62 protein-coding genes (1 of these 62 running past the window's edge) are annotated in these 57,671 nt (G+C 27.5%); 22 read left to right on the top strand and 40 right to left on the bottom strand.

The genetic code is table 11. The features are described 5' to 3' along the window. The 3 genes in view from CRU93_RS04465 to CRU93_RS04455 are tightly spaced (each overlapping or abutting the next) and all read right to left on the bottom strand, a layout consistent with a single transcriptional unit that may run on beyond the window. On the bottom strand, positions 1–634 hold the start of the coding sequence (locus CRU93_RS04465) for a lipopolysaccharide assembly protein LapB (RefSeq protein WP_129102988.1). Its footprint begins 641 nt before the window's first position; the window shows 634 of its 1,275 coding nt (coding positions 1–634); it begins with the start codon at positions 632–634; its stop codon lies off the left edge, out of view. Further along, positions 610–984 carry a YkgJ family cysteine cluster protein gene (locus tag CRU93_RS04460; protein WP_258238829.1) on the bottom strand — a complete coding sequence of 125 codons (375 nt, stop codon included), beginning with the start codon at positions 982–984 and terminating at the stop codon, positions 610–612. The genes CRU93_RS04465 and CRU93_RS04460 overlap by 25 nt, the downstream gene beginning before the upstream one ends. Continuing rightward, positions 984–1,694 (bottom strand): tRNA1(Val) (adenine(37)-N6)-methyltransferase, encoded by a 711-nt coding sequence (locus CRU93_RS04455; protein WP_129102986.1) that lies wholly within the window; start codon positions 1,692–1,694, stop codon positions 984–986. The genes CRU93_RS04460 and CRU93_RS04455 overlap by 1 nt, the downstream gene beginning before the upstream one ends. A 280-nt stretch (positions 1,695–1,974) precedes the next feature. On the opposite strand from CRU93_RS04455, the gene CRU93_RS04450 reads away from it, so the two are divergent. Genes CRU93_RS04450 through CRU93_RS04435 form a run of 4 tightly spaced genes read left to right on the top strand, consistent with a single transcriptional unit; the run spans position 1,975 to position 4,842 of the window. Next, positions 1,975–2,292: a 4Fe-4S binding protein gene (locus CRU93_RS04450; RefSeq protein ID WP_129102985.1), complete on the top strand. Its 318-nt coding sequence runs from the start codon at positions 1,975–1,977 to the stop codon at positions 2,290–2,292. A 9-nt stretch (positions 2,293–2,301) separates the two neighbouring features. After that, positions 2,302–3,432, top strand: coding sequence for a 2-oxoglutarate synthase subunit alpha (locus CRU93_RS04445; RefSeq protein WP_129102984.1), 1,131 nt, complete (start codon positions 2,302–2,304; stop codon positions 3,430–3,432). Position 3,433: 1 nt separating this feature from the next. Then, the gene (locus CRU93_RS04440; RefSeq protein WP_129102983.1) at positions 3,434–4,267 is read left to right on the top strand and encodes a 2-oxoglutarate ferredoxin oxidoreductase subunit beta; all 834 of its coding nucleotides are present in this window, start codon (positions 3,434–3,436) and stop codon (positions 4,265–4,267) included. 8 nt (positions 4,268–4,275) lie between these two features. Further along, entirely contained in the window at positions 4,276–4,842 is a 567-nt protein-coding gene (locus CRU93_RS04435; RefSeq protein ID WP_129102982.1) for a 2-oxoacid:acceptor oxidoreductase family protein, read from the top strand. A 70-nt stretch (positions 4,843–4,912) separates the two neighbouring features. Here CRU93_RS04435 and CRU93_RS04430 read toward each other — a convergent pair whose 3' ends face one another. After that, positions 4,913–5,683, bottom strand: coding sequence for an MBL fold metallo-hydrolase (locus CRU93_RS04430; protein WP_129102981.1), 771 nt, complete (start codon positions 5,681–5,683; stop codon positions 4,913–4,915). Between the two features lie 96 nt (positions 5,684–5,779). Between CRU93_RS04430 and CRU93_RS04425 the strand changes: the two genes are divergently transcribed. Both CRU93_RS04425 and CRU93_RS04420 read left to right on the top strand, forming a co-directional pair. Continuing rightward, entirely contained in the window at positions 5,780–6,715 is a 936-nt protein-coding gene (locus CRU93_RS04425; protein ID WP_129102980.1) for a GlxA family transcriptional regulator, read from the top strand. Between the two features lie 383 nt (positions 6,716–7,098). Next, positions 7,099–9,363, top strand: coding sequence for a glutamine--tRNA ligase/YqeY domain fusion protein (locus tag CRU93_RS04420; RefSeq protein ID WP_129102979.1), 2,265 nt, complete (start codon positions 7,099–7,101; stop codon positions 9,361–9,363). Positions 9,364–9,376: 13 nt separating this feature from the next. On the opposite strand, the gene CRU93_RS04415 is transcribed toward CRU93_RS04420, so the two are convergent. The 4 genes from CRU93_RS04415 to rpe are packed head-to-tail and all read right to left on the bottom strand — an operon-like array spanning position 9,377 to position 11,953. After that, complete coding sequence (locus CRU93_RS04415) at positions 9,377–9,916, bottom strand: HD domain-containing protein (RefSeq protein ID WP_129102978.1); 540 nt, start codon at positions 9,914–9,916, stop codon at positions 9,377–9,379. 1 nt (position 9,917) lies between these two features. Then, positions 9,918–10,718 (bottom strand): 3'-5' exonuclease, encoded by an 801-nt coding sequence (locus tag CRU93_RS04410; protein WP_129102977.1) that lies wholly within the window; start codon positions 10,716–10,718, stop codon positions 9,918–9,920. Further along, positions 10,708–11,301, bottom strand: a complete 594-nt coding sequence (locus CRU93_RS04405) for a phosphoribosylanthranilate isomerase (protein WP_129102976.1) — start codon at positions 11,299–11,301, stop codon at positions 10,708–10,710. The genes CRU93_RS04410 and CRU93_RS04405 overlap by 11 nt, the downstream gene beginning before the upstream one ends. Positions 11,302–11,311: 10 nt before the next feature. Continuing rightward, positions 11,312–11,953 carry a ribulose-phosphate 3-epimerase gene (gene rpe, locus CRU93_RS04400; protein WP_129102975.1) on the bottom strand — a complete coding sequence of 214 codons (642 nt, stop codon included), beginning with the start codon at positions 11,951–11,953 and terminating at the stop codon, positions 11,312–11,314. Between the two features lie 134 nt (positions 11,954–12,087). On the opposite strand from rpe, the gene CRU93_RS04395 reads away from it, so the two are divergent. Continuing rightward, entirely contained in the window at positions 12,088–13,104 is a 1,017-nt protein-coding gene (locus CRU93_RS04395; protein ID WP_129102974.1) for a phospholipase A, read from the top strand. Positions 13,105–13,287: 183 nt separating this feature from the next. Here the strand turns inward: CRU93_RS04395 and CRU93_RS04390 are convergent, their stop codons facing one another. Next, complete coding sequence (locus tag CRU93_RS04390; protein ID WP_129102973.1) at positions 13,288–14,784, bottom strand: HAMP domain-containing sensor histidine kinase; 1,497 nt, start codon at positions 14,782–14,784, stop codon at positions 13,288–13,290. Then, the gene (locus CRU93_RS04385; protein WP_129102972.1) at positions 14,781–15,605 is read right to left on the bottom strand and encodes a PhnD/SsuA/transferrin family substrate-binding protein; all 825 of its coding nucleotides are present in this window, start codon (positions 15,603–15,605) and stop codon (positions 14,781–14,783) included. The genes CRU93_RS04390 and CRU93_RS04385 overlap by 4 nt, the downstream gene beginning before the upstream one ends. 240 nt (positions 15,606–15,845) lie before the next feature. Here CRU93_RS04385 and CRU93_RS04380 point away from each other — a divergent pair, with 240 nt between their 5' ends. Next, positions 15,846–17,159, top strand: coding sequence for a tetratricopeptide repeat protein (locus tag CRU93_RS04380; protein WP_129102971.1), 1,314 nt, complete (start codon positions 15,846–15,848; stop codon positions 17,157–17,159). 30 nt (positions 17,160–17,189) lie between these two features. On the opposite strand, the gene CRU93_RS04375 is transcribed toward CRU93_RS04380, so the two are convergent. The 12 genes from CRU93_RS04375 to CRU93_RS04320 form a co-directional block, all read right to left on the bottom strand. Then, entirely contained in the window at positions 17,190–19,346 is a 2,157-nt protein-coding gene (locus CRU93_RS04375) for a malate synthase G (RefSeq protein WP_129102970.1), read from the bottom strand. Between the two features lie 14 nt (positions 19,347–19,360). After that, positions 19,361–20,785 carry an NCS1 family nucleobase:cation symporter-1 gene (locus CRU93_RS04370; RefSeq protein ID WP_129102969.1) on the bottom strand — a complete coding sequence of 475 codons (1,425 nt, stop codon included), beginning with the start codon at positions 20,783–20,785 and terminating at the stop codon, positions 19,361–19,363. 218 nt (positions 20,786–21,003) lie between these two features. After that, entirely contained in the window at positions 21,004–21,522 is a 519-nt protein-coding gene (locus tag CRU93_RS04365; protein WP_129102968.1) for an ureidoglycolate lyase, read from the bottom strand. A gap of 1 nt (position 21,523) precedes the next feature. Next, positions 21,524–22,522 carry an allantoicase gene (alc, locus tag CRU93_RS04360; RefSeq protein ID WP_129102967.1) on the bottom strand — a complete coding sequence of 333 codons (999 nt, stop codon included), beginning with the start codon at positions 22,520–22,522 and terminating at the stop codon, positions 21,524–21,526. Continuing rightward, positions 22,522–23,451, bottom strand: a complete 930-nt coding sequence (puuE, locus tag CRU93_RS04355) for an allantoinase PuuE (protein ID WP_129102966.1) — start codon at positions 23,449–23,451, stop codon at positions 22,522–22,524. Before puuE ends, alc begins: the two co-directional genes overlap by 1 nt. 124 nt (positions 23,452–23,575) lie before the next feature. Next, positions 23,576–24,262: a GntR family transcriptional regulator gene (locus CRU93_RS04350; RefSeq protein ID WP_129102965.1), complete on the bottom strand. Its 687-nt coding sequence runs from the start codon at positions 24,260–24,262 to the stop codon at positions 23,576–23,578. A gap of 153 nt (positions 24,263–24,415) precedes the next feature. Then, the gene (locus CRU93_RS04345) at positions 24,416–25,114 is read right to left on the bottom strand and encodes an aspartate/glutamate racemase family protein (RefSeq protein ID WP_129102964.1); all 699 of its coding nucleotides are present in this window, start codon (positions 25,112–25,114) and stop codon (positions 24,416–24,418) included. Then, on the bottom strand, positions 25,114–25,833 hold the full coding sequence (locus tag CRU93_RS04340) for an ABC transporter ATP-binding protein (RefSeq protein WP_129102963.1): 720 nt from the start codon (positions 25,831–25,833) through the stop codon (positions 25,114–25,116). Before CRU93_RS04340 ends, CRU93_RS04345 begins: the two co-directional genes overlap by 1 nt. Position 25,834: 1 nt before the next feature. Continuing rightward, positions 25,835–26,617, bottom strand: coding sequence for an ABC transporter ATP-binding protein (locus CRU93_RS04335; protein ID WP_129102962.1), 783 nt, complete (start codon positions 26,615–26,617; stop codon positions 25,835–25,837). After that, positions 26,614–27,579, bottom strand: a complete 966-nt coding sequence (locus CRU93_RS04330) for a branched-chain amino acid ABC transporter permease (protein ID WP_129102961.1) — start codon at positions 27,577–27,579, stop codon at positions 26,614–26,616. Before CRU93_RS04330 ends, CRU93_RS04335 begins: the two co-directional genes overlap by 4 nt. A gap of 3 nt (positions 27,580–27,582) precedes the next feature. Beyond that, the gene (locus CRU93_RS04325) at positions 27,583–28,455 is read right to left on the bottom strand and encodes a branched-chain amino acid ABC transporter permease (protein WP_129102960.1); all 873 of its coding nucleotides are present in this window, start codon (positions 28,453–28,455) and stop codon (positions 27,583–27,585) included. A gap of 54 nt (positions 28,456–28,509) precedes the next feature. Continuing rightward, entirely contained in the window at positions 28,510–29,679 is a 1,170-nt protein-coding gene (locus tag CRU93_RS04320; protein WP_129102959.1) for an ABC transporter substrate-binding protein, read from the bottom strand. Between the two features lie 205 nt (positions 29,680–29,884). Between CRU93_RS04320 and CRU93_RS04315 the strand changes: the two genes are divergently transcribed. Continuing rightward, positions 29,885–31,339 (top strand): nicotinate phosphoribosyltransferase, encoded by a 1,455-nt coding sequence (locus CRU93_RS04315; RefSeq protein WP_129102958.1) that lies wholly within the window; start codon positions 29,885–29,887, stop codon positions 31,337–31,339. Here CRU93_RS04315 and CRU93_RS04310 read toward each other — a convergent pair. From CRU93_RS04310 to CRU93_RS04300, 3 genes are all read right to left on the bottom strand, one after another. After that, positions 31,336–32,277, bottom strand: a complete 942-nt coding sequence (locus tag CRU93_RS04310) for a hypothetical protein (protein ID WP_129102957.1) — start codon at positions 32,275–32,277, stop codon at positions 31,336–31,338. The genes CRU93_RS04315 and CRU93_RS04310 overlap by 4 nt on opposite strands. 43 nt (positions 32,278–32,320) lie before the next feature. Further along, positions 32,321–32,812: a DUF2062 domain-containing protein gene (locus CRU93_RS04305; protein ID WP_164967615.1), complete on the bottom strand. Its 492-nt coding sequence runs from the start codon at positions 32,810–32,812 to the stop codon at positions 32,321–32,323. A gap of 163 nt (positions 32,813–32,975) precedes the next feature. Then, complete coding sequence (locus CRU93_RS04300) at positions 32,976–33,974, bottom strand: LLM class flavin-dependent oxidoreductase (protein WP_258238826.1); 999 nt, start codon at positions 33,972–33,974, stop codon at positions 32,976–32,978. 174 nt (positions 33,975–34,148) lie between these two features. Between CRU93_RS04300 and CRU93_RS04295 the strand changes: the two genes are divergently transcribed. Beyond that, positions 34,149–35,297 carry an iron-containing alcohol dehydrogenase gene (locus CRU93_RS04295; protein WP_129102954.1) on the top strand — a complete coding sequence of 383 codons (1,149 nt, stop codon included), beginning with the start codon at positions 34,149–34,151 and terminating at the stop codon, positions 35,295–35,297. Positions 35,298–35,335: 38 nt separating this feature from the next. Here the strand turns inward: CRU93_RS04295 and CRU93_RS04290 are convergent, their stop codons facing one another. Beyond that, on the bottom strand, positions 35,336–35,908 hold the full coding sequence (locus tag CRU93_RS04290) for an NUDIX hydrolase (protein WP_129102953.1): 573 nt from the start codon (positions 35,906–35,908) through the stop codon (positions 35,336–35,338). Positions 35,909–36,005: 97 nt separating this feature from the next. Between CRU93_RS04290 and CRU93_RS04285 the strand changes: the two genes are divergently transcribed. Continuing rightward, the gene (locus CRU93_RS04285; protein ID WP_129102952.1) at positions 36,006–36,599 is read left to right on the top strand and encodes a hypothetical protein; all 594 of its coding nucleotides are present in this window, start codon (positions 36,006–36,008) and stop codon (positions 36,597–36,599) included. 75 nt (positions 36,600–36,674) lie between these two features. Here the strand turns inward: CRU93_RS04285 and CRU93_RS14315 are convergent, their stop codons facing one another. Both CRU93_RS14315 and CRU93_RS04280 read right to left on the bottom strand, forming a co-directional pair. Next, positions 36,675–36,965: a tyrosine-type recombinase/integrase gene (locus CRU93_RS14315; protein WP_258238825.1), complete on the bottom strand. Its 291-nt coding sequence runs from the start codon at positions 36,963–36,965 to the stop codon at positions 36,675–36,677. Between the two features lie 25 nt (positions 36,966–36,990). After that, positions 36,991–37,665, bottom strand: a complete 675-nt coding sequence (locus tag CRU93_RS04280; RefSeq protein WP_258238824.1) for a phage integrase N-terminal SAM-like domain-containing protein — start codon at positions 37,663–37,665, stop codon at positions 36,991–36,993. 272 nt (positions 37,666–37,937) lie between these two features. Between CRU93_RS04280 and CRU93_RS04275 the strand changes: the two genes are divergently transcribed. The 6 genes from CRU93_RS04275 (at position 37,938) to CRU93_RS04250 (ending at position 40,408) form a co-directional block, all read left to right on the top strand. Beyond that, complete coding sequence (locus CRU93_RS04275) at positions 37,938–38,189, top strand: hypothetical protein (protein ID WP_129102951.1); 252 nt, start codon at positions 37,938–37,940, stop codon at positions 38,187–38,189. A 19-nt stretch (positions 38,190–38,208) separates the two neighbouring features. After that, positions 38,209–38,391, top strand: coding sequence for a hypothetical protein (locus CRU93_RS04270; RefSeq protein WP_129102950.1), 183 nt, complete (start codon positions 38,209–38,211; stop codon positions 38,389–38,391). 85 nt (positions 38,392–38,476) lie between these two features. After that, on the top strand, positions 38,477–38,860 hold the full coding sequence (locus CRU93_RS04265; protein WP_129102949.1) for a hypothetical protein: 384 nt from the start codon (positions 38,477–38,479) through the stop codon (positions 38,858–38,860). Between the two features lie 142 nt (positions 38,861–39,002). Next, positions 39,003–39,404 carry a hypothetical protein gene (locus CRU93_RS04260; protein ID WP_129102948.1) on the top strand — a complete coding sequence of 134 codons (402 nt, stop codon included), beginning with the start codon at positions 39,003–39,005 and terminating at the stop codon, positions 39,402–39,404. Positions 39,405–39,495: 91 nt separating this feature from the next. After that, complete coding sequence (locus tag CRU93_RS04255) at positions 39,496–39,873, top strand: hypothetical protein (RefSeq protein WP_164967614.1); 378 nt, start codon at positions 39,496–39,498, stop codon at positions 39,871–39,873. Between the two features lie 76 nt (positions 39,874–39,949). After that, positions 39,950–40,408 (top strand): hypothetical protein, encoded by a 459-nt coding sequence (locus CRU93_RS04250; protein WP_129102946.1) that lies wholly within the window; start codon positions 39,950–39,952, stop codon positions 40,406–40,408. Positions 40,409–40,754: 346 nt separating this feature from the next. On the opposite strand, the gene CRU93_RS04245 is transcribed toward CRU93_RS04250, so the two are convergent. Further along, positions 40,755–41,942 carry a HAMP domain-containing sensor histidine kinase gene (locus CRU93_RS04245; protein WP_129102945.1) on the bottom strand — a complete coding sequence of 396 codons (1,188 nt, stop codon included), beginning with the start codon at positions 41,940–41,942 and terminating at the stop codon, positions 40,755–40,757. After that, positions 41,935–42,594 carry a response regulator transcription factor gene (locus CRU93_RS04240; protein ID WP_129102944.1) on the bottom strand — a complete coding sequence of 220 codons (660 nt, stop codon included), beginning with the start codon at positions 42,592–42,594 and terminating at the stop codon, positions 41,935–41,937. The genes CRU93_RS04245 and CRU93_RS04240 overlap by 8 nt, the downstream gene beginning before the upstream one ends. Before the next feature lie 212 nt (positions 42,595–42,806). Here CRU93_RS04240 and CRU93_RS04235 point away from each other — a divergent pair, with 212 nt between their 5' ends. Beyond that, positions 42,807–43,403 (top strand): 4Fe-4S dicluster domain-containing protein, encoded by a 597-nt coding sequence (locus CRU93_RS04235; RefSeq protein WP_129102943.1) that lies wholly within the window; start codon positions 42,807–42,809, stop codon positions 43,401–43,403. 1 nt (position 43,404) lies between these two features. Continuing rightward, positions 43,405–45,939: a molybdopterin-dependent oxidoreductase gene (locus CRU93_RS04230; RefSeq protein ID WP_164967613.1), complete on the top strand. Its 2,535-nt coding sequence runs from the start codon at positions 43,405–43,407 to the stop codon at positions 45,937–45,939. Between the two features lie 41 nt (positions 45,940–45,980). Here CRU93_RS04230 and CRU93_RS04225 read toward each other — a convergent pair whose 3' ends face one another. The 3 genes from CRU93_RS04225 to CRU93_RS04215 form a co-directional block, all read right to left on the bottom strand. Next, positions 45,981–46,793, bottom strand: coding sequence for a hypothetical protein (locus tag CRU93_RS04225; protein ID WP_258238823.1), 813 nt, complete (start codon positions 46,791–46,793; stop codon positions 45,981–45,983). An 83-nt stretch (positions 46,794–46,876) separates the two neighbouring features. Further along, positions 46,877–47,380: a YajQ family cyclic di-GMP-binding protein gene (locus CRU93_RS04220; RefSeq protein ID WP_129102941.1), complete on the bottom strand. Its 504-nt coding sequence runs from the start codon at positions 47,378–47,380 to the stop codon at positions 46,877–46,879. A gap of 11 nt (positions 47,381–47,391) precedes the next feature. Next, positions 47,392–48,630 (bottom strand): uracil-xanthine permease family protein, encoded by a 1,239-nt coding sequence (locus CRU93_RS04215; protein ID WP_129102940.1) that lies wholly within the window; start codon positions 48,628–48,630, stop codon positions 47,392–47,394. 120 nt (positions 48,631–48,750) lie between these two features. Here CRU93_RS04215 and upp point away from each other — a divergent pair, with 120 nt between their 5' ends. Further along, positions 48,751–49,374 (top strand): uracil phosphoribosyltransferase, encoded by a 624-nt coding sequence (gene upp / locus CRU93_RS04210; RefSeq protein ID WP_129102939.1) that lies wholly within the window; start codon positions 48,751–48,753, stop codon positions 49,372–49,374. A gap of 10 nt (positions 49,375–49,384) precedes the next feature. Here upp and CRU93_RS04205 read toward each other — a convergent pair whose 3' ends face one another. The 5 genes from CRU93_RS04205 to CRU93_RS04185 all read right to left on the bottom strand — a co-directional run bounded on the left by CRU93_RS04205 (position 49,385) and on the right by CRU93_RS04185 (position 52,826). Continuing rightward, positions 49,385–50,182 (bottom strand): ion transporter, encoded by a 798-nt coding sequence (locus tag CRU93_RS04205; RefSeq protein ID WP_129102938.1) that lies wholly within the window; start codon positions 50,180–50,182, stop codon positions 49,385–49,387. 11 nt (positions 50,183–50,193) lie between these two features. Then, complete coding sequence (locus CRU93_RS04200) at positions 50,194–50,580, bottom strand: DUF423 domain-containing protein (RefSeq protein WP_129102937.1); 387 nt, start codon at positions 50,578–50,580, stop codon at positions 50,194–50,196. Between the two features lie 70 nt (positions 50,581–50,650). Further along, on the bottom strand, positions 50,651–50,917 hold the full coding sequence (locus CRU93_RS04195; protein ID WP_129102936.1) for a hypothetical protein: 267 nt from the start codon (positions 50,915–50,917) through the stop codon (positions 50,651–50,653). 159 nt (positions 50,918–51,076) lie between these two features. Next, positions 51,077–51,523, bottom strand: coding sequence for a phosphoribosyltransferase (locus CRU93_RS04190; RefSeq protein ID WP_129102935.1), 447 nt, complete (start codon positions 51,521–51,523; stop codon positions 51,077–51,079). Positions 51,524–51,527: 4 nt separating this feature from the next. Then, positions 51,528–52,826 carry an NCS2 family permease gene (locus CRU93_RS04185; RefSeq protein ID WP_129102934.1) on the bottom strand — a complete coding sequence of 433 codons (1,299 nt, stop codon included), beginning with the start codon at positions 52,824–52,826 and terminating at the stop codon, positions 51,528–51,530. 142 nt (positions 52,827–52,968) lie between these two features. Between CRU93_RS04185 and CRU93_RS04180 the strand changes: the two genes are divergently transcribed. Next, the gene (locus CRU93_RS04180; protein WP_129102933.1) at positions 52,969–53,826 is read left to right on the top strand and encodes a DUF89 domain-containing protein; all 858 of its coding nucleotides are present in this window, start codon (positions 52,969–52,971) and stop codon (positions 53,824–53,826) included. A 100-nt stretch (positions 53,827–53,926) separates the two neighbouring features. Here CRU93_RS04180 and CRU93_RS04175 read toward each other — a convergent pair whose 3' ends face one another. Continuing rightward, a complete protein-coding gene (locus tag CRU93_RS04175) occupies positions 53,927–55,021 on the bottom strand; it encodes a PLP-dependent aminotransferase family protein (RefSeq protein WP_129102932.1) in 1,095 nt (364 codons plus the stop codon). 108 nt (positions 55,022–55,129) lie between these two features. On the opposite strand from CRU93_RS04175, the gene CRU93_RS04170 reads away from it, so the two are divergent. Further along, positions 55,130–55,981: a GyrI-like domain-containing protein gene (locus CRU93_RS04170; RefSeq protein WP_129102931.1), complete on the top strand. Its 852-nt coding sequence runs from the start codon at positions 55,130–55,132 to the stop codon at positions 55,979–55,981. Here CRU93_RS04170 and CRU93_RS04165 read toward each other — a convergent pair. Next, the coding region (locus CRU93_RS04165; RefSeq protein WP_129102930.1) for an HD domain-containing phosphohydrolase at positions 55,978–57,671 on the bottom strand (1,694 nt) is incomplete at its 5' end. The genes CRU93_RS04170 and CRU93_RS04165 overlap by 4 nt on opposite strands.

Genomic DNA, 57,671 nt, shown 5'->3' with positions numbered 1-57,671 from the left:
AGAATAATTTAGAACAAACACCACCTTCACAACCGTAAAGTCTAATATGAGTTTCTAAATAAGAGATTGCTTTTTCTTTTTTATTCAAATATGAATAAAGAACATCTACTAAATTTGTAAGTGTTTGTCCACTTATATTTGAAACATATGCACTTTCAAAATATTTTTCAGATTTTGAATACTCTTCTCTTTCAAAATATATATTTGCTAATAACTCATAGTTTTCAGAATTATTAAATCTTTTTAATAATATTTGTCCTTGTTCTAAAGCATCATCTAATTTATCTAATTTCAATAAAGAAATAGTATAAAATCTTAGAATATCTTGATATGATTTACTATCTTCATCTAAATATTTTTTACTATATATTCTTACATCTTCATATTTTTTTAACTGCATACTCATAGCTAAAAATCTTTTTAGATAACTATATCTGCCACTATTTTCGAAAAGTTTCAAATACATTTTTCTTGCATTATTTAAATCCCTATTTTGTTCATACTCTAATGCATATAAAATATAAGAATCTTCTTGTTCAAAAGCTTTTTTGTTAATTGGAATATTTGAAGTTCCAACACAAGAAGCGAATAACAGTGGTAAAATTAATATTATAAGTGTTTTATAGCTGGGCACTCTTCATATACCTCTTTTTCATTATTTTTAAAATATTCCCAAAAAGGGAAAGTTCTACATTGTGTAGGTCTAGCTTCATATATGCTACATTGTCTTTTTTCAATATCAAAAAAAGTACATGCATAATTATTAGGCTCTAATTGTACCTCTTTCAAACTGTATTTATATCCTACTTTTTTTAGGTACTTTACTCTTAATTCATCTAAAGAGATATCTAAATGTTGTGCAAGTTTATTTATCTCTTCTTTATTTATCCAAATATAACCACTCTCACCAATACAACAATTACCTTTACAAGATGCACAGGCATTTGCATCAAAACAGTAGTTATATCCTTTTTCTTTTAATATCATATTTCTACTTTTATACTATGTGTTGAAGATTTTTCATAAATTTCTTTTACTTCATTTGTAAACTCTTTGCCATTAAAAACAGCTAAAGCAGGTAATATTTTTGTTAAAGATTTTGAACTTTTTCTTGCATATACAAGTATTAATGTTGCTTCTTTTGAACTACTTGGATGTACAAATTGTAAACTTTCAATATTAAATTTATATTTATTTAATAAAAGTATAATCTCATTAATCTGCTTTACATCATAGCAGAAAAAAAATTTACCTTTTGGTTTTAAAATTTTATTTGCTTTACAAATAAACTCTTCTAAAGGCATAGAATCATTATATCTTGCAATTTTCAAATTTTCATTTTCACTTTTTATTACACTAGAGTGATAAAAAGGTGGATTTGATATACAAATATCAAATGTTTTATCAAACTGCATTTTTAAAAATGAACCTTTATACATAGTGCTTTTAATTTTATTACATTTACTATTTATTTCACTTAATAATTGAAACTTCTCTTGTATTTCAGATTGATTTAAATTAATAGAAGATAAATCTCTACAAACCAATAATCCTAAAATTCCACTTCCACTTCCAATATCTAAAAGTTCACCTTTTACATTTTTAAAAATAGCTAAATTTTTTAATATAAAATCATATAAAAAATGTGTATCGCTGTTGTAACAATATCCATCTTTTGGCTGATATAAAACCAATTTATTACCTTTTAAATTTTTATTATTATATCTAATAAAACAAATATTTGATTTAAACAAAAACTTAAACCCAAAAAAAGCATTTAAATTCCTTATAATATTCGTATTTATGGAGTTTAAAAATGGCTTTTAAAGTATATTTTAAGTCTGTATAGCATAAAGTTTAATTATTTTTTATAATTAATATTAATTATTAGAGATTTAATAATAAAGTGACATAATTTTTTTGTGTTATTTCAATAAATTATAAACAATTATTACTAAGAAAAGAGGAAATATTATGGGAATTATACAAGCACCCGAAAATACTCCCGTTTGGGTAGATGAAAATAGATGTAAAGCATGTGATATGTGTGTTTCTGTTTGTCCTGCTGGTGTATTATCAATGAAGTATGATTCTTCTTCAACACTTGGTGCAATGGCAAGTGTTGTATATGAAGATTCATGCATTGGATGTAATGACTGTGAGCTATCTTGCCCTGATTTTGCAATTTTTGTAGCTGACAAAAAAGAGTTTAAATTTGCAAAATTAACAACTGAAGCAAAAGAGCGAAGTATCGCCATTATAAATAACAATTATAGATTACCAAAAGCTTAAGGGAAATAGATGACAAGAGAAATAATATCAACAGGAAATGAATTAGCAGCACTAGCTGCAATTGATGCAAATTGTGAATTTTTTGCAGGATACCCTATTACTCCATCTAGTGAAATTATGCACACTCTTTCTGATTTATTACCAACAAATGGTGGTGTTTCAATGCAAATGGAAGATGAAATATCAGGAGTTTGTGCAGCACTTGGTGCAGCAATGAGTGGAAAAAGAGCATTAACAGCAACAAGTGGACCAGGAATTTCTTTAAAAGCAGAAAATATTGGACTTGGATATATTGCAGAGGTTCCAATTGTAATAATAAATGTAATGAGAGGTGGACCATCAACTGGACTTCCAACAAGAGTTCAGCAAGGTGATGTATTACAAGCAAAATCACCAACTCATGGTGATTTTAATTCAATTACATTAACAGCTTCTACATTAGAGGAGTGTTATACACAAACAATTAGAGCATTTAATCTAGCAGATAGATTTATGCAACCTGTATTTTTACTTTTAGATGAAACTGTTGGACATATGAGTGGAAAAGCAACGATTCCAGATGCAGAAGAAGTAAAAAAATCAATAGTTCCAAGAAGAGTTTACCAAGGTGATCCAAAAGAGTACAAACCTTATGGTGTACCTCAAGATGAACCTGCAATATTAAATCCAATGTTTAAAGGCTATAGATTCCACTTTACAGGACTTCATCATGGACCAACTGGACATCCAACAGAAGATGCAAAATTAAGTCAAGACTTAATAGATAGACTTTTTAATAAAGTAAACGCTCATTTAGATGAAGTTGAACAATATGAGGAGTACATGCTTGAGGATGCCGAATATATGATTATTGCATATGGTTCAGTTGCACTTTCGGCAAAAGAATCTATTAAAAGGTTAAGAAAAGAAGGAATTAAAGTTGGATTATTTAGACCAATTACACTTTGGCCTAGTCCTTCAACAAAAATTAAAGAGTATTGCCAAAAAATAGATAAAATTTTAGTAACAGAGTTAAATAAAGGTCAATATATTCAAGAGATTCAAAGAGTGAGTTTAAGAGATGATTTCACTACACTATTTAAAGCAAATGGAAGACCTATTACTCCGTTAGAAATTATTGAAAAAATAAAAGGAATGTAATATGGCTTTTAATTATGATCAATACCTAAGAGTAGATAAAATGCCAACACTTTGGTGTTGGGGTTGTGGAGATGGTGTTATATTAAAAGCACTAATTAGAGCAATTGATAAACTTGGTTGGAATATGGATGATGTATGTGTAGTATCAGGGATTGGTTGCTCAGGAAGATTTTCTTCTTATATAGATTGCAATACAGTTCATACAACTCATGGAAGAACAATCGCCTATGCAACAGGTATAAAAATGGCAAATCCAGATAAACATGTAATTTGTGTAACAGGAGATGGTGATGGTCTTGCAATTGGTGGAAATCATACAATTCATGGATGTAGAAGAAATATAGACATAAATCACATTGTTGTTAATAACTTCATCTATGGTCTTACAAACTCACAAACAAGTCCAACAACACCTCAAGGAATGTGGACAGTTACGGCAAAAAGAGGAAATATTGATCCTACTTTTGATGCTTGTAATTTAGCAATAGGTGCAGGTGCAAGTTTTGTAGCAAGAGAAAGTATGCTAGAACCAAAAAAATTAGAAAGACTTTTTGTAAAAGGTTTACAGCATAAAGGTTACTCATTTTTTGATGTATTTTCAAACTGCCATATAAATCTAGGTAGAAAAAATAAAATGGGTACTGCAATGCAAAATCTTGAGTGGATAGACTCTATTACTTTAGCAAAAACTAAATTTGAGAAATTAGAAGATGAAGATAAAATAGGAAAATTTCCTACAGGAATATTAAAACAAGATGAAAATGCAATAGAGTATTGTGAGTCGTATGAAAAAGTAAAACAAGCTCATAAAAACAATAGTAAAGTTGAGCTTTAGGAGATAAAATGGCTAAAACATTAATGAGATTTACAGGTGTAGGTGGACAAGGTGTTTTACTTGCAGGTTCAATTTTTGCAGCAGCAAAAATAAAAGCAGGTGGTTATGGACTAAAAACAGCAACTTATACTTCTCAAGTAAGAGGTGGACCTACAGTTGTGGATATTACACTTGAAGATGAACCTATTTTATTTCCTTATGCAAATGATGGTGAAATTGACTTTATGCTTTCAGTTGCACAAATTTCATATGACCAATTTAAACAAGGTGTAAAAGACGGTGGAATTATTGTAATTGAACCAAATTTAGTAAAACCAACTAAAGAAGATAGAGAAAAATTTAAAATATATGAAATTCCTATTATTACAATTGCAAAAGAAGAAGTAGGAAATGTAATTACACAATCAGTACTTGCTTTATCAATTGCAAATCATATGACAGGTGATATTGTTGATAATGAAATTTTAAGAGAAACAATGCTTTCAAAAGTACCCGAAAAAGTACATGATATAAATAACAAAGCATTTGATTTAGGAATTAAATACGCAAAAGAAGTATTAAATGAATCTAAATAAAGTATTACAACATCTTTTTAGTAAATAAAAAAGATGTTGTAGTTAATATAATTATTTCAAAATCTATTTATTAGATTTTGAAACTTTCACCATCTTCTGGAACTAAAACATATTTTTCTATATTATTTTGTTTTATATATTTTCTTAACTCTATTCTTGATAAAGCTGCATGATTAACAGCTTCTAAATGTGTTGCAATAATAGTTGCATTAGGTGCTAATTTATGTGCTTTTAAAGTATCCTTTTTACCCATAATAATTGAACCTAATTTTGGAATTTGAGCATCCCCTGCATTTAAAATAATAATTTCTGGTTTATATGTATTAATTGCATCTTCAACATCACTATTCCAAACTGTATCACCTGCTAAATATAATGTCTTTTCATCTTTATGTTGTAAAACAAATCCTGAAACAACTCCTAATCTTTGAGATAAAACTTCCATTATTTCATCAGAACCATGTTGACCTTTTGTAATTGAAATATTAATTCCTTCAAAAATTGTATTTCCATCTAAAATTCTTATGTTTGTAAAGCCTTTTTCTTTTATAAACACCTTATCTTGTTCATTTTGCACAAATAAAAGCATATTTTTGGGAATCAATTTAAAAGCAGCATCATCTATATGATCAGGATGTGTATGCGTTATAATAATTGCATCCACATCTAAAATTGAATCTATATCACATGGTAAATCTACTGTTGGCCAATTTATATGTTCATTTAATGTTCCTTTAAAACCAGCATATGCATTTTTATGTGCTAATACAGGATCTATTAAAAAACTTTTTTTTGCATATTGTAGTTTTACTGTTGCATTTCTTATTTGTGTAAATTTCATCTTTTATCCTTTAATTTTTTATATTGTAATTATCATATAATATGATACAATCTCAAATAGGTATTTTTGACACAAAACAAGTTATTCAGGACAAAAATGAAAATTGCAATATTAATTTTAAAAAATGTATTAAAATCTGCTGCATTTGGAATAGAAGATATTTTTATGATAAATAATAATTATTGCAAAGCAAAAGATGAACAAGAGATAAAAACTACATTTGTCAGTTTAGAAAAATCAAATATTTTTGATACTAAAATACTAAACTTTGAAGATGTTTATGATGTAGTTATAATACCTCCAAAATTAAGAGATAACTGTTATATTGTTGATAAAAAGATAATAAAATGGTTAGTTTTTCAGCACTCAAAAAATGCAATCTTAGCTTCAGCTTGTATTGGTAGCTTTATATTAGCTCAGACAAAACTTCTAGATAATAAAAAAGCCACAACCCATTGGGCATATGAAGATAAGTTTAAAAAAGAATTTCCAAATATAAAATTAGATGTTGATAAAATTCTTATTGAACAGAAAAATATAATAACAGCAGGTGGCATTAATGCTTATATAGATTTATGTCTTTATATAGTTGAAAAATTTCATAGTAATAGAACAGCTACACAATTAGCAAACTTGATGATAATTGATAGAGGAAGAGTATCTCAAAAATCATATAAATCCTTTTCTACTATCTTTTTATATGATGATAAAGAAATAAAAAATATTATTGAATGGATGAAAAATAATCTTAATGAACAAATTTCTGTTTCTTTACTTGCACAAAAAGTAAATTTAACAGATAAAACATTTACTAGAAGATTTAAAAAAGCCATAAATAGTTCACCCATACAATATCTTAAAAATCTAAGAGTCGAAAAAGCAAAAGAACTTTTAATCTCTACTGAAAAAAAACTTTCAGAAATAACTCTTGAAATAGGATATTTTGACGAAAATAGTTTTAGAAAGCTTTTCAAAAAACAGACTTCATTAAATCCAAAAGAGTATAGAAAAAAATTTAAACAGACTTTATAAAGCTAATTTTGCTCTATAAAGTTTCTCCAACTTTTAAAAGAAGTTATCTCTTTACTATTTTTTATAAAGTCATTTTCACATAAAAATCCATATCCAGGATGTATTGCATCAACTTTATACTCTTATGCAATTGAAATAATTTTTTCGATATTTAAATAAGACTCACTTAATACATTTGAGTTTAATGCTATACTAATATTTGCATTCATTACAAAAGATGCATCTTTTTCAAAATTAGATAAACAAGAACAAGAGCTTTTAAGTAAATTATTATTAAAAGTGCTTTATTAAAATCATCAATAAAGCACTAAAGTTGCCTCAATATAAGCTCTAATTAGATAAAATATCTTCCTTATAATAAGATATATCAAAAGGTTTAATAGATGAGTGAAAACAAAGATTTTTTACGAACAATAGTTGAAAAGGACTTAGAATCAAACAAATATAAACAAATTATTACTAGATTTCCTCCTGAACCTAATGGATTTCCACATATTGGACATGCAAAATCAATTTGTATAAATTTTGGAATTGCTAGAGATTATGATGGTTTTTGTAATCTTAGAATGGATGATACAAATCCAACTACAGAAGATACAAAATATGTGGAAGCATTAAAAGATGCTGTACAATGGCTAGGTTTCAAATGGAAAGGAGAAGTAAAACATACTTCTGATTATTTTCCTAAAATATATGAATATGCTGTAAAACTAATTAAAATGGGAAAAGCATATGTAGATAGTATTTCTGAAGAACAGATGAAAGAGTACAGAGGAACAGTAACAGAGCCTGGAAAAAGAAGTAAATATGCAAATAGAACAATTGAAGAGAATCTTGAACTTTTTGAAAAAATGAAAAATGGTGAGTTTAAAGATGCAGAACATGTTTTAAGAGCAAAAATTGATATGAGTGCTGCAAATATGAAACTAAGAGATCCTTTATTATATAGAATTAGACATGCAACTCATTTTAGAACAAAAGATCAATGGTGTATATATCCTATGTACGATTTTGCTCACTGTTTATCTGATTATATAGAAGGTGTGACACACTCAATATGTACACTTGAATTTGAAAATAATAGAGATATCTATGATTGGGTATTGGATGCTTTAGAACTTCAACCTCCAAGACCATACCAACATGAATTTGCTAGACTTGGTGTAAACTATACAGTTATGAGTAAAAGAAAACTTTTAGAGCTTGTAAATGAGAACTATGTAAATGGTTGGGATGATCCAAGACTACCAACAATTGCAGGATATAAAAGAAGAGGATATACTCCTGAATCTATATTAAATTTTTGTGATCAAATAGGTATTGCAAAAGCAAACTCTATGGTTGATGTCTCTCAACTTGAATTTTGTATTAGAGATGATTTAAATAAAAAAGTTCCAAGAGTTATGTGTGTACTTGATCCTATTAAAGTTACTATTGAAAATTATGAAGGAAGTGAAGAAATTGAAGCTTCATACTATCCCCATGATGTTCCTAAAGAAGGTTCTAGAAAATTACCTTTCTCAAGTGAAATTTATATTCAAAGAGATGACTTTATGGAAAATCCTATAAAAGGATATAACCGTTTAACACCAGAACAACCAGTAAGACTTAGATATGCTTATATTATTACTTGTAAAGAAGTAATAAAAGATGAAAATGGAAATATAACTGAAATAAAAGCAGAATATGCACCAAATTCAAAAAGTGGTCATGATACAAGTGGAATAAAAGTAAAAAGTGCAATTCATTGGGTTGAAGCTAAACAAGCAAAAAAAGTCGAAGTAAGACTTTATGATAGACTATATAAAAATGAAGCTCCTGAAGGTCTTGAAGATTTAAATCCAAATTCACTTACTATTATAAAAGATGCATTAATAGAACCAGCTGTAATAAATGAAAAAGCTGATGTAAGATTTCAGTTTGAAAGAGAAGGTTATTTTTATGCAGATCCAGTTGATTATAGTGATGATAAACCAGTATTTAACAAAATTGTTGGACTTAAAGACTCTTGGGCTAAAAAAAGTAAAAAAGATGAAAGTAAAGTAAAAACTCAAACAACTCAAAAAGCAGAGAAAAAAGAGGTTATTCATGGTGAAGCAGAACCTTTAACAGCTACTCAACAAAAACTTTTTGATAGATATACAAATGAATTAAAACTTAATAATGAAGTTTCAAATATTTTAACAAGAGATGAACAACTTTCATCTTTTTATGAGCAAGCATTAAAAGAGTTAAATAGCCCTATTTCTTTGGCAAATATAGTGGCAAATGATGTAGCTAAAGAGTTAAAAGAAAAAGAAATAAATGAATTAAAATTCAATGCCTCACATATTGCTCAACTTGCAAAAATGATAGATGATGAGACTATTTCTAGCAAAATAGCAAAACAAGTATTTGAACAGATGGTAAAATCTGGAGATGAACCTTCTAAAATTGTTGAAGATAAAGGATTAGTTCAAATTAGTGATCCTAATACTATTTTACCAATTATCGATGAAATAATTGAAAAGAATCCAGAAAATGTAGAGAAATTTAAAGCTGGAAACCAAAAATTATTTGGATTTTTTATAGGTCAAGTTTTAAAAGCTACAAATGGAAAAGCAAACCCTAAAGTAGTAAATGAGCTTGTAGCACAAAAATTAAAATAATAATAAAGAAGAGTTAATCAAGATATTGATTATACTCTTCAATCTTTTTTTCTAATCTTGCAGATAAATAAAGATTCGAATTTTTTAAACATGATAAGATAATTTTTGCTTCTTTTAAATAATCATTTTTCTTTTCATTATCCCAATGTTTTGGTGGCTCTTGTAAATTTGTAATTCTATCAGCTAATTTTACTAACTGAATTTCATATGGTTGTTCTAAAATTCTATTTAGACTATCTTGCATTTGTTGTTTTTTAGGAAGTTTTTTATCTTTACTAAGTGCATCAACTCCTTCAGCTACCTCAAGTCCAAAATTATCAAAAATATCATCAAATGTAAAAGATGTATCTTCTATAACATCATGTAATAATGCACAAGTAATTGCTAAATCTGCTTTTTCATCTGACATATTTGATTCTACTGTCGCATGAATAACTTCCATTGCAACACTACAAAGATGTGTTAAATAAGGTAAATCTTTTGGTGTTTTTTGTTCACCATGTGCTACTGCTGCAAAATTTAATGCTTTTAAATAATTCTCTTGTGAAAACATATTATCTCCCCTGATTTATAATATTATTTGACTTTGTAAAACTAATCAAATCTTCAGTTGTTTTAATCTCTTCTGGCAATTTATCTAAACTTTTTTGTAAAAGATAAGTCGTACTAATAGCATCACTATATGCTCTATGTAAATTATCTATATTAATTTTTAATAACTCTTTTAAAAAATCCAATCCATATCTTTGTGCAGGAATTGTTCTTTTTGCAAGTGCAATAGTACATAATTTTCTATTTTCTAATTTTCCTAAGTGATATTTTTTAAAAGAGTTAGATATAAAGTTATAATCAAATTTAATATCGTGAGCTACGAAAACATCATCTTCTAAAAAGATTTTAAAATCTCTTAAAACTTTTTCTATTACAGGCGCATCTTCTAACATTTTAGGAGTTATATGCGTAACTTCTTGGATATATCTTGGAACTTGCTTGGCATAAACTAGTGAGTCAAATTTATCAATAACTTTACCATTTTTATATTTTACTGCACCCAATTCAATTATTTGACCTTTTTGTACATCTGAACCATTTGTCTCAATATCTACAATACAAAAAGTTTGTTCACTAATCAGTGTTCTTGCAGTCTTTAAATAGATATTATCTCCATCTAATTCAATAGGCAGACCATTTGAAAGTAATAATTCAAACTCTAATTCTGGATTATCATAAAATGTATCTTTAAAATTATCTAACTGCATTAGAAACTCTTCCAATGGCATTTGCTTTGTTTTTAGTTTTGCAACTAATTTATCAATGTTTGATAAGACGGTTTTATTTTTTCTTTTACTTCTCATTTGCTGATTTCATAAACTCTTTCATTTTTTCTGTGTCTTTTTTTCCTTTTGATGATTCTACCCCACTACTTACATCAACAGCAAAAAAGTTATAATTTTTTAGCTCTTTTAAATTAGAAGATGTTAATCCTCCTGCTAAGATAATCTTAGAACAATCAATTGAATCAAACCATTCTAAAGCTACTCTTTTTCCAGCACCGCCAAACTCTTGAACAAATGCATCAACTAAATAGTAACTATTTTTATCTAGATTTTGAATATCTTCTTTTGATTTTGCTCTTACTACTTCAATATATTTTATATTTAAATTATCAAAATCTGTATTATCTTTATCATCAATAATTTGTGCTAATTGCATATTTGATACTTTACATATATCATTAATATGCTTAGAAGATTCATTAACAAACAATCCAACTGCTTGAATAAATGGAGGTAAAAGATCAACTATTTTTCTAGCTTCTAAAGGATCTATATATCTTGGACTCTTTTCATAAAATACAAAGCCCAATGCATTTGCACCTGCTTCTACTGCATCAAGTGCATCTTTTAAGTTTGTTATTCCACATATTTTTACACGCATTATATTATCTTTATACCTGTAAACTTTTTATTGCTTTTGAATAATCCTCATTTTTAAATACATAACTTCCAGCAACAACAACATCAACACCTGCATCTTTTAATTGTTGTACATTTTTATCATTTACTCCACCATCTACTTCAATTAGACAGTTTGGATTTCTTTTTTTGATAAGTTCTTTTAATTTTGATGATTTTTCAATTACACTTGAAATAAACTTTTGTCCACCAAAACCAGGATTTACAGACATTAGTAATACCATATCTAAATCTTCAAGTAGATATTCAATACTTTCAGGAGTTGAATGGGGATTTAATACAATTGCTGGTTTTATACCATAAGATTTAATTTTTTGAATAAGTCTATGGGGATGTTTTTCACTCTCTATATGAAATGATATATATTCTGGTTTTAAAGGTGCAAATAAATCAACAAAAAAAGTATTATTTTCAACCATAAGATGTACATCAAGTGGTTTTGTTGCAACTTTTGCAACTGGATTTACTACAACTGGACCAATTGTCATATTTGGAACAAAATGTCCATCCATAACGTCAACATGAACTAAATCACATCCACCATCACAAATTGCTTTTATCTCTTCGTTTAATTTGCCAAAATCTGCTGAAAGTATTGAGGGTGCTACAAGCATAAAGTATAACCTTTAATATTTAATTTTTGGGGATTATAGCATTTTTTCTTGAAAAGCTATTTTAAAAATAAAAAATAAGATAATTAAAGATATTTTGTGTTATAAATATTGCACTAAAAATATAGGAAAACTTTATGAAACTTTTACTTCTAATTGCTTTTATTTATAGTGGCTTTTTATATGCTGAAACTATAGATAATCAACTTTTAAAAAAAGCAAAAGCTTTTGAAAAAAATAGAAACTATAAAGAAGCGATGCAAATATATAAACAAATTGCATTAAAACAATATGAAAAAACAGAAATATCTAAATCACAAAAAACAACAAAAGTGCTCAAAGAAGCTGATAAATTTGAAAAAATTAGAAAAAAATTCTTTAAAAAACATATAAAGATACAAGACAAACAAACTTCAAATACTTTAGAGCAGATGATAATAAGAGATTTTGGTCTTTATCCATACAAAACTAACTATCTTCTTCCTATAACTTTTGATACAAAAGCAAAAAATGATAGAAAACAGTATGAAACAAAGTTTCAGTTTAGTTTCGAAAAACCTCTATTTTATAACTCTTTTGGTTTAAATGAAACCATTTCATTTGGTTATACTCAAAAATCATACTGGCAAACAACAGAAGACTCATCTCCATTTAGAGAATCAAATTACCAACCAGAAGTTTTTGTTACTTTTCCGTATGGAAATAAAGACTCAGCATTAAAAGCATACAAGATTTCACTCTTACACGAATCCAATGGACAAGGAGATGAAAAATCAAGATCTTGGAACAGAGTATACCTAGAGAGTTATTTTCAATTAACAAATTTAGTTTTTGTTCCAAGAATTTGGTATAGAATTCCAGAAGATGAAAATAGTGATGATAATAAAGATATAGAAAAATATTTAGGTTATGGTGATATTACGTTAATATATCCATATAAAAACCATACTTTTGAATTAAAATTAAGAAATAATTTAAGAACTTCTAATAATAAAGGTTCAGCTGAATTTAATTGGACATTTCCTCTTCCAAGTTTTCTTGATTTTGCTAATAGTTTTGGATATTTTCAAGTATTTACAGGCTATGGTGATAGCCTAATTGATTATGATAGACAGATAAATAAAATTGGATTTGGAATTGCTTTTTCTAGATAAAATCTAAATATCATATACAACTAAAAAATAATTCTTAAAATAGCAAGATAATTGTCACAATAAAATATAAAACTTTTATTTACAATTTTCTTGCTTTTTAGTATTAGACAGATATATTAAATTAAGAACTTTTTATTAATAAATTTTGTTTTACATATAAATTTATACTATTTAATATCAACATTAACAAGGAAGAATTATAGAAAATTTTGCTCCTTTATAAACTTTATTTTTAAACTCTATTTCCTCATTTTTAACAACAATTTCTCCTGCAAAATGTTCATAAACAATCTTTGAACTCATATATAAACCAATACCTGTTCCTTGACTTTTATGTTTTGTAGTAAAATATGGATCAAATATTTTATCAATAATTTTTTCATCAACGCCACCTGCATTATCTTGAATAGATATAACTATATTGTTATTCTCTTTGAAAATTTTTATTTCAATAAATCTTTCTTCTATTTTATTTTCAACTAATATATCTTTTGAATTATTTAATATATTTATAAAAACTTGTGTTAACTCATTTGATACACCAAAAATTTCTAATTTTTCATTTGAATCAATAATACTATGTGTTATATAATGATTATTTAAAGAAGCAGAGACAATATCAATTGCTTTATTTAATGAATCTCTTATTATAAAATCTTCTTTTTTACCATTATCATCTTTTATATAATCTCTAAAATCATCAATAGTATTACTTAAATAATTTGCATATTTTACTACACTATCAGAAATCTCTTCAATCTCATTGTCTCCTATAATATTCATCTCTTTTTTTAATTTAAGACTACTCATTTGTACAGTAATCGCATTTAATGGCTGTCTCCATTGATGAGCAATATTATTAAGCATTTCACCAATAATTGCCATTCTTGATTGTTGTTTAATCAAAATATCTTTTTCATGATTCTCATCTATTTGTTGTTTCAACTGTTTAACTAATTTTTGCTGTTTATTATTTAATGATTTTAAATCACTAACATTTTTTTCAATATTTGTAGCCATAAGATTAAAAGTTTTTTCTAATTCATATGTCTCTTTACTATCACTTAAATTGATTCTTTTAGAATAATCTCCATTTGCTATTGCATCTGCACTATGTGTTAAATTTACTAGATTTTTTATTATCCATTTACTAATTGTTATTAAAAATATTGCAGATAATAGTAATTCCATAAGTGCAATAAAAATACTTCTTGAAAGCATCTGTTCTTTTGCTTTAGTATAAAATTTTGTTGATAATCCTAAATAGACTTTACCTAAATATTCAGAATATAGTGTTATTGGTATGTTAGTATCAAATCTTTGATCTTTTAAAGATTCTTGACTAAAAGGATTAAACTCTTTTTTAGGAAGTTTACTACAATCACTCAAACCAATACTTGAAATACAATTATTTTGATTATCAACAACTGCTAAATAATCAACAGTTGCTATTTTTTTAGTCTCTTTTAAAATTGCATCAATTGTTGCATAATCCATTTGAACAAGTGGTGCAACTAATGCACTTTTTAAAAGTATTTTTTGCTCATGTAATCTTACAATTGTCTGAGTTGATAAGTTTGTTTTTAGTTGCTCTAAATTTTTAATAACCATCAAAGTAAGCATTAAACTCTCAATTAATAAACTTGCAATAACCCATTTCCACGATAAAGATACTCTCATTTTTTATATAACCTTCTCATTGTTTCATCTACAATAGAATCTAAATTATTTAAAGTTTCAGAGTCAACTTCTTTAAATCCTTTAAGTTTAGTAATTTTTAAGTGTCTTTTCCCCTCTTTTGATTTACTAAAAGCTTTTAGTGCTATTTTCCAATCTTTTACACTAATTCCATTTGCATCTTTTGCAAGATAAATTCTACTTGGTTTTGGTTTACTTTGATAAAGTACATGTACTAGCTTTTTAGTTTTTTTTGTCATTAATTTTATGTAATTTGGCAAAGACATAATTATCATATCAGCATTGTGATTTAAAAGTATAGATATAGAGCTGTCTGTTGCACTTGTATAGGTATATTCTATTTTTTCTCCTTGCTTAAATCCTTTTTTTGCTAACCAATCTTGAGCATCTAATGTAGGAAAAGATACAGGGTCTAACCCCACTACTCGTAAGGGAAAATGATTTGATTTTAATATATTTTTATTTGTTGATAATATAATAGTAGACAATCCTTTTGTATAAGTCATCAAAGGAGTATATCCAGCTATATTTTTAGCTATAACTGCAAGATTAGGTGAAGTTAATATCAAATTATAAAATGTTCCTTTATTAGAACGCTTAGTAAACTCTGTAAAATTCTTTGCAGTTAATATTTGAACAGGTCTTTTAAAATAGTTTTGTAAAAAAACTCTCAAATCTTGATGTGATTTTAAGATAACTCTTGTTGAAGAGTGTGGAGCAATACCTATTTTAATTGGAATTTTTTGAGCAAAACAAAAACTTGATAAGAAAACAACCGATAAAATCACTATTTTTAGTACCATAATAACTCTTTTTATAAAATTGTGACAATATTATAACAGATAATATTATTATATTTTATTAATATCTTATTAAAAGCTTATAATTTTTAAAATTTGTTTATCATAAGTTTTTATTAATTTTAAAATTATAATAATTTTTTTATCATCAATAATATTAAAAAAATAAATTCTATTTTTTATATAATATTTTGGTATTATAAAAGATTTAAATAATATAAACCATTAACTAAAAGGTACATTATGATTTTAAATAATGACGAAGAAATACAAGTAGAAGAAGCTATTTTAAAAGCTGACGAACTAATCTCATTTGAAAAAAACTATGAAGAAGCTATCAAATATTTAGAAATTGCTCTAATATCTCATCCTACAAACTATTTATTATATAGCAAAATTGGATATTCCTATATGCAATTAGAAGACTATGAAGATGCAGTTATATTTTTTAAAAAAGCAATATCTTTTTCACAAGAAGATTCAACAACTTATTACAACTTAGCTATTTGTTTAGAGGAACTTAATTTTGAAAACTATGATGAAATTGATGCATATTATGAAAAAAGTATCAAATGCGCATTAACTTCTTTTGAAAAAGATCCATCAAATCACATCTATATAAAATATATTGCCGATGCTTTTTTCAAATTAGAAAATTTTAAAAAAGCAATCAATTATTATGAAAGATTTTTAAAATATCAACTTGACGAAGAGGTATTAGAATTTCTTTCATACTCATACATATATCAAAGAGAAAACTTTAATAAAGCAGTTGAAACTTTAAAAAAAACAATTAAATATTCTGAAGAAAAAAGTAAAAAAATTCATTTATATAAAGTTTTGGTTACTGTTTACTATTTTGATTTAAAAGATTATAAAAAATCAATTGATACATATTTAAAAATCATAGAACTTGTTGATGAAGGTGAGTATGCTGTTACATATTTTAAAATTGCTGAAATCTACAGAAGAGATATAAAAGATTATGATACTGCAATAAAATACTATCATAAATCATTACAGTATGATGAAAACTATGAACCATCATATACTTGGCTTGCTTGCACGCATAATTATAAAAAAGAACATAGTTTAGCTTTAAAAAATTTTTTAATTGCAAAAGATTTAAATCCTAAAAGCGTAGAAGTGTATAATAACTTAGTATATATTTATAGCGATTTAGGAATGTATGAAAAAGTTGAAGAGAATTTAAAAAAAGCTTTAAAAATTGATCCCAAATATGATGCAAGTTTACTTGCTATGTTAGAAGTAAATCTAATTTCAAAAAAAGAGTTTGATAAGAAATGTGTAGATACTATTTTTGAAACATACTCAAATGTAAAATCTGTTATGGCTGAATATAATATGTTAAGAATATTAAAACTTGCAGTTGAAAATAAAGATATTTCTACAGAGTTAAAACAATGGGAAGAAAAGTATTCAACACTACGACAAGGATATAGTATAATTGCACTTCAAAACTGGGCAACTAACTTAGACCCAAAATTAAAACAAATTATTTTAGACGCTTTAAAAATATTCAAAAAAGAAAATTAAATATAACCTACTTCAAGTAGGTCATATTAGTTATTTATTTTCTTTATATTCTCTTCTATATTTATGTAAAAGAGGCTCTGTATAACCTGAAGGTTGAGCTTTTCCTTTAAAAATCAAATCACTTGCAGCTTTAAATGCATATCCATCATAATTTGGTGCCATGTTTTCATAACTTGCATCTTTTTCATTTTGTTTATCAACTACTTTTGCCATCTGTTTTAAAGACTCTAATACTTCATCTTCTGTACAAATTCCATGTTCTATCCAGTTTGCTAAATGTTGAGAAGAAATTCTAAGTGTTGCTCTATCTTCCATAAGTGCTACATTGTTTATATCTGGAACTTTTGAGCAACCAATACCTTCATCAATCCATCTAACAACATATCCTAAGATACTTTGGCAGTTATTATCTATCTCATTTTTGATAGTCTCTTTTGATAAAGACTCATTTAACAAAGGAATAGTTAAAAGCTCATCTAAAGTTGCTCTTCTTTTTCCTTTCAGCTCATTTTGAATACTAAATACATCTATTTTATGATAGTGCATAGAATGTAAAGTTGCAGCGGTAGGAGATGGTACCCAAGCAGTATTTGCTCCTGATTTTGGGTGAGATATTTTTTCATCCATCATTTTAGCCATCTCATCTGGCATAGCCCACATCCCTTTTCCAATTTGAGAGAAACCTTGAAGTCCACACTCCAAACCAATATCAACATTCCAAGTTTCATAAGCTTTTATCCAAGTTTCACTTTTCATTTTTGTTTTTGGTGTCATGGCACCAGCTAACATAGAGGTATGAATCTCATCACCTGTTCTATCTAAGAATCCTGTGTTGATGAATACAACTCTTTTAGTAGCTTGTCTAATACACTCTTTTAGGTTTATGGTTGTTCTTCTTTCTTCATCCATAATACCAATCTTGATAGTATTTTCAGGAAGGTTTAAAGCTTTTTCAACTTTCCCAAATAGTTTAACGGCAAAGGCAACCTCCTCTGGTCCGTGCATTTTTGGTTTTACTATATACATAGATTTTGTTCTACTATTTCTCTTCTCATTTTTATTAGTTAAATCTGGAATTGCAGCTAAAGTTGTAAGCATACAATCCATAATCCCTTCAAATACTTCATTTCCATCTTTATCCAAAATAGCTGGATTTGTCATAAGATGACCAACATTTCTAATGAAAAGTAGACTTCTTCCATGTAAAATTAATTCTTTGTCATCTAAAGTTTTATATTTTCTATCAGAGTTTAATTTTCTAGTAACTGTTTTTCCACCCTTTTCAAAACTATCTTCTAAATCACCTTTCATAAGACCAAACCAGTTTCTATAAACTTCAACTTTATCTTGGGCATCTACTGCTGCAATTGAGTCTTCACAATCCATAATTGTTGAAACTGCTGCTTCTACAACTACATCTTTGATACCAGCAAGATCAAGTTTTCCAATAAAGCTTTCTTTGTCAAACTCAACTATTACATGAAGATTGTTGTTTTTAAATACTAATGCTCTTGGGTTTTCTTTTTCACCTTCGTATGCAATTAGTTTTGATGTATTTTCTAAAGTTGTAGTAGTGTTTTGAAGTGTCACTTCTAATTTTCCATCTACAATTTTGTAAGAGATAGCATCTTTATGGCTTCCCTCTTTAAGTGGTGCAACTGTATCTAAATGCTCTTTTGCATAAGTTACAACTGCTTTTCCTCTTTTTTCATTGTACTCTTTTGTAATAAGTAGTTCACCATCTGTTGGAATTACATCAGTTCCATATAAAGCATTATATAAACTTCCCCATCTAGCATTTGCTGCATTTAAAGCAAATCTAGCATTTTTAACAGGAACTACTAATTGTGGTCCAGCTTGAAGTTTTATCTCTTCATCTACATTTTGTGTTTCTACTTTGAAGTTCTCTTTTTCTTCAATTAAATAACCAATCTGTTTTAAAAAGTTTTTATACTCTTCAAGATTATTTTGTTCATATTTATTTGTTTTATGCCAAGAATCAATTTGCTCTTGAATTTCATCTCTTTTTGATAAAAGTGCTCTATTTTGAGGAGTTAACTCCTCAATAATATTCTCAAAAGTTTTCCAAAATTCATCTTTATTTAAAGTTGTTTGAGGAAGAATTTCTTCATTTATTAAAGAAAAAAGTTTATCATCCACATTTAAATTGTTAATTTGTTTATACATCCCTATTCTCCTTTTTAATTATATACTAACTGTCTATTTATTGAAAATAATTTTGTTGAGTAGTAAATAAAGCCTCCCAAGATTGCACCAATAATCCATCCATAACCATTTAAACTACTTAATGCATCTACCCAAACTGTACAAATTGAAAAAACTGCACCTATAACAAATGCAATCATTGTATTTTTATTCCAACCATTTTCATAATAATATAAACTTTCATATGATTCATCATATAAAGAATCTATATCTAATTTTTGTTTTTTTATAATATAATAATCAACTACCAAGATTCCATATAATGGAGCTAATGTTGCACCTAATGTATTAACTATTGGACTAATTCCTACTTTTGAAATAAAACTTACCCAAAAACCACCAATAATAAGTGCAAATAAAGAAGTGATAAATCCTGATTTTTTAAATGAGAGTTTTTTAGGTGCAAGATTTGATATACCATTAACAGCTGGAATAAAATTAGCAACTAAATTAATTCCAACAGTTGCCATAAAAAATGTAATTGCAGCAATTAAACTTAAAACTGTACTATCTGCTTTTTCAACGATATCCATAGGATTTGTTAATTTTTCACCAAATACTACAACTGAACCTGCTGTAATTAAAAGTGCTAAAGCTGAAAAGAAAACCATATTAAAAGGAAGTCCCACAAGATTTCCAACTATCATTGACTTATTATCTTTTGAATACCTAGAAAAATCACTAAAATTAATCATAACAGCAGCAAAATAAGCAATCATAGTTCCTACAATTGCAAAAAAACCATGTATTTCAGTACTTAATGTTGATTTGCTACTTGAAAAAATATTATTTGCTTCACTAAATAGTTGTCCATCTGATTCATTCCATAGTACAATTAAAAGGCCTATCATTACAATATAAACAAATGGAGCAGCAAAATTTAAAAACTTCGATACCCAATCCATTCCTTTTGAGAAGATTACCATTTGAAGTATCCATACTACAAAAAATGATAACCAACCTATTGCATCAATTCCTAAAAATGTTGCTTTTAACTCTATGCCTGTAGAAGCTGTTATTAAAAGATGAAGGGCAGTTGAAGCAAAATATGTTTGAACACCAAACCAAAATACTGCCACAACTGCTCTTATTATCGCAGATAATTTTGCTCCATTAATTCCCATACTTGAACGTGCTAAAACAGGATATGGTATTCCATAATCAACTCCAGCTTTTCCAGATATATTTACAAAAAAAGTAACTAATAATCCAGCAAAAATCAATGCAATAAATGCTGTCCACCCAGACACACCATAACTAATAAAAAGTGAGGCAACTAATGTATACCCAAATAGACTTTGTATATCATTTGCCCAAATATTAGACACCTCAAACCAATTCCAATTTTTATCACTCTTTTTTGTAGGAGATAAAGAGTCCTTATTTACATCATTAATCATTATTTTTCTTCCCTAATGTTACGTACAGTAAATCCACTACAAAAAATTATTGGAAATAACTATTTTATAGTGAAAACTAAGCTTTAATATTCATAAAATTCCTCTTTTTAATATTTCTTTTTATATAATCACGTTGGCGTTTATGACTTTTTTATGGAAATATTAAAATATTGAAATAAAAAAGTCTTTATGGTGGCTTACTCTTAAGTTCTAACATATTATTCCTCCAATAAATATATAGATTCTTCTTCTATATTATATTCAATACATTCAACAATCTTTTGTTCTTCTGTTTTATTATCCGCTCTATCAATAACGATAAATTGTTCATTATTTTTTAGACTAATTAATGGAAAATGCCACACACCTCTATTATAAAAAACTCCTTGGTTTCCATTTGTATAAAAAGCTTCAATTGTTGATAAATCAGGTTTATCATCACCCAATGCAACTACAACTAAAAAAGGCTCTTTACTTCTTGGCATAAAAGTTTGAGAAAAACTTGGATGTTTTTCTAGCATATTTATATGTAGTGGAAACTCCCTATTTTTCGCTACATAAATATGTAAAGTTGAACTTCCACCTTTTTCATTTGCATCCATTACACAAAGTTCATAAAACTTCTGTGCATACCCGTCATTTATAATCTTTGAATCTCTATTTTCAGTACAAATAACTTCTCCGAATTTTTTAAAAGATTCATCAGTTAATAGTTTTGGTTTTAGTTCAACTCTCATTTTAAGCCTTAATATCTTCTTTTTTTACAAATTTTCCAAATAATTTAAGTCTTGAAATTCCACCATCTGGAAAAATATTTACTCTAATATGAGTTACTGGTTTTTGATGTTTCAAAAAGCTTTTATCATAATAATGTTTACTATGCATAGATAATTTTTGAGGTTCTACTAACTCTTCCCAAAACATACTTTGTGTTACAACTGAACTATCTGTTGTATCTTCTAAATATGCAGCACTCATTGAAAATTTATCTGCAAAATTTCCTTTGAAAAAGTTTGTATCAATCATTACATTATCAATAATTGCAGGCTTAGCTAATTCGATAATTCCCCAGTCAAATCCTGGTTCTCTTCTTCTTCTAGTCTCCCAACCATCACCCATATTAATAGCTTCATTATCTTTTAAGATATTTCTTAAAGGACCAAAGAATTCGTTGTTTGTATAAACCGCTCTTGCTCCATTTCTCATAGAAGCTACATTGATATTTTCTTGCTCATAAAGTTTTTCATCAAAACAGATTTCACCAAATGCTTTAAATCTTGCAATTCCACCATCTGGGTAAATATCAACTCTTAGATGAGTTAATTCAGTTTGAGAAAGTGAATCAAAGTCATGTTTAGTATTTCCTTGTAAATCACTTTGAGTTAATAACTCAACCCATTCAACACTATCAATCTCTTTTAAAAATGTTTTATCATCTTTATTTTTTCCACAATAACCTTTTATTGAAACAGCTAAAGGGTAGTTTCCTCTAAAGTGTGAAGTATCAACTAAAAATGAGTTGATTTTTGAAAGGTTTCCTAGTTTGATAATACAATAATCATTTCCACCATCTCTTCTTCTTCTAGTCTCCCAACCATCCATCCAGTGACCATTATCATCAAACTCATCTTTAAATACAGCTTCAGTTTCCACTAACATTCTATTTGCACTTGCAAAAAATTCATCTGTTGTATAAATTACTTCTGCACCTAATTCACAACTTGCTACATTTGTCATTATTTTCCTTTATTTCCAAAATTATTAATCCAATGATTTGCAATTTCACCTCTTGTTGCAAACCAAACATCATCAAATCCTTTTACATATTCTAAGAATCTTCTCATAGCCATGATTCGCCCAGGTTTCCCTAATATTCTACAGTGCATTCCAATATTCATCATTTTAGGAGACTTATTTCCTTCTAGGTATAAAGCATCAAAACTATCTTTTAGGTAATTATAAAACTGGTTACTATGAGTAAATCCTCCAAAAATAAATCTCATGTCATTGTTATCCATTGTATATGGAATTACTAAGTGTTCTGTTGTAGTAATTTCTGGTGCAAAATATGGTAAATCATCATTATATGCATCACTGTCATATAAAAAGCCACCCTCTTCAACAACTATCTTTCTGGTATTTTCACTATCACGTCCTGTGTACCAACCAAGTGGTCTAGTACCAAACATTTTTTCTAATATTTCAATACTTTTATAAAGGTGATCTCTTTCAATAGACTCTTCAATTGTTTGATAGTTTATCCATCTATAACCGTGTGAACATATATCATAGTTGTTAAGGGCAAGGTATTCAGCAAGTTTAGGATTTCTAGCAACTGCCATTGCTACAGCGAAGATTGTAACAGGGATATCAAAATCTTTGAAAAGTTCTAAGATTCTCCACACCCCAACTCTTGAGCCATATTCATATAATGACTCCATTGATTTGTGTCTTTGTCCTATAAAAGCTTGTGGGTTGTTCATTTCTGAAAGAAATACTTCTGAAGCTTCATCTCCATGTAGAATGCAGTTTTCTGCACCTTCTTCATAATTTAATACAAATTGAAGTGCAACTTTTGCATTGTTTGGCCATTTTGGATTTATTGGTTCATTTGAGTAACCGATTAAATCTCTAGGGTAGTTGTTATTATTCATTTTATCTCTCATAAAAAAGTAAAAATCACTTTTTAAATTTATTTATGAGATTATTTTATCAGATTGTCTACAATGATTGTCTACAATCTTTGTTTATTTTTTATACATTTGTTTTAAAGATAGGTAATAAAAATAATTAGTTAGCAAAAAGAAATTTATTCTTTTTATTAATTGTATCTAAATTAAAATCTAAAATATCAAGGCAATGGTCTAAATGTTCTAGCATAACATTTTTTGCATTACTAACATTATTGCTTTTAATTGTCTCAATTAAAACTCTATGTTCATCATATGAAGAGAAATCTGTATTTTCATCTTCATAAATTAAAGCAGCAAGGATACTTAAAGGGATTAAAGGTTTAAGTGCATTAATTAAAAACTCATTTTCACTTAATGCAGCTAAATTTAAATGAAAATCACAAGATGATTTAACATATTCCCCATTTCTATAAGATAATTTTAAGTATTCTTCTGTATCAATATTTTCTAAAAGTGCAGATAAGTCTAAATTTTCCTTTGAATGTCTTTTTGTAACAATTTCAACAATACCTGCTTCAATTATTTTTCTTGTTGCAAAAATATCTTTTGCATTCTCTTCACTAATCCAAACGACATTAAAACCTTGATTTTTTTTATAACTTAAAATGCCCATAGTTTGTAGTTTGCTGAATGCTTTCCTTACAACATCTCTACTTGTGTTTAATTCTTTTGCTAAAACACTTTCTGATAATTTAGTACCTGGTTGAAGATTTTTTGTAAAAATCGCATCAAATATAAAATTTACAATATTATCTTCTAAAGTAAATAAATCTTTTTTATTCATTAAAAGTTTCTCCTACTTTTTTTCCATTTTATATTAGTTTATTATATTATAATTTACATTCTAGTTTCTGTAAACAATAACCACAATGCAATTAATATAAACGGCACACCAAAATTTTACGTTAAAGTTATCTCATATAAAGCTAATGTTTTCTCACTTTTCAATAGGATAGGCATATGCATTTATTTTGCTTGTCATTAGTTTTGCTCCAACCATTGATTCAGCCATCTTAATTGCACATAAAACACCATCAATAACTGGAATATTACACCTTTTTGATAATTCAATCGTTAAATCAGCCATTCCAGCGCATCCTAAAATAATTGCTTCACAATTATCTTCTTTGACTGCTTTTAAAATTTCACTCTCTATTTTTTCCATTGCATTACAAGTGCCATCTTCTAAAGAAAGAACTGGAATATCAGCTGCTCTTACTTTTCTACAAAATTTATCCATACCATATTTGTAGGATAACTCTTCAATAATTGGAATAGCTCTATTTAAAGTTGTTACCACCGAAAAACTAGAAGAAACAATTGAAGTCATATGCATAGCTGCTTCACAAATACCTATAACAGGACCATCTACAAGCTCCCTTGCACCTTCCAATCCTGGGTCATCAAAGCAAGCAATCACATAAGCATCTGCTCCCCACTCTTTCGCTTTTTTGATTTCATTCATTAGTCCCATTAAACTTTTTACTTCATCAAAATGTCCTTCAATACTTTTTGGAGTATTTGTAGGATTTGAAGCCCAAACTTGGGTATTAGGATTTTTAAATTTCAAGGCAACTTCTTCACACTTTTTTGTCATAGATTCTGTAGAGTTTGGGTTTATAATTGCTAATTTCATTAGTGAGTTCCTCCTAAGTATAGTTCAATTATTCGTTCATCGTGCATTAAATCTTTTGAGTTTCCACTTAATAATACTTCTCCAAGTTGCATAGCATAAGCTCTATTTGAAACTTTAAGTGCCATTCTTGAGTTTTGTTCAACTAGGATAACAGAGACTTTATCCTCTTTATTGATTTGTACAATCGATCTTGCAATATCTTGAACTAGTTTTGGGGCAATACCAAGACTGGGTTCATCCATAAGTAAAACTTTGGGTCTAGACATAAGAGCACGCCCAATAACCATCATTTGTTGTTCTCCACCACTCATAGTGCTTGCCTGTTGTTTGAATCTTTCTTTAAGTCTTGGAAACTTTTCTAAAACTTTTTCTAAATCCTCTTTGATTCCATCTTTATCTTTTCTTGTAAATGCTCCCATTAGAAGGTTGTCTTTTACACTCATATATGGGAAAACTCTTCTTCCCTCAGGAGTCATTGCAATTCCCTTTTCAACTATTGTTGAAGGACTTACTCCATTTAGACTTTCACCATTGAAAATCACTTCACCTGAACTTGGTTTTTTAAGACCTGTTATTGCTTTTAGAATTGAAGATTTTCCAGCTCCATTTGCTCCAATTAAAGTGATAGTTTCACCCTCTTCAAGACTTAAATTTACTTTTTTTACTGCTCTTACTTGGTCGTAGTTTATCTCTAAATCTTTACACTCTAATAATGCCATGTTAAATTCCTAACTCTTCATCTTCTACACCTAAGTAAGCTTCTATTACTTTAGGGTTTTTTTGAATCTCAGCAGGTTTCCCTTCTGCTATTTTTTCACCAAAACTAATTACCACTATTCTGTCTGATATTTCCATAACTGCTGGCATATCGTGTTCAACTAAAAGTACAGTAACCCCTGAGTTTTTAATCTGCTTAACCATATCCATACATCTTCTTGTTTCATCGTGATTCATTCCAGCAAATGGCTCATCTAGAAGCAAGACTTTTGGTTTACAAGCAAGTGCATTTGCGATACCTAAACCTCTTAAAAGACCATGTGGAAGGTTTGATGCAAGTTCATCTTTTACATCAGTTAATCCAAGGAAATCAATAATCTCATCGGCAGATTTACCAAATCTTTCATTATCAGATTTTGCTAATCTTGTATTAAAGAAAAAACCCAAAAGATTTGATTTTGCTTGTAATTGGTGGGCTATAATAATATTATCTCTAACACTCATACTTTTAAAAACTGTTGTTTCTTGAAAGGTTCTAACTACACCTTTTCTTGCTACAATATGTGGTTTTAAACCAGATATCTTTTCTCTATTAAAAATCACTTCCCCAGAACTTGGTTTTAAAAAAGAAGAGATTAGTTTAAATGTTGTAGATTTTCCTGCTCCATTTGGACCAATTACAGATAAAATCTCCCCTTCATATACCTCAAATGTTACATCATTTACTGCATATAAAGAACCAAATTTTTTAGATAGGTTATTTATTTCTAAAATTCTTTTTCTCATTTTTTAAACCTTAAACTCAAAATTCCATTTGGTAAAAATACCATTATGATAATCATAATTCCTGAGTAAATTAATAATTGATACTCTTTGAAGATAAATAATAAATCCCAAGAGAAATACAATACAAAAGAACCTAATATTGGTCCAAATACATATGCTAAACCACCAAGAAATGTATAAAGCATATAATTAATAGAATCTGCTACTTGGAAAGTAGTTGGATAAACAGATTGAGTTAAGTTAATAAAAATTGCTCCTCCAACTCCACCAAAAAATGAAGCAATAGCATAAGATATAACTCTTAAGTAAGCAATATTTACCCCAAAAGATGAAGCTAACTCTTCATTTTGTTGTAAAGACCTAAGTAAAATTCCCATTCTTGATTTTGTAAGTCTATACATTATTGCAAAAGTGATAATCATAGAAACAACTGCAAGATAATAAAATCCAATTTTACTGTTTTCCATAGTGGCAAAATCTGGAATAAGTGTTAGTCCAAAAATACTTAATTCTCCTGGAAGTGGAATATTTGTAATACCTCTTGGACCATTTGTAATTGGAACCAATGCAATAGCTAATAGTTTTACAACTTCAGTTAAAGTTAGTGTAATCATTGAAAAATACACACCTTTTAATCTTAAAATTGGTAAACCAATTAAGATACTAAAAAAAGCAGCCACAAATCCAGCTAAAAAAATAGATATCCAAAATGATAACTCTAATTGTGTAACTAAAACAGCTGTAGTATACGCTCCAATTAAAGCATAAGCTCCTTGTCCAATATTGATTCTTCCCATATAGAAAGTTAACCAAACCCCTGCACTAATCATAGAAAGTATAGCAACAGAGGTGATACCATAAATGTAATCATTTCTTTGTGTTAAAACTAAAACACTAGGTATAACAATTAATAAAACTATTAATGCAATTATTACTTTTAATATAAAACTTTTATTTTCCATAAATCACCCCCAAGGTTTACCCATAAGTCCTTGTGGACGAAGAGTAAGGAATATCATTAAACATACAAATATAGTAAGGTAAGTTACATCTCCCGGAAGATAATATAGACCAAAAGCCTCAACTAAACCTAAAATAAATCCACCTAAAATAGCACCTGAAATAACTCCAGCACCACCAATCATAATCATTGTAAAGGCTTGTATAGAGATACCTCCACCAATACCAGAATTTACGCCAGTAATAGTTACAAGTAAACTTCCTGCAACACCAGCAAGCATTGCTCCAAGGGCAAAACCAATAAGACTATATTTATCTAAATCAACTCCCATTAGCTGAGCAGCTGTTTTATCTTGTGCTAAAGCTCTCATAGCTCGACCTGGTTTTGAATATTGCATAAATAGAATAAATGAAACAATTAAAACTATTGCAATCAAACCAATTACAACTCTGTTATAAGGGATGATTAAATCTATTCCATAATCTTCACCAAAAAATACTCCATCAACAAGTGCTGGAACACTTCTTTGTTTCTCTCCAAATACAATTAGTATTAATGAATCTAAGAAAAAAGCAGTACCAGCAGCAAGAAGCATTGAACTCTCTTCTCTAACAGATCTTTTTAAGACGGTATTGAAAAGATATTTTTCAAATATGGCACCTATTAGTGCTAATGTTAAACCCGAAGCAATAATAGCTACAATAAAAGGAAATCCTAGTTTCCCATAAACATAGTAAGTTACAAATGCACCTAAAACATACATTTGTCCATGTGCAAAGTTTAATATACTCATAAGTGAGAATATTAGTGTTAAACCTAATGCAATAAGGGCATATTGAGCACCTGTAATTAAACCATTGAGTAGTATTTGTTCCATAAAATTAATTCCCTATTTTTCATAATAGAGGTATCAAAAGATACCTCTTCTAAATTAATCTGCTTGACCTACGAATAGTGTTTCAAACTTTCCATTTTTGTAAATTTTTGGAGTTAAAGGAACCCCTAACTGTCTATTTTGACCAAATGTAGTTTTTCCTACAAATTTAAGTTTTGCATCTTTGTCTTTAAAGAAAAGGTTTGGTGCTGACCAACCTGAATCTACAGTCTTTAAAAACTCATCGGCATCATTGATAGCTTTTGGATTTGATTTCATCACAGCTAAAATATATTCTAAAGCAAATACTTTTGTATTTGACTCATCGTTGTATTCACCATATTTATTAGTATAGTGCTCAACCCATTTTTCCATTTTCTCTGATTGAATTGAAGCATCTGCTCCACCTTGACAAATAAATCCATTTGCTGCATCTCCAGCACCCTCTTTTAAAATACTTGCATCAAGAGCAGTTCCTGCTGCCATATAACCTTTAAAACCTAATTGTCTGGCTGTTTTAATAATAAGTGGCGCAGTAGCAGGAGATACTCCTGATAGAACTAAAAGGTCAGGTTTTTTCTTAATAATTGGAGTAATTACTGAAAAGAAATCTCTAGTGTCAGCTTTATATGTAGCTTTTGCTTCAACAACTTTTAAACCTAAGTCTTGGGCAATTTTAATACCATTATCTCTTTGGTTTAATGGATCAGCTGCATTTGCTGCAATAAATGCTACAGATTTAACATCTTTATTATCTTTTAACCATTTATAAACTGATGGTTCCCATTGATATGAAGCAATCATTCCAAATACAGCATAGTTTGCTGGTTTTACATATAAACTTTTATCAAAGGCATATGGAAAATATACAATTTTATTTCTCTCTGCTATTGGTTTTACTGCAATTGCTTGGGCATCATCATTTGGACCAACAACATATTTAATACCTTCTTGTGCCATTTTTTCCATACCAGCAACTGCAATCTTTGGATCGAAAGCATCATCAAAAGGTACAATCTCTACTTTGTATTTTTTGCCACCAATTTCTACACCACCATTTTTATTATATATGTCTGCTGATGTTTCCATTGATCTTACATTTGAAGTACCCCATGCAGCATTTGCTCCAGAAAGCGTACCTACAAAGCCGATTTTAATTGTATCTTGAGCTAGCAAACTTCCACAAATCAAACTAACTAAAAATCCTAACCTTACAAACTTTTTCATATTATCTCCTTCATATATTTAAATTGTTAAAAATATAGTATCATTTTGTATTTATTTATTGTCTACAATAATTGTCTACAATTTATACAAAAATATTTTTAAAGTTACTAAATTTAAATTTTATTCTTTTTAATTGTGTTATAATAGGCATTCAAAGAAATTTTATAGATATAATAATTTTTAACAAAAATTTTGAAAGAGAAAAATGAATAATACAAAAAGAAACAGAACTATGCTAATTGACTTTTATGAATTTACAATGGCAAATGGCTATTTTAATTCAAAATTAAAAGATAAGACAGTCTATTTTGACATGTCTTTTAGAAAGATTCCTGATGAAGGTGGCTATGCAATTTTTGCTGGACTAGGTAGTATAATTAAATATATTGAAAATTTTGAATTTACACAAGAAGATTTACAATACTTAAAAAATCAAAATTTATTTAGTGATGATTTTATTGAATATCTAAAAAATTTTAAGTTTTCAGGAGATATTTATTGTGTAAAAGAAGGTACTGTAATATTCCCAAATGAACCGGTTCTCACAATAAAAGCAAATTTAGTAGAAGCTCAGCTTTTAGAAACTTATCTCTTATTATGCTTCAATCATCAATCATTAATTGCTACAAAATCAAGTAGAATTAAAAGAGCAGCAAAAGGTAGAACTGTATTAGAAATGGGTGCAAGAAGAGCTCATGGAGTTAGTAGTGCAAACAATGGTTCAAGGGCTGCATATATTGCAGGAATTGATGCAACAAGCAATACTTTAGCAGATTGTTTATATGGAATTCCTTGTAGTGGAACTATGGCTCATTCTTGGGTTCAAATGTTTGATACAGAAGAAGAAGCTTTTAGAGAATATGTTAAAACATATCCTAATAATGCTACTTTACTTGTTGATACATATAATACATTAAAATCAGGGATTCCAAATGCAATAAAAGTTATAAAAGAGGAGTTATTACCCAAAAACATAAATAATTTTGCCATTAGAATCGATTCTGGAGACTTAACATATTTATCAAAACAATCTAGAAAAATGCTTGATGATGCAGGTTTATCTATGTGTAAAATTGTAGTTAGTAATGCATTAGATGAATACTTGATTGAAGCTTTATTAAACCAAGGGGCTCCAATTGATATTTTTGGAGTAGGAGAAAGACTTGTCACTGCAAAAAGTAATCCTGTATTTGGGGGGATTTATAAATTATGTGCAATAGAATCAGAAGAGAATGTAATTACTCCAAAGATAAAAATAAGTGATAATCCAGTAAAAATAACAACACCTCACTTTAAAAAATTATATAGAATATATGACAAAGATACAAAAAAAGCAAAAGCTGATTTAATAACTGTATATGACGAAAAAATAGATGAAAATAAACCATTAACTATATTTGATCCAGAACATACATGGAAAACAAAAACTTTTGAAGAATTTACAATTAAAGATATCAAAGAGACAATATATAAAAATGGTAAATTAGTATATAAAGTACCAACTCTTAAGCAAATAAGAGAACATGCAAAACAAGAACAAGAGTCACTATGGGATGAAGTTTTAAGGTTTGATAATCCTCATAAATATTATGTAGATTTATCTGAAAAACTTTGGCAAATAAAACTTGATTTAATTAAAAAAAGTAAAAAGAGTATTTAATACTCTTTTCTTTGTAAAATATTTTCTAAATCTTCATATCCATCTAGTCTATTTTCAATAATATTTTGCCATTTTTCATTAAAATTAAAAACTGCTTTTCCTTTAAAATGAGAAGTATAAAATTCTTTATCACCATAAATATTAATTAATAAATCATTTAATTTTTTCACTCCCATTCTTTTTGAAACATTAATTTTATTTTTGTTTTTTTCAATTCCTTCTAATACTTTTTGCTTTCTTTGTTCATCTTCTTTTACAATAATTTTTTTTACACCATTTACAACAATTAATTTTGGTAAAATCCCTTCTAGCAAAGAAGCTTTATATCTACAATGACCATCTAATATAATAAAAGCATCTAATGTAGGAATAAATTGTAATAAGATAGGAGGTAAAGAACCATCAAGAACTTTCTTTCTATAGAATTTCACTCTAGATGAATTATCATCTTGCTGCTCTTTTATATTTAAAATCATTCCATTATCTTCACCATACCAATCCAAATATCGGTAATCATTAAAATCAAAAGTTTTTTCAAAATCAAAAATAGGAGAAGAGGAACTAATACATATGAACTTTTTTTCTTTTTGGCTTGGAAGATAAAAATCCATATGCCAAAGTCCTGAATAAAAAAAATTGATTTTTTCTAATTGGTGAATAAAATATTTTCCCCAACTATAAAGCCCTTGTATATTTTCAAGACTTCTTCTTTTTTCTATTTCATTGCTATTAATATATGGAAAAAAGTTTTGTGGATTTGCCGTTATATACCAAATACCACCATAAAATTTACATATTGTTGCATATAAAATATCATCATCTTTATATTTATATCGTACTCTAAAATTATGCCCTGTTTCAAATGTAAAATCACTTTTTGCATCTTTTACAACTATTTCAAGACCTTCAATTTCTTTTTTTACATAATAAAGACTCATATAAACTCTTTTTATTATATATATACAATAAATAAAATGAATTTTATCTTTGATTTCTATTTTTTCTTACAGTCTTAATCCAATAAAAATTAGTTAAATAAAAGCAAATAAAAGCAGCAATTATACCTAAAACTAAAGCCCCAGAATATAGGCTAAGTGCAATTTGATCTAAGTTATCATACATAGATTTAAAATCAAATGTTATTGGATTTTTTACTTGAAATATAAAGTTTCCTATTTCATATTCAAAATAAAAAAGAGGAGGCATTGTAAGTGGGTTACTTACGAATATAAGTGCAAAACTAATAGGAAAATTTGCATTAAACACTATTGCCAAAAACGTAGCTAAAACCATTTGAAAAGGCATTGGTATACAAGCAACAAAAATACCTATAAATACACCTAATGCTACTTTTCTTCTTGAAAGACTCCAAATTTCTCTTTTTTGTAAAAGTTTTCCAAATATTTTTAAAAATTTCTGTTTTTCTATTTTTTCATGAGTTGGAAGTATTTTTTTTAACTTTTTTCTTGGCAAAGTTACCCTTTTATTCAGATGTAATATATTACCAAAAAAAAGGGTTTTTTTTAATTACAAAACTAATATAATTAATATTTTAATATTTAATTTATAATAAAATAATAAATTAAAATCCAATCATTTATTTTAAAATTAAACTAAAAAGAACAGCAAATTAAAATTATGCTATTCCCCAAGCTTTAGATATTAATTCATAAGATTTAACTCTTTTTTTATTATCATAAATCCAACTATTAATCATAATTTCATTGGCATCTGTTTTTTCTACAAGACTTTCAAGTCTTCTTTTTACAGTATTTGGTGATCCCCAAATTGATTCTCTTAATTTATGTTTAATACTATTTTCTTCCCAATCTTCCCATAAACTATTCATATTTTCAGTTGGTTTTTGTACAAGTTTATCATCACCTCTATGTAAATAAAGAAACTGTTGATATTCAGTTGTTGCTAAAAATTTAGCTTCATCATCACTATTTGCACAAACTGCATTTATACAAATAATAATATAAGGTTTATTCAATTGAGAAGATGGTTTAAAACTTGCTTTATATGTATTTATTGCATCATACATTGAATCTGGTGCAAAATGTGATGCAAAGGCAAAAGGCAATCCTTTTTCTCCCGCAAGTTTTGCACTAAAAGTACTTGAACCTAACAACCATATAGGAATATTAAGACCATAACCAGGAATAGCTTTTATTGTGTGTTTTCCTGCTTTATTCGATAAATAGAATTGTAAATCTTCAAGCATCATAGGAAAATCAAAACCACTATTTGCATCTCTTCTTAATGCTAACATAGTTTGTCTATCTGTTCCAGGAGCTCTTCCTAAACCTAAATCAATTCTATTTGGATATAAAGACTCCAATGTACCAAACTGTTCTGCAATTACTAAGGGAGCATGATTTGGTAACATAATCCCACCAGAACCAATTCTTATTTTACTTGTCTTTGCTCCAATATGACTTAATAAAACAGAAGTAGCAGCACTTGCTATTGAACTGAAATTATGGTGTTCTGCTATCCAATATCTACTATATCCAAACTCTTCAACTGATTTTGCTAAATTTGTACTATCTTTCATAGCTTGACTAATACTATTTCCTTCATTAATAGGAACCAAATCTAAAACAGACAAAGGTATTGTTTTATTATTCATATATACCTCCATAAAATATATAATTTTTTCATACTATAATATAAGAAGATTAAAATAACTTTGTTTAAAAATATAAATATAAAATTTTATAAAATAACATACTTAATATGCAGTATTATTCCATGTGATATAATACAAATTATAAATATTATTAAAAATTTAAAAGGAAAATTAATGAAAAATTTTACATACTGTAATCCTACAAAAATTGAGTTTGGTAAAGATAAAGAGAATAAAATTGGTGATTATATAGCTGAATTTAAAGTAAAAAAAATTTTAATAACTTATGGAAGTGATAGAATAAAAAAAGATGGTCTTTTTAAAAAAGTTGTTAAGAGTTTAAAATCTCAAAATATTGAATATATTGAATTAAGTGGAATTCAAAGTAATCCTTTATTATCAAAAGTATATGAAGGTATAAAAGTAGCAAAAGAAGAAAAAGTTGAAGGAATTCTAGCTATTGGTGGCGGTTCTGTTTTAGATACTAGTAAAGCAATTGCAGCTGGTAGTTTATATCAAGATGACGTTTGGGATTTTTTTAGTTTTAAAGCAACTATTACAGAAGCTTTACCTATTTTTGATATTATGACTCTTGCTGCAACAGGTAGTGAAATGAATGGAAGTGCAGTAATAACAAATGAAGAAATTCAACAAAAATATTTTATTAATGCAGCTGCTATTTATCCAAAAGTTTCAGTTATAAATCCAGATTTACAAAAAAGTGTTTCAAATGAATATTTAGTATATTCTGCAGTTGATATCATTGCACATTCAATTGAAGGATATTTTACTGCAACTTATCATCCAAATATTACAGCATCATATGTAGAGACAAATATCAAAACTGTAATAAGTACAACAGAAAAATTACTTAAAAATAAAGAAGATTATGAAGCAAGATCAGAGTTTGCTTGGGCTGCTACTCAAGCTTTAAATGGCACTTCAACAGTAGGTGCTGAAGGTGTTGAGTTTCCAAACCATATGATAGAACATGCAGTCTCTGCACTTTATAATGTACCACATGGAGCAGGATTATCTGTAGTTATGCCTGCATGGATGAAATGGTACTACAAAAATAATAAAACACAATTTGAAAGATTTGCAAAGGAAATTTTTGGATTAAATTCAGCACTTGAAGGAATTGAAGCATTAGAAAAATGGTTCAATAAAATTGGTTCTCCTACTAAATTTTCTCAATTTTCAATAGATGAATCTTCATTAAGTGCAATTGCAAAAAATGCACATAGTAATTCTAACTTTTTTGGATTAGATGAAAAATATACTGAAGATAAAATATTAGAAATATTGAAACTAGCACTTTAAACAATTTTACCTCATTTTAATGAGGTAAAATATCTAAGCTATTTACTTTTATTTTCTAAGAACCAATAATAAGAAAACATTAACCCAGGTGTTTTTGCTTTAGATTCATCATAAATAAAATCTTTAAAATCATCAAATGGAATATAAATTAACTCTATTTGCTCATCATTAATTCCTCCACCACTATGTATTTTCATTGTTTCATTTATAGTTGCAAAAAATAGATTTTGTTGTCCACCACTTACTCCTACATTTGTATAAAAAGAAGTAATTTTTTCTATTTTTTCTAAAGGAACATCATAACCACACTCTTCGTCAATCTCTTCTTTTGCAATTTCAATTAAACTTTTATTTTTATCTACAATTCCAGCACATAATTCAAAAGTAAACCCTTTTGTTTTATCGTTTAAGTAAACAGGTGGTCTAAATTGTTTGACTAATAAAAATGCATCTTTTTGTTCATGATATAATAAAATTGCAACAGAATCAAAACTTTTTACAGCTTCCCATGATTTTGCTACTCCATCTTGTTCAAATGTTATTTTTACTGGATGTACAAACTTTGTATCTTCTAGTTTTTCAATTTTTAAATTAGTAATTTTTGTGTTCATTTTTCTTCTTTTTTTCTATTTTAATTATATTTTTCTAAAAAACTTTAAAAAATTTTTTACTTATGTTACAATAAAATTATACAAAAAAAGGATAATTGTGATATTAAAATATGCAGGTTTTAAACCATTTATTGATCAACATGGAATTCATTTTAGAGATGGTAAAGAAGACAAATTTTCTTATTTAATATATGCAATTGATATATTAAAAGCGATTGATCATCCCTATAAAAAAAATACAAAATATTCTCATAGTGTAATAAATGACAATTTAAAACCTGAAGAAATTGTTAATGTTTTATTATCATACCATCCAAAATTAGAAAAAATTATGACTGAAGAAATTGTTAATTATAAGGCACATTTGGATGAAGAAGAAAAACACGTTAAAACACTCGTGTCATTAAGTGATTTGGAAAAAGAGACTTTTATAAATAACTTAAGAATTATGAGAGATTATAAGATTCAAAGAGCAAAAAATAAAATCTTCTATTTTCATTGTATAGAAACAATTGTAGAATTTATTTTAAAAAATAGTATAAAAGAAATTGATACTCCCTTTAATGAAAGGTTTTGGCATATTTTACAAACAATTGAAGGTTTTTTATCTAAACATAATATTAGCAGTACATTAAAAGTAGATAGAAGCAATGAACAATTAAAAGCAATGCTTTTAATTAACATCTACTAAAATATTTTGTAAATAAATATAAAAAGTAGAACCTTGATTTATCTTTGATTTTAACTCAATATTTATTCATAAAATTTAAAAATCCAATGGTGATTTAATATCACCTTTATTTAATTCTTTTACCACATGAGTATATATCATTGTTGTTTCTATTGATTTATGTCCTAAAAGTTCTTGAATACTTCGTATATCTGTACCATTTTGAAGTAAATGAGTGGCATAAGAGTGTCTAAAAATATGAGAGGTTACTCTTTTATCTATATTGGATTTTTCAACTGCATTTTTTATATTTCTACTTAAAGTCACATCTAAAATATGATGTCGTCTTTGTTCACCACTTCTTGGGTCTTTCGAGATTTTATTCATAGGAAAAATATATTGCCATTTGGTTTCAAATTTTGCTTTTTGCAAGTGTGGATTCCGTTCCACTCCATGGAAATTTTCGTTCAAGTGCATAAGGTATATATACACTTCCATATCCATTTTCTAAATCTTTTTGGTGTATTTCTTTTACTTTCTCAACTTGAATTTTAAGTTCATCTTTTATTTTTAGTGGAAGTGGTAAAGTTCTATCTTTAAGTGACTTACTATCCCAAATATAGATTTTATCGTATCCGAAATCAATATCTTTTATACGTATATTTTGTGATTCTTTCATTCTTAATCCACACCCATACATAAGTTTAACTATGAGTTGATAAATACCTGTCATATTTAATATAATACTTCTTACTTCATTTATAGTTAAAACTACAGGAATATGCTTTCTCTCTTTTGCTCTTAAAGCTTGAATATTCTCATCTTTTAATGATATATTCAAAACTTGTTCATATAAAAATAATATTGCATTAAAGGCTTGATTCTGAGTTGTAGGAGAGACATTAAACTCAGTGGCAAGATGGGTTAGGAATTGTTCAATTTCAACTTTACCCATATATTTAGGATGCTTTTTGTTATGGTATAGTATATATTTTTTAGCCCAATAGATATAGACTCTTTCTGTGCTCATACTATAATGTTTAAACCTTATCTTATCTCTCATAATATCAAGTAATTTTTTAGCCATATGTGTCTCCTAAAATGTAGTATTATTATATTTTTTTCTAATTAACATACATAATGTATTTTTATTACCTTCATCTAGACAAAAAATATATATTTAAATTATAATTAAAAATAAAAAATCAATTCAAAATATTACATTTTGTAATATTTTTTCATTAAATACCTATTTTAAGGATATTTTATATGAATGTTTAGTTATTGAGATAATTAAGTAATAAATATATATAATGTATTGTTATTAAATAGTTATGTATAAAACAATAAGGAATAAATTTGAAAGCAATAATACAAGTCATAAATCGTAACAGAGGAATGTATGCTGCCGAAATTGAAGGCCAAGGAGAATATGTAATCTTTGAACTACTGGATACAGATGAACCAGAGATTGATGATGTCATTAGCCATCCAGATTTCTATAGTATGGGTGGTGAAACATTTAAGAATATCACTCAACAATGTGAGATTGAAGCTTATGTACAAAATGTGTGTGGTCCCAATTTAGTACGCCAACAATGTATGCTTTAAATTAAAACAAGGAATTAAAATGTCAAGTAGCTATACAGGTTTATACGTTCAACGTTTAAGTGATGGAAAAATTCATAGTGTTCAAGTTGTTGATACTGCTGGAAATTCAATTCCATTAGACCCACATATTTATATAGAGCGGGATATTAAACCTCCAATGGAACAACTTCCTGATGAAGAAGATTACCACTCAAAAAAATAAATATACATAACAAATCAGTGGAGCCAATAAATTACCCTGCGGGCAATTCATCGGCTCATTTCAAACGTTATCTAAAGGAATTTTTGTGAATGAACTACTTAAAGAAAATGCTGCTGTTGTCAGTTTGCTTACTTTTTTTCTTGGATTAATTATAGGAAATCGTCTTGCCCTAAATCGTGATCGTCGTAAAGAATATAATAATTTTGTCCAGCCTATTCGTTCATGGTTACTATTAGAACTTGAAGATCCTTCTCCATACAGAGCAGAACCCTCTAGAATGGAAATGGATAATTTTATTCATTACTTGCCCATGTGGAAAAGAAAAAAATTTCAAGATTATTTGAATGATCTTAAAAAAATCCAAGAGCAAAATTCCTATGTAAACGATGTTGGACAAGTATTCTATGAAAATGAAGAAGATATAAAGACAATCATAAAAAAATGCCTTTCTTATACTAAGAAGAAATAAGTGTTTGAATCCCTAGAAATTATCATCAAAAAAATCATTTGATAGCAGATAACAAGTCAGAGGAGCCAATAAATTACCCTACGGGCAATTTATTGGCTCATTTTAAACGTTAGTCTAGATAATACAATAAGGAAAATATAATATGTTAGAACAAACAGCAAGAATACTTGGAGGTTCAATTATTGGACTTGTTATAGATGGTGTTAAAGCATCTTCAAAAGATATGGAAAAAGCTAAAAATTTAGATGTACTAAGAGAAGAATCTTTAAAACAAGAAATAAAAATGGAATTTTCAAAACATCAAGCAAGAGTTGCACAAGAACTTGCTATTGCAAAACGCATTGAAAATGCATTAGAGGTTGAAATAGAAGAATATTATGATAATAGCGGTAAGGGAGAAGGTGGAGTTAAGGTAGATCTTGCAACTCAAAGTGGAGGACTTGGAATGTCAACTGAAAATAGAAAAGTCTCAAAAAGAGTTTATAGATTCAAAGGAAAATCAGATACAGAAGATTTTGAAGAAATCGTAGATAATCAAGACTAACAAAACATTGGAGAGAAATAAATTACCCTGAGGCTAATTTATTTCTCAACTCAAACGTTATGAGTGAAAAGGAGTAAGAGTAGTGATAAATATGAAATCATCATCATATACTTTATATGAAGAGTTAAAAACCAACAGTCCAGAAGGTGTAAATATAGAGTTGCAACCAATAAGTATGGCTTTTAAGGATTCAGTGCCATCACCAGATCAAATAACAACAGCTCTTAATATAGATATAAATATTACAATAGACTTAACAAAAATTGCATATGTTACGGCGGCAGCGTGGATTGCAAATAAATATATTTCTGTTCGCTCAAAAGAAAACAACTTAAAAGCCATTATAAATGATCGTGAAATTCCGATAGCTAGGGATGAGTCTCAAAAACTTATTGATTGTGAAGTCAGAAAAGAAGTAAAAAATAACCAGTCAACTCATAAAGTCACACATAATAAATCAAATACATAACAAAACATTGGAGAGAAATATTTGATCCTGCGGCTCAAATATTTCTCAACTCAACCGTTAGGTTCTAAGGTTACAGATGTTTAATAAAACAATTGAATTAGTTCCTTTTGGAACGTTAAAAGCTAAAGGTCGGTCTAAAGTATGGCAAACATCAGTAACTATACCCTATTTGGGTGGGGATTTTGATGTTGTGATTAGGGGAACTGCCGATGGGCCTCAGATGAGTCAAGTAGTAGCATTTTCTAAACTACTAATCCCCAATAAAATTTTGCACAATAACATTACAAATAGGGTGACCGAATTTATTAATTCATGCGGTATTGTTCCAACTGCCACAACAGTAGATTGTTCAAATATATGGTCGCTATTGAAGCCGGAGCTAATAGAAGTTCACGAAAGTAATATATACAGCTTTGGTGAGAGTGAACTAGGTACCAATGTAATATCAATCGGATATTTAACACCTTGGAGTGAAGATCAATTAGTACAGGTTCCATTCTTTAATGGTGAAATAGGCATTATTTATAGTGAATAAAGTAGAAAAAACCTAACAAATCGCTGCAATGGACGCATTTAATGTCCGGCATTTTTGGTATGAAGTAATGAATTTTTTATTAGTTCAGTGTGTGCGCCACTGAGCTCAGCGTTAATTCAAATACTCCTAATTTTTGGAACAAAATTAGAAAATCTTGTTTATTGGTTTTTCTAACCTCTATTTAGAGATAGACTTTGTTCCCAAAAGTGTTCAAGAGGTAGAATTTATAGATTTTTCAAACTCTAAGACTTTTTGAACAACAAAAATTGTTTTAAACTTATACGCTTAAAGAGGCATTTTGAATCCCAATATACAAAAGTGTGAGCTCAAAACAGACACAAAATTTCTAAAATTCCCTTTTATCAACATCTACTAAAATATTTTGTAAATAAATATAAAAAGTCGAACCTTGATTTATCTTTGATTTTAACTCAATATTTAAATCATAATCTTTTGCTACTCTTTTTACGATATCAAGACCTATTCCAAAGCCACCTTCACTATTTTCACCTCTTTTATATCTTTTAAAAATATCTTCTTGTTGCTTTTTATCAATACCTATTCCAAAATCTTCAACACTAAATACGGCATCTTTTAAACGTACAATAATTTCTGAGTCATTATGGCTATATTTAATTGCATTTGAAATAAGATTATTTACTATTTTTTGAATTTTATTTTTATCTGCTTTTACTTTTGTTGGTTCAAGTTCTGATTTTATAGATATATTTTTTGTAATTGAGATATCATTAAAGTACTCTACACTATTACTTACTAATTGTTTTAAACAAAAACTCTCTTCAACACTTTCATCTAAATTTGAAAAAGTAGAAAAATGTATATCATTATAAAGTTGAGAAATTTGCTTTGAACTACTTACAATATATTTCATCATTTTTTCTGGATTTTTACCTTTTTTAAGCATAGAAACAGAAGTCATAAGCACAGATATTGGTGTATTTAACTCATGCGCAGTATCTTTTATAAAATTGTCCATTGATTCAACTTTTTCACGCACAGGCTTTAAGAGTAATTTTGCCAATAAACATGCAATAATGGCTACAAAAATAGATGTTAAAATTAATATTGTGATCATTATTACTTTTAATTTATCTTTATTTTGAACTCCACTACAAGTTTGTATTGCAATATATTTAACTAAAATATTATCATCTTCTATTTCAGTTACATAATAAGTATATTCTGAAGTTTCATAATTTTTTTGATTTAAAATAACCTCATCTTTATTTCCCATATTTGAAAAAATTAACTTTTTATTTTTATCAAATAGTGCATACTTTATATCTTTATTTTTAAAATCAAGTGGTTTTAATTTTTCTTTTTTCATATATGAATTTAAGATATGTGCTTTAATTTCATTTGAAGCATTTTTCATAAGCATTGTACACTGTTGTGAAACAGAATTTAATTCATTTTTATAATATAAAGATAAAAGAAGCCCAACAAGTAAAACAATTGAACCTACATAAATAGAAAGAAAACTTATTAATGCTTTTTTTTCATTTTTATTCAAATTTATATCCTACTGCTCTTATTGTTGTAATTTTATCTTTACCTATTAATTCTCTTAAGTTTTTAATATATACCCTTATTGTTGCATCTGTTGGCATTTCTTCATATGTCCAAACATTTTGTAATAACTCTTCACTAGATATAACTCTATTTTTATGTGCATAAAAATATTTTAAAATATCTCTTTCTTTTAGTGCTAATTTTTTAATTTCATTATCTATTTTTAATTCACACAATGAAGGAGTAAAAATAATATTTTCACTAATTAGTATTTCATCTTTTTGCTCAATATAAAATATTTTGCATAGTTTCATTATTCTTTGGTCCAACTCTTCTAAATCAAAAGGCTTTTTAATATAATCATCAACACCACTTTCAAATGACTCTTTTAAGTGTTTTGTATCTTGATATGCTGTTAAAACTATGACAGGAGTATTATCTTTATAAACTTCTCTTAATGATTTTAATACATCTAATCCAGATATTATTGGAGTATTTATATCTAAAAGTGCAAAATCTACTTTATTATCTATTAAGTATTCTAATGCAGCTTGCCCATTATTTTTTGCAACTACCTCATAACCTTTATCTTCTAAATGAAAACTTAATAAATCACAAAGCGCACTATCATCTTCAAGTAACAAAACTTTCATAATACTCCTTTTTTATATTATATATTATATTTGTTTATTAAATGTGTAATATGTTTTGGTAAAATTCATTTTACTTTTTTATCCTACTTTTATATTATTTTTATTAAAATTATAAATTAGACTTGCGTTGCAAGTAGTGTTTAAGAATTGCATTTTTTTATTATCTTTTACACATCTTCCCTAACTCTCTTCAAAATGGAGAAACTCAATCAATGAAAAAAAATTACAAAATGATAATTAACGCACAAAAATGTGTAGGTTGTCATGCATGTGAAGTTGCATGTAAACAAGAGTATAAATCACCACTTGGATTCTTTAGAACTATGACTCTTTACTTGGATGAAGGAACGTATCCAAAGGTTAAAAGAGACTTTTTACCATTAATGTGCAGACAGTGTGATGATGCCTTATGTCAAAAAGCCTGTACAAAAGGTGCAATAACAAAAGAAAATGGAATAGTAAAAATTGATTCTAGCAAATGTGATGGTTGTCAAGATTGTGTATCTGCATGTTCTATTGGTGCTGTTTATATAAATCCATATACAAATATTGCAGAAAAATGTAATCTATGTGAACATAGATTAGAAATTGGTTTACAAGCTGCTTGTGAAGCAACATGTGTTGCAAATGCAATAACTATAATTACAGATGAAAAAGATATACCTTCTAATGCTGTTGGATTTAAAAATCACAAACTTGATAAACCTTCAACATTACATATTGGTGCAAATGAAAAAATGAAAAATAAAATAAAACATGGAAGAATTTTTTCTGCAACAAATTACGAAATTTACACATGGGCGGAATAATATGAATAGAAGAGATTTTATAAAAAATGGTGCTTTATCACTTGCAGCGTTAAAATTAGGTGAGGTAATATCACTATCTCCTAACAAACTAGAAGCAAAAGAGATTAAAACTTTTCAAGATTTTAATACTTTGGCAAAAAATATAAAAGGAATCCAAAGAGTTCCTAGCGTTTGTTTAAACTGTTCTACTATTTGTGGTATGACTGTTTTAGTTAAAAATGGTGAAATTCTAGGTGTAGAAGGAAATCCTTTAGATCCAAATAGTGAAGGAAAACTTTGTGCAAAAGCTCATGGTGGGGTAAATGCTGTTGATTATCCAGAAAGAATTGTATATCCTTTAAAAAGAGTAGGAAAAAGAGGTGATGGATTATGGAAAAGAATCACTATGGAAGAAGCCTATGAAATAATGAGTTCAAAAATAAAAAAATGTATTGATGATAAAAAACCTGAAGGTATTGTATTTCATGGTGGAAGAAATAAAATGGGCGATATTACAGGAAGATTTATGGATGCAGTTGGTTCACCAGTAATATTAAACCATAGAGCCTTATGTTCATCAAATAAAAGAGCAGCAAATTATACAACTATTGGTGATACGAGTTGGGAAACAATTGATGCAAGAGAATGTAAATATTTTTTAAATTTTGGTTCAAACTTTTTAGAAAACCACCAAGGTGGTTTTGCTTTAATGAAAAGATTTATTGAAGCAAAACAAAATGGAGCTAAATTAATTACATTTGATACAAGATTATCAAACACTGCTGGAAAAAGTGATGAATGGTATGCTCCTTATCCTTCAAGTGAAGGGGCAATTGCACTTGCAATGGCAAATGTAATTATGGAAAATAAACTTTATAATGAAAAATTCATAAATGAATGGTGCAATGTAAGTGTAGATGAATTTAAAGATTTTATAAAACCATATACTGTTGAATTTGCACAAGAACAAAGTGGAATAGATGCAAAAGAGATAAAAAGAATAGCAATTGAATTTGCTAAAGCTGCTCCAAACTGTTCTGCTTTTACAAATAGAGGTTCTCAAGCACACTACAATGGACTTCACAATGATAGAGCAGTTGTAATTTTAAATGCCCTTGTTGGAAGTATTGGACAAAAAGGAGGATATGCTTATGGAGGATCGAAAAGTAAAAAAGATTTTCCAATGCCAAAACCAATTCCACCAAAACCCTCTTTTACAACAGATTTAGAAGATCCAAAACTTTATCCTTTTGCAAATAAATGGCAAAAAATGAGAGTAAGTGAACTTTGCTATGATAAGATTAAAAGCAAAAAGCACAATATTCAAGTATACATGTCTTACACTATTTCTTCACCACAAACATGGCCAGAAGGTCCTCAAACTGCAGTTGAAGTTTTAAAAGATGAAAAGCTTATTCCATTTCATGTATGTTCAGATGTAGTGTATTCAGAAATGGCACACTATTCTGATTTAATTTTACCAGATGCAACTTATTTTGAAAGATACACAATTGAAGGAAGAAATGCTTATGAGTTAATTCCTTATTTTGTATTAAGACAACCAGCAGTGAATCCGCCTTATGATTGTGAAAACTTTGCTGATACTTTAATAAAAGTTGCCAAAAGATTAGGAAAGCCAGTTGCAAAATATTTCACTTTTGATTCATATGAAGAGTTTATTAAATTAAGATTTAAAAACTTACCTAAAAAAGAAGGATTAAGTGGATTTGAATATATGAAAAAATATGGAGCATGGGTTGAAGATAAACCAAAAAATTATGAACCTTTTAATAAACTATTAACTAAAAAAGATCTTGAAAATAGCTATATAAAAGATAATATTATTTATAAAACAAAAAAAGGTAAGAAAAAAGCAATTGGTATTGTAAAAGATGGGTTAAAAGTTAAAGGATTTAAAACACCATCAAGAAAGTTTGAAATAGTTTCAAATGATATTATAAAATATTCTAAAAAATTAGGACTAAATGAGACAGGTTTTCCTCACTTTAAAATGCCAAAATCGCTAAAAGAGAAAAAAGATGATGAACTTATTCTTACTACTTTTAAATGGAATGTTCATACACAAGCAAGAACAGCTCCACAAAAGTATTTAACAGAAATTGTTCATGATAATCCAATGTGGATAAATACAAAAACTGCAAAAAAATATAATATTAAAAATGGGGATATGGTAAAAATAACAACTTATAGACCTAAAGAAGGTTATAAATCAAAAGAAAAAAATTCAGTGGTAGGAACAATGGATGTTAAAGCTTTTGTTACAGAAGGGATACACCCAGAAGTTTTAGCAATCAGTAATTCTTTAGGGATGAATTACGCAGGAAGAGTTCCCAAAGCAAGAAATGGGAAAAAAGAGAATCTTAAAGGATATTCAGATTATAAAGATTTAGATTTAAATGGACATATTTGGTGGGATAAAAGATTAGGAGGTTCAGGAAATGGCTTTAATCCAAATAATGTAATTCCTGTAAATCCTGCACCTCTTGCTGGTATGCAAGCATGGAATGATACAATTTGTAAAATCGAAAAAATATAAAAATTATAAAAGTGGATTTTCCACTTTTATAAAATTATGCTTTAATTCTTTTTTTTTACTTTTGCATTTACATTTATTCCAAAATAATCTAACAATTTCAATTGAATAATTATATAAATTACACAAGTTATAAAAGATACAATTGTTCCTAAAAATACGCCTATTAATGGATATGTAAAATGCACTCCAACACAAAAAATAACAATACTGCTAAGTCCAGAAGGAGTATTTTTTAATATAGTTCTTGCTTGATTCCCACTATGATTAAAATGAACGATTAATAATAAAGGAAACATCATACTTGGAAATGCAGAAAAAATTCCTGCAATATTAACAGGTGCAATTTTAGGAATAGATGTAATTAATAAAAAAATAACTACTGTTAAAATTGTTCTATAAAATATATCTTTAAAAGTAATTTTTGTATTTATAACTTTTGCATTATCAGGTTTTTTAGCAAAATATATAGTTGCTAGAGTAATTATAAAAATTACAATAATTGGTGTAAAAATTATATTTACTGGTACTTTTGAGAGAATAAAAGCAGCGACTAAATAAAAAACAAAAGATATAATAATACTTACAAAAATTTCAAATCTTTTTTTATAAAAAGTACTAATATAGTAGCCTATTATAAAAGATAATAAAGCCAATAATCCATGCATATTATAAAGTGATGCCTTAACAGCATAATCTACTCCATGCTCAATAGAAAAAAAGATTAATACAACTAAAGTACCTAAAGGAAGTCCAGATAAAATACCAGAAAGTTTTGCACTAACTCTTTCAGCAATAATTGAAAGTGTAATTACAATAAATACAGCTGTTACTGCTTTGATTATTAAAAGTTCCATATACTCTTCTTATACAAAATAAGCAAGAAGCATAGCACTAATTGATTAATTTTATTATTAATCAATTAGGTTAATTAAATTTATTATCTAAAATTATCAAAAACAAGTGGAGCTTTAAGTTCTAAAGATTTTAAATGTCTCATCACTACTTGTAAATCATCAATATTTTTTCCAGTAACTCTAATCTCTTCTCCTTGATTAACAGCAGTTACTTTTAACTTTAATTTTTTAATTTCAGCTTGAATAGTTTTTGCTTCATCTTTTTCAATTGTATCAATTATTTTATACGAAACTTTTCTATTTCCTCCACTTGCATCCTCTACTTTTAACTCTTCTAATGAATTTAAAGATATCCCTCTTTTATTCATTTTAGATAATAAGATATCTTTCATTGCATCAATTTTATTATCAGTGGCTGTTAAAACTGTTAATGTTTTTGCAGTAGGATTAAAATCAATCTCTTTTTTTATTCCTTTAAAATCATATCTATTATCAACTTCTTTTTGAGCTTGAATAACTGCATTTTTCATCTCTTGCAAATCTAATTTAGCTGATATATCAAAATGATGTTCTTTTGCTTTTGCCATAAATATCCTTTTTATTGTCTAGGTTGAGGAAGAATATAGTTTAAAATAATTCCTGTAATTGCACCTAATCCAATTCCAGAGAATTCAAATCCTCCAAATTTAAATACCATTCCACCAATTGAAAAAACTAAAATCATAGCAACAATTGTCATATTTCTTGAACAAGACATATCAACATTTGCTTTTACTAATGTAGATATCCCAATTGATGCAATAATACCAAATAAAAGCAACATAATTCCACCCATAACTGGCACTGGAATAGTAGCTAATATTCCTCCTAACTTCCCACAAAAAGCTAAAATAATTGCAGTTATTGCAGTCCATGTCATAATTGCAGGATTATATGCTTTTGTAATTGTAACTGCACCTGTTACTTCTGAATATGTTGTATTTGGTGGTCCACCAAATAGTGCTGCAACTGATGTTGCTAAACCATCACCTAAAAGTGTATTTTTCAAACCTGGTTTTTTTAAATAATCTTCTTTTGTTACTTTTGAAATAGCAAGCATATCACCTATATGTTCAACTGTAGGAGCTATTGCTACTGGTAAAATAAAAATAATTGCTTGCCAATTAAACTCAGGAGTAGTGAAATTTGGTATAGAAAACCATTTTGCATTTGAAACTGAAGAGAAATCAATTATTCCATAATACAATGATACTAAATAACCAATCACAATTCCACCTAAAATTGGTATAAGTTTAAATACACCTTTTCCAAGTAATGATATTAAAACTGTAGCTGCCAAAGAGATTAAAGAAATAACAATAGCTATGTCATAGTCAACTAAAATAGCATCTCCTGTACCAGTTTTACCCATAGCCATATTAACTGCAGCTGAAGACAAACTAAGACCAATAGACATGATAACTGGACCAACTACAACAGGAGGTAAAAATCTATGTATAAATTGATCTCCTTTTGCTCTAATAACAAAACTAATTATTACATATAAAAGACCAGCTGCTATTAAACCAGACATTGTAGCTGCAATTCCCCATTGTTTAACACCAATTGAAATAGGTGCTATAAAAGCAAAAGAGGAAGCAAGAAAAATAGGAGGAGTTTTTTCTCTTGTAATAAATTGAAAGATTAAAGTACCAATACCAGCAGTAAATAGTGCTACATTTGCATCAAGTCCAGTTAAAATAGGAACTAAAACTAATGCACCAAATGCAACAAACAAAAACTGTACACCTAAAACAGAATCTTTGACTCTAAAATTATAATCTGTGGCTTTTTTCATATGTCCTCTTGTGTGTATAAAATTTGAGTATAATAGCTAAAAATCGATTAATAACGAGTAAACTATATAAGCTCTTTTTTGATACAATTAAAAGTTTAAATAAATTTTTAGGATAATGATATGTATAAAGAGAGTACTAATGTAGTTGTAAAACATTTAGTAAATAGATTAAGAGATGTAAGAACTGCATCAAATGAATTCAGATTAACAATTGAAGAGATATCAAGAATGATAGCAGCTGAAGCACTTGCAGATTTCCCTACAATTACAACAAATATAAATACATGGCAAGGTCCATTAGACGTTAAAATGCTTGAAGTTCAAAAAATAGTATTAGTTCCTATTTTAAGAGCTGGTGAACCAATGCTTACTGGAATTTTAAAAACTTTACCATATGCAAGAAGTGGATTTATTGCTATGAAAAGAGATGAACAAACAGCACAAAGTAAACTATTTTATGAAAATATTCCAGAAGTAAAAGATAAAACAATTTTATTATTAGATCCAATGGTTGCAACTGGAGGTTCACTAATAGATTCTATAACACACTTAAAAGAAAAAGGTGCAACAAATATATTATCACTTAATATTTTAGGAGCTCCAGAAGGTATAAAAGCTGTTCAAGAAGCGCACCCTGATGTAAATATCTATATTGCACAGATTGATGAAAGATTAGATGATAATAAATATATTAGACCTGGATTAGGTGATGCAGGAGATAGAGCATTTAATACTCATGGTTAAATAATAAGGATTAATCCTTATTATTCTTTATATGTTTAATTTCTTCTCTTAGACTTTTCACTTCATTTAATAAAATATCTAATTTTTTACTATCTTCATGTATTTCATCTTTCATTTCAGACTCTTGAAGTTTTTGCATTTCACCAATAATAACTGCAACAAATAGATTAAAAAATACAAATGCTGCAATTATTATAAATGATACAAAATATACCCAAGCCCAAGGATAAACATCCATTGCTTCATACATTACATCTGTCCAATCTTCAAAAGTAAGAATTCTAAATAACGTAAGCATTGAAACTAAGAAGTTTTTCCATAATCCAGATGGTAAATCAACAAAAAAGAAACTTCCAATAATTGCATAAATATAAAATATTATAAACATTAATATTACAATATCAATTATTGAAGGTATTGCTTTAATAAGCATATCAATTATAGCTTTTAACTCAGGCCTTGCTGTAAATAACCTTAATACTCTAAATACTCTTAAAAGTCTTGCAATTGCTGCAAATCCTGTAGATTCTAAAGGAAGTAAAGTAATTACAACAATTGTAAAATCAAAAAGATTCCACCCATTTTTAAAAAAATTGAAAAACTTTTTCTCTGCTGCCATTTTTATAGCAATTTCAAAGATAAAATATATAGTTACAAAAGTATCAGCAAATTGCAATAATAGTGAATATTTTGTTTCTACATCTCCTAATGTTTTAAATCCTAAAACACTTGCATATGCAATAATAATAAGAGTTGTTAAATTTGAAAACCACCTAGCATCTCTTATTGATTCAATTTTCTCAATCAATCAATTTCTCCTTATTTTTTATAAATTGATAAAGCTACTAAAATCCATGCAATTATTAATAATGTCCCTCCAATTGGAGTAATTGCACCTAAAATTGGCATGTTTAAAATTACTAAAAGATATAATGAAAAACTAAAAATAATCATTCCAATTAATATAAGCCAAGAAGCTACAACTAATCTTTTTAAATTTGGTTTTAAATACATTATAAACGAAGTTGCAAAAAGTCCTAAGGTATTGTAAAATTGATATTCTACACCTGTATGATAAACTTTTAGCATTGATGGTTCTACTATTGATTTTAACCCGTGGGCACCAAAAGCTCCAAGTGCGATAGCAAGTGCCATCATAAATGAAGCAATAGCCAAAAATTTTGTTACATTTTTATTTTCAATCATATTAAACTTCCTATGTTTTTTGGAAGTTTATCTAATTTATATTAATAAATATTTAATATTTATTTTACTGTTATTCTTTTGATTCTTTCTTTTTAGAAAAACCAGCACCTTTTTTCTCTTTTTTCTTTAAATCTAAATCATTTATTAAAGTTTTATAATCCATACCTTCTTGATTCATTTTAGCAAAACAAGCTGCAACAGTAGCTATTGCGTTTGGAACTTCTTTTTTCTTTTTATATGCTTGTATATTTTTTTCACTTACTTTTATAAGTGCTGTAAATTTTGGAATAGTTAATTCTGCATCAAGAAGTAATTTTTTGAATTCAATAAAAGTCATTGTCATTCCCTATTTTAATTTAAAAGTATTATACTAAGAAAATATTAAAATAAAAGTAAAAAAATAGTTTTAATATATATAAAATCTATAAAATATAGATATAAGCAGTTTTTTGTAATTTTTATTATAAATATTTGGAGTAAAACTACTCCAAAATATCTATTTTACATCAACTTCCCAAAAGAAGTCAATCCACTCAGTAGCTTCTCTAACTGTATAATCAGGTTGTAATACAGCAGATTTTTTATAAAAAATTGTCGCAAGTTTAAATTCAACTTCTGGAAATTTTTCTCTTAATACTTTTAAAATTTCTCTCATTGTTTCACCTGAATCAACAATATCATCAACAACTAAAACTCTTTTTGCATGAGATACATCTGGAATATTAAAAATATTAAATGTATCTAGTTTCAATTCACCTTCATAATGAATTGAATTTAAAGAGTATAAATTTCTCATATCCATTGCTTGAGCCATAAGATGAGACAATGTTAAACCACCTCTTGCAACTGCTAATAAAATATCAGGATTATAGTCTCTACAACTATCAACTAACTTTTGAGTATCATTTTTGAATTCTTCATAACTATAATAAAATTTTTCCACTTTTTTAACCTCTTAAAATAAATACTAATAAACTTATTAGTGTAATTGTAATTATTCCTACATTTAAATCACTAAATTCTCTTTTTGTTAATTTTATAAGTGTATATATAAGAAAACCTGCAGATATTCCATTTGTAATAGAATATGTAAGAGGCATTAAAATTACCATAAAAAATGCTGCAGCACTTGTAGCTAAATCTGTTTGTTCAAAATTGATTTTTCCAAGCTCTGTAAACATCAAAACTCCAACTACAACTAATACAGGATAAATTGCATTTGAAGGTATTGATTTAAATATTGGCAACATAAATAATGTTGTAACAAAAAACATTGCTGTAAATACAGCAGTTAATCCTGTTCTACCACCCTCTTCAACACCACTTGCACTTTCAACAAATGCAGTTGTTGTTGATACTCCAAGTAAACTTCCTGCAGCTGTAGCAATTGCATCAGCTTCAAGTGTTTTTTGTAATGACTTATCATTTTTATTTCCATCTTGAAACATATTTGCTCTTGCACCAATTCCAGTTAATGTACCAACTGTATCAAACATATCTGTGATTAAAAATGTAATAACAACAGGAAGTAAAGATAAAGAAAGTGCACTAATGATATCAAGCTTAAAGAAAATTGGAGAAATAGAAGAAGGAGCAGATACAAATTCATGAGGAATAGGACTAATACCAAGAATCCAAGCGACAATAGATGTTATCACAATTGCGAAAACAAAAGCACCTTTTAACCTGTAAGCATAAAAAACGAAACATAATACTAAACCAAGTGCTCCTAATAATACATTTGGTTCTGAAAAATCACCAAGCTTAACAAATGTAACTTTATCAGGTGAAATCATTCCCATTTGTTTAAGACCAATAAATGCAATAAAAGTACCAATACCTGCACTAATTGCTCTTCTTAAATTCATGGGAATAGAAGTTATAATCCAGACTCTAAAATTTGTAAATGATAATAATATAAAAAGAAGACCAGATAAAAATACAATTCCAAGTGCTGTTTGCCATGGTATTTTCATACCTAAAACAAGTCCATATGAGAAATAAGCATTTAACCCCATACCAACACTCATTGCAATAGGTGTATTAGCCCAAAGTCCAGAAAATAATGTTGCTAAAATTGTAATAAGAGCAGTCGCTGTTATTACGGCATCCATTGGTAATCCTGCATCTCTTAAAATAAAGCCATTTACAGGAACAATGTACATCATTGTTAAAAAAGTAGTAAAACCAGCGGTAAACTCAGTCTTTACATCTGAGTTATGCTCTTTTAGTTTGAAGAGGTTCATACCCATATCCTTAAATTTTTAAATAAAGGCGGAATTATACTATAACTTACGTAAATAATTTATAAACGATTTTTAAATTAAGCTAAAAATAAAAGAAAAAATAGTAAAAACTAATATAAAAAAAACTAATAATAGAGAAAAAATGAATATAACAAATACTTGTGTTGAGTGTATAAAAGCTCAAATATACAAGGCTACAAAACTTTTAAATCTAAATGAAACATTATCTAATGAAATAATGAATGAAGTAAATATAAAATCTTCAAATTTTGATTTTTCAAGAACTCCTCCTTTTGTTGCAAAAGAAGTTTATGAGTTATTAGCTAAAAAAACATCGCTAAGTGATCCTTTAGAAAAATTAAAACAAGAATCAATTAAAAATGCAATTTCATACTTACCTATAGTAAAAGAAGAGATAAAAAATGCAAAAGATAAACTTTTTACTGCAATAAAAGCAGCAGTTGCAGGAAATGTAATTGACTTTGCAGTTTCAAGAGAATTTAGCTTAAAAGATGAAATAAAAACAATCTTTCATACTGATTTTTCAATAAATGATTATGAAACTTTTAAATCAAAACTAGAATCTACAAATAAACTTTTAATACTTTCAGACAATGCAGGAGAAAATGTATTTGATAAAGAATTAATAAAAACTATAAAAAGCTTATATCCAACTATTCAAATTACCTATGCAACAAGGGGAAAAGCTATAATTAATGATATTACAATAAAAGAAGCCTATCAAATTAATATGCAAGATTATTGCAAAGTAATAAGCACTGGAGTTGATACACCAGGGATGGAAAAAACACAAGCTTCAAAACAGTTTATTAAAACTTTCGATGATGCATCATTGATTTTATCTAAAGGAATGGGTAATTTTGAATGTTTAGAAAGTTATAAAGATGATAGAATATTTTTCTTATTTAAAGTAAAGTGTGAAGTTGTAGCAAATAAAATATCTAGAAATGTTTCAGAAATAATATTAAAAAGAGGATAAAGTAACACCACCTAAATTGAAGTTGTTTTTGCAATATTTTTTACAAAAACAACTTCAAATGCATTTAATATAAATGTAATATGTTGTTATAAATATCTTATTAATTAGTTATTTTTGACAATAACTTAATTCCTTTTTTTGTCTTTTTAAAATCACAATTTGTAAAATTAAATCTTGCTTCATTACTTTTTTGTCCATCAAAATAAAAAACCTCAGCAGGAACAAAAGCTACATTTTCTTTTAATGCTTGTCTTGCTAATTTCATAGTGTCATCTATATTATTAAATTTTCCATATATAAACATTCCACCTTTTGGTCTTTTAAATTCAAAATCTGGTAAATATTTTTCCATACAATCTGCCATAAAATTCATTCTTTTCTTGTAATTTTTTGCATTCTTTTTAATATGTTTAAAAATATCATTTTCTTCTAAATATGTATCAATTAACATTTGGTTAAAAGTTGAAGTATGTAAATCTAAAGACTCCTTTACAGCTAATATTTTTTCAATTAACTGTTTATTCGCCCTAATCCAACCTACTCTAAGACCTGGAGCAACAATTTTAGAAAATGTTCCTAAATGATAAGATTTATCTTTGTAAAGTTTTGAAATTGGCTTTCTAATCTTACTGTTAAAGCTTAATTGACTATATGCTGAATCTTCTATAAAGTAAACATCTTTATTGTGTAAAATCTGGGCAAATTCAACTCTTTGTTTTTTTGTATATGTATTTGTTGAAGGATTTTGATAATCACTAATACTATAAACTACATCATCTTTTTTTAATATATTTTGTAGTTGATTAAATGTTTTAAAATCCTTTATATTAGTTTTTAAAATTTTAAAAGCTGATAATGCTCCAATATAAGAAGGACTTTCTACTACTATATTTTTGGCATCTAAACTTTTCAAAATAATATCAAATGCTTGTTGACTTCCTGTTGTGATTAATATCTCATCTTTTGTTGTATTAAATCCATAATATTCAGTATAAAAAGCTGCTACTTTTTCCCTTAAAGAATCAATACCTTGAGATTTACTATACTGCAATGAATTTTTATCTTTAAATACTTTTTTTGATGCTTTTTTTAATTGTTTAGATGGAAATAAATCTTCATTGGGCAAACCACCCGCAAAAGATATAGTATTTTCATCTATTGCATCAAGTATCTCCCTTATATATGATCGTTTCATATTTTCTCCCTAATTTTATTACATAGATTATATATTAATAATTTTTTTATATCTTTATCTTAAATTTCATTTTATTTGTCTTATATTGCTATTTTGATACAATAGATTATGAAAAAGCAGACTAAACAACAAAGAAGTAATATAGTAAATAGAAGTATGTTTTATATATATAAACATATAAATACAAATATAACATTAGATGAATTGGCAAAATTAAATAGTGTATCTAAATTCCATTTTCATAGAATCTTCAAAGAAGAAACTAATCAAAATATATTTGATTTCATCACATCAACAAGATTACAAAAAGCTGCAAATTTACTTATTACGAATAGCCATTCTACAATTAGTGAGATTGCAAATACATGTGGATATTCTTCTCACTCTTCTTTTATAAAAGCTTTTAAATCAAGATTTTCTCATACTCCTACAGATTGGAGAAATTTTGGACACAAAGAGTACTCAAAATTTTTATTAAATGAAGATAAAGAATTTAAAAACTTAAACTTTAAAATTGAGATTATTCCAAAAAGAAAGTGTGCATATATTAGGCACAAAGGTTATAATAAAAGTATAAAAAATAGTTGGCAAAAACTAAAAGCATTAGCATACAAATATGAAATAAAAGATTTTAAACAAATTGCGTTACTTCATGACAACCCAACTATCACACCACTAGATAACTGTAACTATGTTGCAGCAATTGAAATACCAACAAATTTGAAACTTGATATTTCTACTTTAGAAATTCCTCAAACTTTATGTGCAGTTTTTGACTTACAAGGAAATTATGGAGATGTATTAGCTTTTTTAAGATATGTTTATCACTTTTGGTTACCGCAATCTGGATATGAAGCAACAACACTTCCCTCATTTGTTGTTTATAAAAAAAATCTATTTTTAGATGAAAGAAAAGACTTTGATCTTACTTTTTATTTACCAATAAATGTAATTTATTAATCTTCATGTTTTTGTTTTATTGTTAAAAAATCATCAATATTCTTTAGAAACAAGTCGACTAAGACAGGATCAAACTGTTTTGCTTTCTCTTCTTTTATTAATTTTAAGATTTCATCTAATTGCCATGGTTCTTTATAACATCTTTTACTTGCTAATGCATCAAAAACATCACAAAGTGCAGTAATTCTTCCAAATATATGAATATTTTGTTTTTTTAACCCATTTGGATAACCAGTTCCATCCCATCGTTCATGATGTTCATGTGCAATTGTTGCAGCTGCTTTTAGAATATCTCTGTTAGAGTTTTTCAACATATTATAACCTATGGATGCATGTTCTTTCATTTTCTCAAACTCTTCAGCTGTCAACTTTCCTGGCTTTTGCAAAATATTATCTGCAATTGCTATTTTACCTATATCATGTACAGGGGAAGCATACTTTAATAATTCACAATCTCTTTGAGGTAATCCATATAATGTTGCAAGAAGATATGAATAATTTGCAACTCTTTGAACATGACTACCTGTCTCATTCGAGCGACTTTCACAAATAGAGCCCATGGTAAAAATAACCTCTTTTTGAGTATTTATTATCTCTTCATTCAAATTTACAACTTCAGAAATATTATGTTTTATACTAATATACTCAACAATTTCATTATTAGTATTTAAAATAGGAATAATAGTTGTATCCATAAAGTAATTTTCATTATTTTTTGTTTTATTTTTTAAGATACCACGCCATGTTTTTTTATTTTTTAGGTCTTTCCACATTCTTTCATATATTATTGAAGGAACTTCTTCATTTCTTACACATTTAAATGTATTACCAACAAGTTCCTCTTTTGTAAAACCTGAAGTATCACAAAAAGTACCATTTACATATGTAATAATTCCTTTTGTATCTGTTCTAGTAAAGGAAGTACTTATATCAAATGCTTTTTCAAACTCTTTTATTAAATGAACTTTTTCTTTTAAACCTTTTGCAGTAGAAGTTAATTCATCTTCTAAAAGTTTTTTATACTCTTCTAACTCAGTAATATCATGCCTTATAGCTAAGTATTCAACTACTTGATTATCTTCATCTAAAATAGGAATAATAGTAGCATTTACTACATATGAGCTACCATCTTTAGCTCTATTTTTAATAATTCCTTTCCATATTTTCTTTTCAATTTTAATTCTTTGCCACATGTTTTTAAATAAAGATTTAGGCATATCAGGATGTCTTAAAATATTATGTTGTTTTCCAATAAGTTCATTTAAATTATATTTTGAAATTTTACAAAACTGTTCATTTGCATAAGTTATAATCCCACTTTTATTTGTTTTTGAAAGTATTGTTGAATTATCTACTGCAAGTTTATATTGCTCTAAAATTGAATTTACATATTTTATTTCATTTTTATTTTCTATTCTTTGTAAACATGAATCAAAAGTTTTTAGAATTTCTTCTTTTTTTAATGGTAGCCAAATAAAATATCTAATTCTTAATTTTATTGCTTTAATTAAATCTTTTTTATTTTTAAGATCACAAAATAACATAAAAATTTGTTGTTTATCTATTTTTCTTATGTTTTTTACAATTTTAAAAAAATTAGAAGATGAAGAAAAAGAGCTTATAAGTACAATATTAAATTTAATTTTTTTATATAGTTTTAATGCTTTTTTATTTGAGTTTGCAATAATGA

The sequence above is a fragment of the Arcobacter sp. CECT 8985 genome (assembly GCF_004116495.1).
Taxonomy (GTDB): domain Bacteria; phylum Campylobacterota; class Campylobacteria; order Campylobacterales; family Arcobacteraceae; genus Malaciobacter.
Note: the sequence above shows the minus strand (reverse complement) of the source record. Positions and strands in the feature narration are given on the sequence as shown.

Excerpts from the sequence above, each read along its gene's own strand:
- CRU93_RS04325 (WP_129102960.1), bottom strand. The coding sequence starts at position 28,455 with ATGGAACAAATACTACTCAATGGTTTAATTACAGGTGCTCAATATGCC.
- CRU93_RS04175 (WP_129102932.1), bottom strand. The coding sequence starts at position 55,021 with ATGAAACGATCATATATAAGGGAGATACTTGATGCAATAGATGAAAAT.
- CRU93_RS04440 (WP_129102983.1), top strand. The coding sequence starts at position 3,434 with ATGGCTTTTAATTATGATCAATACCTAAGAGTAGATAAAATGCCAACA.
- CRU93_RS04345 (WP_129102964.1), bottom strand. The coding sequence starts at position 25,114 with ATGAAATTAGCAATTATAAACCCAAACTCTACAGAATCTATGACAAAA.
- CRU93_RS04225 (WP_258238823.1), bottom strand. The coding sequence starts at position 46,793 with ATGGAACTTTTAATAATCAAAGCAGTAACAGCTGTATTTATTGTAATT.
- CRU93_RS04435 (WP_129102982.1), top strand. The coding sequence starts at position 4,276 with ATGGCTAAAACATTAATGAGATTTACAGGTGTAGGTGGACAAGGTGTT.
- CRU93_RS04295 (WP_129102954.1), top strand. The coding sequence starts at position 34,149 with ATGAAAAATTTTACATACTGTAATCCTACAAAAATTGAGTTTGGTAAA.
- CRU93_RS04380 (WP_129102971.1), top strand. The coding sequence starts at position 15,846 with ATGATTTTAAATAATGACGAAGAAATACAAGTAGAAGAAGCTATTTTA.
- CRU93_RS04230 (WP_164967613.1), top strand. The coding sequence starts at position 43,405 with ATGAATAGAAGAGATTTTATAAAAAATGGTGCTTTATCACTTGCAGCG.
- CRU93_RS04215 (WP_129102940.1), bottom strand. The coding sequence starts at position 48,630 with ATGAAAAAAGCCACAGATTATAATTTTAGAGTCAAAGATTCTGTTTTA.
- CRU93_RS04260 (WP_129102948.1), top strand. The coding sequence starts at position 39,003 with ATGTTAGAACAAACAGCAAGAATACTTGGAGGTTCAATTATTGGACTT.
- CRU93_RS04420 (WP_129102979.1), top strand. The coding sequence starts at position 7,099 with ATGAGTGAAAACAAAGATTTTTTACGAACAATAGTTGAAAAGGACTTA.
- CRU93_RS04315 (WP_129102958.1), top strand. The coding sequence starts at position 29,885 with ATGAATAATACAAAAAGAAACAGAACTATGCTAATTGACTTTTATGAA.
- CRU93_RS04270 (WP_129102950.1), top strand. The coding sequence starts at position 38,209 with ATGTCAAGTAGCTATACAGGTTTATACGTTCAACGTTTAAGTGATGGA.
- CRU93_RS04405 (WP_129102976.1), bottom strand. The coding sequence starts at position 11,301 with ATGCGTGTAAAAATATGTGGAATAACAAACTTAAAAGATGCACTTGAT.
- CRU93_RS04430 (WP_129102981.1), bottom strand. The coding sequence starts at position 5,683 with ATGAAATTTACACAAATAAGAAATGCAACAGTAAAACTACAATATGCA.
- CRU93_RS04235 (WP_129102943.1), top strand. The coding sequence starts at position 42,807 with ATGAAAAAAAATTACAAAATGATAATTAACGCACAAAAATGTGTAGGT.
- CRU93_RS04320 (WP_129102959.1), bottom strand. The coding sequence starts at position 29,679 with ATGAAAAAGTTTGTAAGGTTAGGATTTTTAGTTAGTTTGATTTGTGGA.
- CRU93_RS04185 (WP_129102934.1), bottom strand. The coding sequence starts at position 52,826 with ATGAACCTCTTCAAACTAAAAGAGCATAACTCAGATGTAAAGACTGAG.
- CRU93_RS04255 (WP_164967614.1), top strand. The coding sequence starts at position 39,496 with ATGAAATCATCATCATATACTTTATATGAAGAGTTAAAAACCAACAGT.
- CRU93_RS04310 (WP_129102957.1), bottom strand. The coding sequence starts at position 32,277 with ATGAGTCTTTATTATGTAAAAAAAGAAATTGAAGGTCTTGAAATAGTT.
- CRU93_RS04220 (WP_129102941.1), bottom strand. The coding sequence starts at position 47,380 with ATGGCAAAAGCAAAAGAACATCATTTTGATATATCAGCTAAATTAGAT.
- CRU93_RS04195 (WP_129102936.1), bottom strand. The coding sequence starts at position 50,917 with ATGACTTTTATTGAATTCAAAAAATTACTTCTTGATGCAGAATTAACT.
- CRU93_RS04410 (WP_129102977.1), bottom strand. The coding sequence starts at position 10,718 with ATGAGAAGTAAAAGAAAAAATAAAACCGTCTTATCAAACATTGATAAA.
- upp (WP_129102939.1), top strand. The coding sequence starts at position 48,751 with ATGTATAAAGAGAGTACTAATGTAGTTGTAAAACATTTAGTAAATAGA.
- CRU93_RS04335 (WP_129102962.1), bottom strand. The coding sequence starts at position 26,617 with ATGAGAAAAAGAATTTTAGAAATAAATAACCTATCTAAAAAATTTGGT.
- CRU93_RS04365 (WP_129102968.1), bottom strand. The coding sequence starts at position 21,522 with ATGAGAGTTGAACTAAAACCAAAACTATTAACTGATGAATCTTTTAAA.
- CRU93_RS04180 (WP_129102933.1), top strand. The coding sequence starts at position 52,969 with ATGAATATAACAAATACTTGTGTTGAGTGTATAAAAGCTCAAATATAC.
- CRU93_RS04340 (WP_129102963.1), bottom strand. The coding sequence starts at position 25,833 with ATGGCATTATTAGAGTGTAAAGATTTAGAGATAAACTACGACCAAGTA.
- CRU93_RS04280 (WP_258238824.1), bottom strand. The coding sequence starts at position 37,665 with ATGGCTAAAAAATTACTTGATATTATGAGAGATAAGATAAGGTTTAAA.
- puuE (WP_129102966.1), bottom strand. The coding sequence starts at position 23,451 with ATGAGAGATAAAATGAATAATAACAACTACCCTAGAGATTTAATCGGT.
- CRU93_RS04415 (WP_129102978.1), bottom strand. The coding sequence starts at position 9,916 with ATGTTTTCACAAGAGAATTATTTAAAAGCATTAAATTTTGCAGCAGTA.
- CRU93_RS04330 (WP_129102961.1), bottom strand. The coding sequence starts at position 27,579 with ATGGAAAATAAAAGTTTTATATTAAAAGTAATAATTGCATTAATAGTT.
- CRU93_RS04350 (WP_129102965.1), bottom strand. The coding sequence starts at position 24,262 with ATGAATAAAAAAGATTTATTTACTTTAGAAGATAATATTGTAAATTTT.
- CRU93_RS04170 (WP_129102931.1), top strand. The coding sequence starts at position 55,130 with ATGAAAAAGCAGACTAAACAACAAAGAAGTAATATAGTAAATAGAAGT.
- CRU93_RS04300 (WP_258238826.1), bottom strand. The coding sequence starts at position 33,974 with ATGAATAATAAAACAATACCTTTGTCTGTTTTAGATTTGGTTCCTATT.
- rpe (WP_129102975.1), bottom strand. The coding sequence starts at position 11,953 with ATGCTTGTAGCACCCTCAATACTTTCAGCAGATTTTGGCAAATTAAAC.
- CRU93_RS04390 (WP_129102973.1), bottom strand. The coding sequence starts at position 14,784 with ATGAGAGTATCTTTATCGTGGAAATGGGTTATTGCAAGTTTATTAATT.
- alc (WP_129102967.1), bottom strand. The coding sequence starts at position 22,522 with ATGACAAATGTAGCAAGTTGTGAATTAGGTGCAGAAGTAATTTATACA.
- CRU93_RS04395 (WP_129102974.1), top strand. The coding sequence starts at position 12,088 with ATGAAACTTTTACTTCTAATTGCTTTTATTTATAGTGGCTTTTTATAT.
- CRU93_RS14315 (WP_258238825.1), bottom strand. The coding sequence starts at position 36,965 with ATGAATAAAATCTCGAAAGACCCAAGAAGTGGTGAACAAAGACGACAT.
- CRU93_RS04375 (WP_129102970.1), bottom strand. The coding sequence starts at position 19,346 with ATGTATAAACAAATTAACAATTTAAATGTGGATGATAAACTTTTTTCT.
- CRU93_RS04370 (WP_129102969.1), bottom strand. The coding sequence starts at position 20,785 with ATGATTAATGATGTAAATAAGGACTCTTTATCTCCTACAAAAAAGAGT.
- CRU93_RS04450 (WP_129102985.1), top strand. The coding sequence starts at position 1,975 with ATGGGAATTATACAAGCACCCGAAAATACTCCCGTTTGGGTAGATGAA.
- CRU93_RS04250 (WP_129102946.1), top strand. The coding sequence starts at position 39,950 with ATGTTTAATAAAACAATTGAATTAGTTCCTTTTGGAACGTTAAAAGCT.
- CRU93_RS04240 (WP_129102944.1), bottom strand. The coding sequence starts at position 42,594 with ATGAAAGTTTTGTTACTTGAAGATGATAGTGCGCTTTGTGATTTATTA.
- CRU93_RS04425 (WP_129102980.1), top strand. The coding sequence starts at position 5,780 with ATGAAAATTGCAATATTAATTTTAAAAAATGTATTAAAATCTGCTGCA.
- CRU93_RS04200 (WP_129102937.1), bottom strand. The coding sequence starts at position 50,580 with ATGATTGAAAATAAAAATGTAACAAAATTTTTGGCTATTGCTTCATTT.
- CRU93_RS04385 (WP_129102972.1), bottom strand. The coding sequence starts at position 15,605 with ATGGTACTAAAAATAGTGATTTTATCGGTTGTTTTCTTATCAAGTTTT.
- CRU93_RS04445 (WP_129102984.1), top strand. The coding sequence starts at position 2,302 with ATGACAAGAGAAATAATATCAACAGGAAATGAATTAGCAGCACTAGCT.
- CRU93_RS04290 (WP_129102953.1), bottom strand. The coding sequence starts at position 35,908 with ATGAACACAAAAATTACTAATTTAAAAATTGAAAAACTAGAAGATACA.